Source organism: Kocuria sp. (assembly GCF_030530945.1).
GTDB lineage: Bacteria > Actinomycetota > Actinomycetes > Actinomycetales > Micrococcaceae > Kocuria.
The window spans coordinates 42,271-99,941 of record NZ_JAUMTZ010000006.1; the positions used below are offsets into that span (position 1 = coordinate 42,271).

Annotated in this window: 45 protein-coding genes and 1 riboswitch (1 of these 46 running past the window's edge); of the genes, 31 read left to right on the top strand and 14 right to left on the bottom strand. The window is 72.0% G+C overall.

Translation table 11 applies throughout. The features are described 5' to 3' along the window. Positions 1–31 precede the first annotated feature (31 nt). Complete coding sequence (locus tag Q4A22_RS07220; protein ID WP_303178125.1) at positions 32–733, bottom strand: hypothetical protein; 702 nt, start codon at positions 731–733, stop codon at positions 32–34. A 151-nt stretch (positions 734–884) separates the two neighbouring features. Between Q4A22_RS07220 and pcrA the strand changes: the two genes are divergently transcribed. Continuing rightward, entirely contained in the window at positions 885–3,338 is a 2,454-nt protein-coding gene (gene pcrA, locus Q4A22_RS07225; RefSeq protein ID WP_303178126.1) for a DNA helicase PcrA, read from the top strand. A gap of 31 nt (positions 3,339–3,369) precedes the next feature. Here the strand turns inward: pcrA and Q4A22_RS07230 are convergent, their stop codons facing one another. Then, positions 3,370–4,173, bottom strand: coding sequence for a hypothetical protein (locus Q4A22_RS07230; RefSeq protein ID WP_303178128.1), 804 nt, complete (start codon positions 4,171–4,173; stop codon positions 3,370–3,372). A 212-nt stretch (positions 4,174–4,385) separates the two neighbouring features. Here Q4A22_RS07230 and sucC point away from each other — a divergent pair, with 212 nt between their 5' ends. Beyond that, positions 4,386–5,555 carry an ADP-forming succinate--CoA ligase subunit beta gene (sucC, locus tag Q4A22_RS07235; RefSeq protein ID WP_303178129.1) on the top strand — a complete coding sequence of 390 codons (1,170 nt, stop codon included), beginning with the start codon at positions 4,386–4,388 and terminating at the stop codon, positions 5,553–5,555. A 32-nt stretch (positions 5,556–5,587) separates the two neighbouring features. Beyond that, complete coding sequence (sucD, locus tag Q4A22_RS07240; RefSeq protein ID WP_303178131.1) at positions 5,588–6,505, top strand: succinate--CoA ligase subunit alpha; 918 nt, start codon at positions 5,588–5,590, stop codon at positions 6,503–6,505. Between the two features lie 106 nt (positions 6,506–6,611). Here the strand turns inward: sucD and purU are convergent, their stop codons facing one another. The 3 genes from purU to Q4A22_RS07255 form a co-directional block, all read right to left on the bottom strand. Continuing rightward, the gene (purU, locus tag Q4A22_RS07245) at positions 6,612–7,484 is read right to left on the bottom strand and encodes a formyltetrahydrofolate deformylase (protein WP_303178132.1); all 873 of its coding nucleotides are present in this window, start codon (positions 7,482–7,484) and stop codon (positions 6,612–6,614) included. Positions 7,485–8,116: 632 nt separating this feature from the next. Next, on the bottom strand, positions 8,117–9,277 hold the full coding sequence (locus Q4A22_RS07250; protein ID WP_303178133.1) for a VIT1/CCC1 family protein: 1,161 nt from the start codon (positions 9,275–9,277) through the stop codon (positions 8,117–8,119). 76 nt (positions 9,278–9,353) lie between these two features. Next, positions 9,354–12,344, bottom strand: a complete 2,991-nt coding sequence (locus Q4A22_RS07255) for a DEAD/DEAH box helicase (RefSeq protein ID WP_303178134.1) — start codon at positions 12,342–12,344, stop codon at positions 9,354–9,356. 232 nt (positions 12,345–12,576) lie between these two features. Between Q4A22_RS07255 and Q4A22_RS07260 the strand changes: the two genes are divergently transcribed. From Q4A22_RS07260 to Q4A22_RS07275, 4 genes are all read left to right on the top strand, one after another. Further along, entirely contained in the window at positions 12,577–15,705 is a 3,129-nt protein-coding gene (locus Q4A22_RS07260) for a hypothetical protein (protein ID WP_303178135.1), read from the top strand. Between the two features lie 135 nt (positions 15,706–15,840). Continuing rightward, a complete protein-coding gene (gene betT, locus Q4A22_RS07265) occupies positions 15,841–17,997 on the top strand; it encodes a choline BCCT transporter BetT (RefSeq protein WP_303178137.1) in 2,157 nt (718 codons plus the stop codon). Then, on the top strand, positions 17,994–19,487 hold the full coding sequence (locus Q4A22_RS07270; RefSeq protein WP_303178138.1) for an aldehyde dehydrogenase family protein: 1,494 nt from the start codon (positions 17,994–17,996) through the stop codon (positions 19,485–19,487). The genes betT and Q4A22_RS07270 overlap by 4 nt, the downstream gene beginning before the upstream one ends. 115 nt (positions 19,488–19,602) lie before the next feature. After that, positions 19,603–21,189 (top strand): GMC family oxidoreductase, encoded by a 1,587-nt coding sequence (locus Q4A22_RS07275; RefSeq protein ID WP_303178139.1) that lies wholly within the window; start codon positions 19,603–19,605, stop codon positions 21,187–21,189. A gap of 244 nt (positions 21,190–21,433) precedes the next feature. On the opposite strand, the gene Q4A22_RS07280 is transcribed toward Q4A22_RS07275, so the two are convergent. Next, on the bottom strand, positions 21,434–21,730 hold the full coding sequence (locus tag Q4A22_RS07280; RefSeq protein ID WP_303178140.1) for a hypothetical protein: 297 nt from the start codon (positions 21,728–21,730) through the stop codon (positions 21,434–21,436). A 20-nt stretch (positions 21,731–21,750) separates the two neighbouring features. Beyond that, positions 21,751–21,893, bottom strand: a riboswitch (SAM riboswitch). A gap of 100 nt (positions 21,894–21,993) precedes the next feature. Then, entirely contained in the window at positions 21,994–23,157 is a 1,164-nt protein-coding gene (locus Q4A22_RS07285; RefSeq protein ID WP_303178142.1) for a glycosyltransferase family 1 protein, read from the bottom strand. A gap of 116 nt (positions 23,158–23,273) precedes the next feature. Here Q4A22_RS07285 and Q4A22_RS07290 point away from each other — a divergent pair, with 116 nt between their 5' ends. Continuing rightward, on the top strand, positions 23,274–25,187 hold the full coding sequence (locus tag Q4A22_RS07290) for a DUF6350 family protein (protein WP_303178144.1): 1,914 nt from the start codon (positions 23,274–23,276) through the stop codon (positions 25,185–25,187). Between the two features lie 100 nt (positions 25,188–25,287). Here the strand turns inward: Q4A22_RS07290 and Q4A22_RS07295 are convergent, their stop codons facing one another. Continuing rightward, the gene (locus Q4A22_RS07295; protein WP_303178145.1) at positions 25,288–25,917 is read right to left on the bottom strand and encodes a DUF308 domain-containing protein; all 630 of its coding nucleotides are present in this window, start codon (positions 25,915–25,917) and stop codon (positions 25,288–25,290) included. A gap of 73 nt (positions 25,918–25,990) precedes the next feature. Here Q4A22_RS07295 and purN point away from each other — a divergent pair, with 73 nt between their 5' ends. Together purN and purH are read left to right on the top strand one after the other, a co-directional pair. Further along, positions 25,991–26,551 (top strand): phosphoribosylglycinamide formyltransferase, encoded by a 561-nt coding sequence (gene purN, locus Q4A22_RS07300; protein WP_303178147.1) that lies wholly within the window; start codon positions 25,991–25,993, stop codon positions 26,549–26,551. Between the two features lie 213 nt (positions 26,552–26,764). Further along, positions 26,765–28,375 carry a bifunctional phosphoribosylaminoimidazolecarboxamide formyltransferase/IMP cyclohydrolase gene (gene purH, locus Q4A22_RS07305; protein WP_303178148.1) on the top strand — a complete coding sequence of 537 codons (1,611 nt, stop codon included), beginning with the start codon at positions 26,765–26,767 and terminating at the stop codon, positions 28,373–28,375. A 108-nt stretch (positions 28,376–28,483) separates the two neighbouring features. On the opposite strand, the gene Q4A22_RS07310 is transcribed toward purH, so the two are convergent. Next, complete coding sequence (locus Q4A22_RS07310; protein WP_303178150.1) at positions 28,484–29,035, bottom strand: gamma carbonic anhydrase family protein; 552 nt, start codon at positions 29,033–29,035, stop codon at positions 28,484–28,486. Between the two features lie 51 nt (positions 29,036–29,086). Next, positions 29,087–32,443, bottom strand: a complete 3,357-nt coding sequence (locus tag Q4A22_RS07315; RefSeq protein WP_303178153.1) for a beta-phosphoglucomutase family hydrolase — start codon at positions 32,441–32,443, stop codon at positions 29,087–29,089. Between the two features lie 290 nt (positions 32,444–32,733). Here Q4A22_RS07315 and glyA point away from each other — a divergent pair, with 290 nt between their 5' ends. From glyA to Q4A22_RS07350, 7 genes are all read left to right on the top strand, one after another. Then, entirely contained in the window at positions 32,734–34,020 is a 1,287-nt protein-coding gene (gene glyA, locus Q4A22_RS07320; RefSeq protein ID WP_303178155.1) for a serine hydroxymethyltransferase, read from the top strand. Between the two features lie 2 nt (positions 34,021–34,022). After that, positions 34,023–34,913, top strand: a complete 891-nt coding sequence (locus Q4A22_RS07325; RefSeq protein WP_303178157.1) for a bifunctional methylenetetrahydrofolate dehydrogenase/methenyltetrahydrofolate cyclohydrolase — start codon at positions 34,023–34,025, stop codon at positions 34,911–34,913. 144 nt (positions 34,914–35,057) lie between these two features. Then, positions 35,058–35,585 (top strand): hypothetical protein, encoded by a 528-nt coding sequence (locus Q4A22_RS07330; protein ID WP_303178159.1) that lies wholly within the window; start codon positions 35,058–35,060, stop codon positions 35,583–35,585. An 83-nt stretch (positions 35,586–35,668) separates the two neighbouring features. Further along, positions 35,669–36,508, top strand: a complete 840-nt coding sequence (locus tag Q4A22_RS07335; protein WP_303178160.1) for an exodeoxyribonuclease III — start codon at positions 35,669–35,671, stop codon at positions 36,506–36,508. Between the two features lie 73 nt (positions 36,509–36,581). Continuing rightward, positions 36,582–37,610 (top strand): tryptophan--tRNA ligase, encoded by a 1,029-nt coding sequence (trpS, locus tag Q4A22_RS07340; RefSeq protein WP_303178163.1) that lies wholly within the window; start codon positions 36,582–36,584, stop codon positions 37,608–37,610. Positions 37,611–37,674: 64 nt separating this feature from the next. Further along, positions 37,675–38,244: a 2'-5' RNA ligase family protein gene (locus Q4A22_RS07345; RefSeq protein ID WP_303178165.1), complete on the top strand. Its 570-nt coding sequence runs from the start codon at positions 37,675–37,677 to the stop codon at positions 38,242–38,244. Further along, positions 38,231–39,403 carry a YhjD/YihY/BrkB family envelope integrity protein gene (locus Q4A22_RS07350; RefSeq protein ID WP_303178167.1) on the top strand — a complete coding sequence of 391 codons (1,173 nt, stop codon included), beginning with the start codon at positions 38,231–38,233 and terminating at the stop codon, positions 39,401–39,403. Before Q4A22_RS07345 ends, Q4A22_RS07350 begins: the two co-directional genes overlap by 14 nt. Before the next feature lie 62 nt (positions 39,404–39,465). Here the strand turns inward: Q4A22_RS07350 and Q4A22_RS07355 are convergent, their stop codons facing one another. The 4 genes from Q4A22_RS07355 to sdhC all read right to left on the bottom strand — a co-directional run bounded on the left by Q4A22_RS07355 (position 39,466) and on the right by sdhC (position 42,972). Further along, positions 39,466–40,248: a succinate dehydrogenase iron-sulfur subunit gene (locus Q4A22_RS07355; RefSeq protein WP_303178169.1), complete on the bottom strand. Its 783-nt coding sequence runs from the start codon at positions 40,246–40,248 to the stop codon at positions 39,466–39,468. Next, on the bottom strand, positions 40,248–41,999 hold the full coding sequence (gene sdhA / locus Q4A22_RS07360) for a succinate dehydrogenase flavoprotein subunit (RefSeq protein WP_303178171.1): 1,752 nt from the start codon (positions 41,997–41,999) through the stop codon (positions 40,248–40,250). The genes Q4A22_RS07355 and sdhA overlap by 1 nt, the downstream gene beginning before the upstream one ends. A 105-nt stretch (positions 42,000–42,104) precedes the next feature. Next, the gene (locus tag Q4A22_RS07365) at positions 42,105–42,590 is read right to left on the bottom strand and encodes a succinate dehydrogenase hydrophobic membrane anchor subunit (RefSeq protein WP_303178173.1); all 486 of its coding nucleotides are present in this window, start codon (positions 42,588–42,590) and stop codon (positions 42,105–42,107) included. A 4-nt stretch (positions 42,591–42,594) separates the two neighbouring features. Next, entirely contained in the window at positions 42,595–42,972 is a 378-nt protein-coding gene (gene sdhC / locus Q4A22_RS07370; RefSeq protein WP_303178174.1) for a succinate dehydrogenase, cytochrome b556 subunit, read from the bottom strand. Positions 42,973–43,249: 277 nt separating this feature from the next. On the opposite strand from sdhC, the gene Q4A22_RS07375 reads away from it, so the two are divergent. The 14 genes from Q4A22_RS07375 to Q4A22_RS07435 all read left to right on the top strand — a co-directional run. Further along, the gene (locus Q4A22_RS07375) at positions 43,250–44,365 is read left to right on the top strand and encodes a mannose-1-phosphate guanylyltransferase (RefSeq protein WP_303178176.1); all 1,116 of its coding nucleotides are present in this window, start codon (positions 43,250–43,252) and stop codon (positions 44,363–44,365) included. 58 nt (positions 44,366–44,423) lie between these two features. Continuing rightward, positions 44,424–45,683 carry an amidohydrolase gene (locus Q4A22_RS07380; RefSeq protein ID WP_303178179.1) on the top strand — a complete coding sequence of 420 codons (1,260 nt, stop codon included), beginning with the start codon at positions 44,424–44,426 and terminating at the stop codon, positions 45,681–45,683. Between the two features lie 120 nt (positions 45,684–45,803). Further along, positions 45,804–46,901 (top strand): BMP family protein, encoded by a 1,098-nt coding sequence (locus Q4A22_RS07385; protein ID WP_303178181.1) that lies wholly within the window; start codon positions 45,804–45,806, stop codon positions 46,899–46,901. Between the two features lie 176 nt (positions 46,902–47,077). Next, a complete protein-coding gene (locus Q4A22_RS07390) occupies positions 47,078–47,485 on the top strand; it encodes a cytidine deaminase (RefSeq protein WP_303178183.1) in 408 nt (135 codons plus the stop codon). A gap of 101 nt (positions 47,486–47,586) precedes the next feature. Beyond that, a complete protein-coding gene (locus Q4A22_RS07395) occupies positions 47,587–49,479 on the top strand; it encodes a hypothetical protein (protein ID WP_303178185.1) in 1,893 nt (630 codons plus the stop codon). Positions 49,480–49,482: 3 nt separating this feature from the next. Continuing rightward, on the top strand, positions 49,483–50,667 hold the full coding sequence (locus tag Q4A22_RS07400) for an adenosine deaminase (RefSeq protein ID WP_303178188.1): 1,185 nt from the start codon (positions 49,483–49,485) through the stop codon (positions 50,665–50,667). Further along, positions 50,664–50,900 carry a MazG nucleotide pyrophosphohydrolase domain-containing protein gene (locus tag Q4A22_RS11840; protein ID WP_368410620.1) on the top strand — a complete coding sequence of 79 codons (237 nt, stop codon included), beginning with the start codon at positions 50,664–50,666 and terminating at the stop codon, positions 50,898–50,900. Before Q4A22_RS07400 ends, Q4A22_RS11840 begins: the two co-directional genes overlap by 4 nt. Positions 50,901–50,907: 7 nt before the next feature. Then, a complete protein-coding gene (locus tag Q4A22_RS07405; RefSeq protein ID WP_368410621.1) occupies positions 50,908–51,477 on the top strand; it encodes a MazG nucleotide pyrophosphohydrolase domain-containing protein in 570 nt (189 codons plus the stop codon). Between the two features lie 100 nt (positions 51,478–51,577). After that, entirely contained in the window at positions 51,578–52,861 is a 1,284-nt protein-coding gene (gene eno / locus Q4A22_RS07410) for a phosphopyruvate hydratase (protein WP_303178189.1), read from the top strand. Positions 52,862–53,001: 140 nt separating this feature from the next. Then, entirely contained in the window at positions 53,002–53,577 is a 576-nt protein-coding gene (locus Q4A22_RS07415; RefSeq protein WP_303178191.1) for a septum formation initiator family protein, read from the top strand. After that, positions 53,574–54,125, top strand: coding sequence for a DUF501 domain-containing protein (locus Q4A22_RS07420; RefSeq protein WP_303178193.1), 552 nt, complete (start codon positions 53,574–53,576; stop codon positions 54,123–54,125). Before Q4A22_RS07415 ends, Q4A22_RS07420 begins: the two co-directional genes overlap by 4 nt. Before the next feature lie 68 nt (positions 54,126–54,193). Beyond that, complete coding sequence (locus Q4A22_RS07425) at positions 54,194–55,147, top strand: Ppx/GppA phosphatase family protein (RefSeq protein ID WP_303178194.1); 954 nt, start codon at positions 54,194–54,196, stop codon at positions 55,145–55,147. 92 nt (positions 55,148–55,239) lie between these two features. After that, a complete protein-coding gene (locus Q4A22_RS07430; protein ID WP_303178196.1) occupies positions 55,240–56,598 on the top strand; it encodes a S8 family serine peptidase in 1,359 nt (452 codons plus the stop codon). A gap of 72 nt (positions 56,599–56,670) precedes the next feature. Beyond that, positions 56,671–57,671, top strand: partial view of an NAD(P)/FAD-dependent oxidoreductase gene (locus tag Q4A22_RS07435; protein ID WP_303178198.1) — the 5' portion only. 385 nt of this gene lie beyond the right edge of the window; the window shows 1,001 of its 1,386 coding nt (coding positions 1–1,001); the start codon lies at positions 56,671–56,673; its stop codon lies off the right edge, out of view.

Genomic DNA, 57,671 nt, shown 5'->3' on the forward strand with positions numbered 1-57,671 from the left:
CGGGACCCCCGGACCCCCGACTCCCGGGCCCTCAGCCGCGCGGGCGCTGACCCGGCAGCCGCCCCTCGGCGAAGTCGTCCATCTTCCGCCGCACCACGGAGACGGCCACGAGCACGGCGATCAGCACCAGCGCCGCGAGCAGGACCCACCGGGCGACCACCAGGCCGGAGGCGAGCGCCGCGAGGCCGTGGTCGCCGGGACGGGCCACGGCGGCGTCGAGGGCGGCGTTGCCCGCGATGAAGACCACGGTGTGCGCGAGGACCACTGCCCAGCAGAGCCACCGCCTGCCACGGCTCGGCACGTTGAGTCCGGTGAAGAGCAACCAGCCCAGACCCGTGAGCAGCGGCGTGAACAGGCCCGTGGTGAGGTGGACGCCCGAGTACTCGCCCGGCCCGTCCGCCCCCAGGGCCCGTGCGAACCGCTCCAGGTGCTCCGGGGCGAACCCGCCCGCCAGCAGGTCGGGGGCCGTGACGCCGTGCGCCAGGCTCCCGGAGACGCCGCGCAGCACGAGCAGGTGGTAGTACAGCCACAGGGCCACGCCCACGAAGAACGCGACGCCCACCAGGATCCCCGCCGAGGACCCCTTGGTGGGCTCCGCGGCGAGCTCACCGGCGCGCATCTCGTGCACGCTCGGCGGGCGCACCACGGTCTCCCGGGCGCTCGTGGCCCCGCGGGGCTCGGGTGCCCCCGCGTCCCCGTACTTCCTGGCCTTCTGCGCTCTGGTCATACCCATGCGCCCATTATCTCCCGGGCCCCTCGCCCTCCCCGCCAGCCGGCGGGGCGACGACGCCGCCGGGCACCGGCGCGTCCGCCCGGCACCGTCCAGGTCGCGGCGCGGAGAGGCCGGTGTGCGCGTCCGGGGCCCTGGATACACTGGGCGCACCATGGACTACCTCTCTGACAACCCCCTGCTCTCCGCGACCTCCGTGCGCGCCACGCCTGAATCCACCAGTGCCTCGAGCGCGGCCACCTCCCGGGAGCAGCTCGTGGCGGGCCTTAACGAGCCGCAGCGGGCCGCGGTGGAGCACGCGGGGTCCCCGCTGCTGATCGTCGCGGGAGCGGGGTCCGGGAAGACCCGGGTGCTGACCCACCGCATCGCGTACCTGCTGGCCACGGGTCGGGCCACCCGCGGGGAGATCCTGGCCATCACCTTCACCAACAAGGCCGCCGCCGAGATGCGCGAGCGGATCGTGGACCTAGTGGGGGACTCCGCCCGCAGCATGTGGATCTCCACGTTCCACTCCCTGTGCGTGCGGATCCTGCGGCGCGAGGCCAAGACCCTGGGGCTGTCCACCGCCTTCTCCATCTACGACTCCGCGGACTCGCTGCGGCTCATCACGCAGGTGGCCAAGCAGCACGAGCTGGATCCCAAGCGCTTCGCCCCCAAGGCCATCCAGCACAGGATCTCCGCGCTGAAGAACGAGCTCGTGGACGACGAGACCTGCCTGGCGCGTGCGAGCTCCACGGATCCGTTCGAGACCGCCGTGGCCCAGGTCTACCGGGGGTACACGCAGCGGCTGCGCGCGGCGAACGCCATGGACTTCGACGACCTCATCGCCGAGACCGTGCACATGTTCCGCGCCTTCCCCCAGGTGCTGGAGTACTACCGCCGCCGCTTCCGCCACGTCCTGGTGGACGAGTACCAGGACACCAACCACGCCCAGTACGCACTGGTCCGCGAACTCGTGGGCGGGAACTCACCGCAGGGCACCGACCCCTCAGGGACGCCCCCGGCGGAACTGACCGTGGTGGGGGACTCGGACCAGTCCATCTACGCGTTCCGCGGCGCCGACATCCGCAATATCACGGACTTCGAGCGCGACTACCCCTCCGCGCGCACCATCCTGCTGGAGCAGAACTACCGCTCCACCCAGAACATCCTCTCGGCCGCCAACGCCGTGATCTCCCAGAACGCGGACCGCCGAGACAAGAAGCTGTGGACGGCGGAGGGCGACGGCGCCCCGATCGTGGGCTACGCCGCCGAGAACGAGCACGAGGAGGCCCGCTTCGTCGCGGAGGAGATCGACAGGCTCCAGGACGAGCACGGCGTGCGCCCCGGGGACGTGGCGGTGTTCTACCGCACCAACGCGCAGTCCCGCTCCCTGGAGGAGATCCTCATGCGCGTGGGCCTGCCCTACAAGGTGGTGGGGGGAACCCGCTTCTACGAGCGCAAGGAGATCAAGGACGCCATGTCCTACCTCCGGGCGATCGCCAACCCCGCGGACGACATCACCGTCCGCCGCATCGTCAACGAGCCCAAGCGCGGGATCGGGGACCGGGCGCAGGGCTCGATCGCCGCGCTCGCCGAGCGCGAGGGCATCTCCTTCTGGGACGCCATGCACCGCCTGGACGAGGCCCCCGCCCTGGCCACCCGCTCCGCGAACGCGATTCGCACGTTCGCCCAGCTCATGGACGACCTGCGCGAGCTGGCGGACGGCGCGTCCGTCGCCGCGGTGCTGGAGGCCGTGCTCGAGCAGTCCGGGTACCTGGAGGCCCTGCGCACGTCCACCGACCCGCAGGACGAGTCCCGGGTGGAGAACCTGGCGGAGCTCGTGGCCGTGGTGCGCGAGTTCGAGAAGGACCACCCGGACGCAGACCTCGGCCAGTTCCTGGAGCACGTGGCCCTCGTGGCGGACGCGGACCAGATCCCCTCGCGGCCCGAGCAGTCGGGGGAGGGCGGGGCGAGCGCCCAGCAGATCGCAGAAGAGGTCGAGGAGGCCCGCTCCCAGGGCGTGGTGACCCTCATGACGCTGCACACCGCCAAGGGACTGGAGTTCCCCGTGGTGTTCCTCACGGGCATGGAGCACGGCATCTTCCCGCACCAGCGCAGCTTCGCGGACCCCTCGAGCATGGAGGAGGAACGGCGCCTGGCGTACGTGGGGATCACCCGCGCCCGGGAGCGGCTCTACATCACCCGGGCGGAGTCCCGGTCCATGTGGGGCCAGTCCCAGTTCAACCCGGCGAGCCCGTTCCTGGACGAGATCCCGGCGCGCCTCATCGACTGGAAGCGCGAGGGCGCTCCCGCCGCCGGGGGATGGGGCTCACCCGTCCACGCCGGCTTCGACTCCAGGGACTCCTCCCGCGGCTCGTCCTGGGGTGCAGGGGCCGGTTCCGGGGCCACGTTCCGCAGACTGCCCCCGACCTCGACGGGCCGGGTGGAGCCCAACAGGGAGATCCCCTCGCTGAGCGTGGGAGACACCGTGGAGCACAAGGCCTTCGGGCGCGGCTCCGTGGTGTCCCTGGAGGGCAGCGGGGACAAGACCGTGGCCAAGGTGCGCTTCGGGGCGGAGGAGAAGCGGCTGCTGCTGCGCTACGCCCCCATGACCAGGGTGTCCTGAGCGGGCGGGCCGGGCTCTCCGGTGACTGCCCTCAGAGCAGCGCGAGCACCAGCACGGTGAACGGGGCGGTGACCCGCAGCGACTCGCGGCCGCGCACGTGGATCACACCGAGCAGAACGTAGGCCACGGCGGTGGTCAGCGCCACGGCGGGTCCCCGGGACAGCAGGGCCACCACGCCCATCACGAGGCCCGCCACCAGACCGCCCCAGGGGAGCAGGCCGGCGCCACGGAACGACACGAGGCCCAGCACCGCCCGGTGCGCGTACGCCAGGAACCCGGCGAGCAGGACGCACCGGCCCACGTGGTAGACCACCCGGGCCAGCAGCGCGAGCCACGCGGGTCCGCCGTAGGCCCCGTACAGCCGCTGGTAGAGCTCCACGGGGGCCGGGCCCCCCGGCACCCCCAGCAGGGCGGGCAGCGCGACCGCCGCCACCACCGCTGCGGCGAAGCACAGCAGCACCGCACGCCACGCGCGGTGGTCGAGGGCGGCGTCGTCCGCCGCGGCCGCGGGGTCAGCCGGAACCGCGGAATCAGCCGCGGGGCCGGAGGAGTCCGGGGGGAGCAGGTCCGCGGGCAGGGGGTCCAGGCCTCGGCGTCGGGACCAGGCCACGAGACCGCGGGCCACGAGCAGCCACAGGGCGCCCAGGGCGACCCACGCGACGCACTGCCACCCCAGGGGGTAGAGGGCGGGGGCCGCACCCGTGTACGTGAGGACCGTGCCGGCCACCACCAGCTCGAACCCGAGCGCCACGAACGAGAACGTGGCGAGCGAGGCCATGAACCCACGGTCCGCGTGACGGGCGTCCCAGATCTCCGGCAGGTCGATGCGTCGCATGGACCCAGTCAACCAGGGACGGGCACCGGGCGGAGAACCCTCCGCCGCCCCCGGGCGTCCGGTGCAGGTACGGCGAATCGCGTCCCCATGGACTAAAATCGCCGTGAGGGCACTGCGAGCGCGACGCTGCGCCGCATCCCCCCACACCAGGTCGCACCAGCCGGGGGTTCCCGGTTCGGGACGACACACCTCGACGCAAAGGACACTTATCCGTGGACCTGTTTGAGTACCAGGCACGCGACCTGTTCGAGAAGCACGGTGTTCCCGTGCTGGCCGGCATCGTCGCCACTACCCCAGAAGAAGCCAAGGCAGCGGCCGAGAAGATCGGCGGCGTGACCGTCGTCAAGGCCCAGGTCAAGGTGGGCGGCCGCGGCAAGGCCGGCGGCGTCAAGGTTGCCAAGAACCCGGACGAGGCGTTCCAGTACGCCCAGCAGATCCTGGGGATGGACATCAAGGGCCACACCGTGCACCGCGTGATGATCGCCCAGGGTGCGGACATCGCCGAGGAGTACTACTTCTCGGTCCTGCTGGACCGCGCGAACCGCTCCTACCTGGCCATGTGCTCGGTGGAGGGCGGCATGGAGATCGAGCAGCTCGCCGTGGAGCGCCCGGACGCGCTGGCGCGCGTGGACGTGAACCCCGCCGAGGGCATCACCGAGGAGAAGGCCCGCGAGATCGTGGCGCAGGCCAGGTTCGACGCCGAGACCGCCGAGAAGGTCGTCCCCGTGCTGGTGAAGCTCGGTGAGGTCTACACCAAGGAGGACGCCACCCTGGTGGAGGTCAACCCGCTGGTGAAGACCGGCGACGGCCAGATCCTCGCCCTGGACGGCAAGGTCTCCCTGGACGACAACGCCGAGTTCCGCCACCCGGAGCACGCCGAGCTGGCCGACAAGACCTCCGCGGATCCGCTGGAGGAGAAGGCCAAGGAGAACGACCTCAACTACGTCAAGCTCGACGGCGAAGTGGGGATCATCGGCAACGGTGCGGGCCTGGTCATGTCCACCCTGGACGTGGTGGCCTACGCCGGCGAGAAGCACGGCAACGTGAAGCCCGCGAACTTCCTGGACATCGGGGGCGGCGCCTCCGCCGAGGTCATGGCCAACGGCCTGGACGTCATCCTGGGGGACCCGCAGGTCAAGTCCGTGTTCGTGAACGTCTTCGGCGGGATCACCGCGTGCGACGCCGTGGCCAACGGCATCGTCAAGGCGCTGGAGATCCTCGGCGACTCCGCCACCAAGCCCATCGTGGTGCGCCTGGACGGCAACAACGTGGACGAGGGCCGCGCGATCCTCCGCGAGGCCAACCACCCGCTGATCACCTCCGCGGACACCATGGACGCCGGCGCCGACAAGGCCGCCGAGCTCGCCCACTCCGCCAAGTAAGCGCCCACGAACAGATCTACCAGGAAGAAGACATGTCGATCTTTTTGAACAAGGACTCCAAGGTCATCGTTCAGGGCATCACCGGCGGCGAGGGCACCAAGCACACCGCGCGCATGCTCGCGGCCGGCACCCAGGTGCTGGGCGGCGTGAACGCCCGCAAGGCCGGGACCACGGTGAGCCACCAGGACAAGGACGGTAACGCTGTCGAGCTGCCGGTCTACGGCTCCGTGAGCGAGGCCATGAAGGAGACCGGCGCAAACGCGTCGATCGTCTTCGTGCCGCCGGCCTTCTGCAAGGATGCCGTGATCGAGGCCATCGACGCCGAGATCCCGCTGGTGGTCGTGATCACCGAGGGCATCCCGGTGCAGGACTCCGCCGAGTTCTGGGCCCACTCGCAGGCCAACACCGGTGCTGACGGCAAGCCCAAGACGCGGATCATCGGCCCCAACTGCCCCGGCATCATCTCCCCCGAGGAGTCCCTGCTGGGCATCACCCCCGCGAACATCACGGGCAAGGGCAAGCTGGGCCTGGTCTCCAAGTCCGGCACCCTGACCTACCAGATGATGTACGAGCTGCGTGACCTGGGCTTCACGACGGCCATCGGCATCGGCGGCGACCCCGTGATCGGGACCACCCACATCGACGCCCTCGAGGCGTTCGAGGCGGACCCCGAGACCGAGGCCATCGTGATGATCGGTGAGATCGGCGGCGACGCCGAGGAGCGCGCCGCAGACTTCATCAAGGCCAACGTCACCAAGCCCGTGGTGGGCTACGTGGCCGGCTTCACCGCCCCGGAGGGCAAGACCATGGGCCACGCCGGTGCCATCGTCTCCGGCTCCTCCGGAACGGCACAGGCCAAGAAGGAGGCCCTCGAGGCCGCCGGGGTGAAGGTCGGCAAGACCCCCTCGGAGACCGCGCAGCTGATGCGGGAGATCTTCTCCGCCAAGTGACCCGTTCCCGGTTCGCCGGGGCCGCGCACACCACGACGCCGCTCGCCCACCTCGGTGGGGGAGCGGCGTCGTTCTGTTCCCGGGACCGTGCGCCGCGGCCCCCGGGTCAGGCCAGGACGATGGTGCGGTTGCCGGAGACGACCACGCGCCCCTCGGCGTGCCACTTCACGGCCCGGAAGAGCGCCTGGGACTCGGCGTCAGCGCCCGCGGAGACGAGGTCCTCGGGAGTGTGGGCGTGGTCCACGGGGATCACGCGCTGCGCGATGATGGGGCCCTCGTCCAGCTCGGGGGTGACGTAGTGGGCGGTGGCACCGACCATCTTCACCCCGCGCTCGTACGCCTGGTGGTAGGGCTTGGCCCCCTTGAAGGAGGGCAGGAACGAGTGGTGGATGTTGATGCACCGCCCGGTCAGCTCCCGGGTGAGCTCGTCCGAGAGGATCTGCATGTAGCGGGCCAGGACCACGAGCTCCACGTCGTACGCGGAGACGAGCTCCAGCAGCTCGGCCTCCGCCTGTCGCTTGGTCTCCCGGGTCACCGGGACGTGGTGGAACGGCACGCCGTAGAAGTCCACGAGGGGCTGCAGGTCCGGGTGGTTGGAGACCACTGCCACGATCTCCACGGGCAGCGATCCCGTGTGGGCGCGGTGCAGCAGGTCCGCGAGGCAGTGGGAGATCCTGGAGACCATCACCAGCACACGGGTCTTCTTCCGGGCGTCCACCAGCCGGAAGCTCATGCCGTGCTCCTCGGCAACCGGGCGGAAACCCGCGACGAGCGATTCGGTGCTGACGGTTCCGGGAGCACTGATGGTGTGGCAGCGCATGAAGAACTGGTCGTCGTGCCGGTCCGAGAAGTGCTTGACGTCGAAGATGTCGCAGCCCTGGGCCGTGAGGTTGGAGGCCACCGCGCTCACGAGACCGTAGGCCTCGGGGCAGTGGACGGTGAGGACGTGCTCATCGGGCATGGACTGCTGGGCCGGCATGACGGGGGGCTCCTGGGGTGGTGGGTCGGATCGGGGCCGGGCGGCGCGCTTGCGCGGATCGGCCGTGGGCCGGACCGATTTTACCGGCTCTGCGGAGGTGGCGCGGGCTGCATCGGCGGGTACCGGGCCCAGCACGGGGCGTTATCGACCGGTGGCCGCGTGAGCGGACGGTAGGAGCCCGTCCGGCGCGGGGAGAGGTGCGCCTCTGCAAGAGAACCAGCGGCCACCGGCAGGCGATAACGCCTCAACGGGATCAAGCCGTGGGCTGAGCGGCTACCGACGCACAGCACCTGCCGCAGTGCACCCCCCAGTGCAGGAGCGGCGGTTTTCCTGTGCGAAGTCTCCCGTTGCTGTGGTTCTGTGAACCACCCCTCAAGAATATCGGAATTTCTCAGTTGTCTCGGAGAGCGTGCGAACTCATGCAGCGGCGCTTTCACCAAGCGGCCCACGGCGGCACTGCCGCAACTGCAGGGAAAGGCGTCACAAAACATGCCGTTGACCAGTGCAGATGCTGATTTCCCGGGACATTTCAGGAATTGCCGAAAGTGAATGAGCGACTGTCCCGAGAGAGCCTCATCGACCTGTGGGCGCTAGAGGGGACAAGTCCGAGTGTCGTATTCGGGCGCCCGTCCTCACGCCACGCCGGTGTTGAACGCGAGCCCCAGCAGGTAGGTGGCGATCGCGGCGCCGTAGCCGATCGCCAGCTGGCGCAGTCCGCGCTTCAGGGGGGAGGCCCCGGAGAGCAGACCCACGAAACCGCCCGTGACCAGCAGCGCGGCCCCCACCAGCAGCATTCCCACGAGCAGTGCCGTGCCACCCCCGAGCCCGAAGAGGTAGGGCAGGATCGGGATGATCGCACCAGAGGCGAAGAAGCAGAAGCTCGACGCCGCCGCGCCCAGGTCCGTGCCCAGCGCCTCGTGGCCCCCGTCCACGGGGGTGTCCCCGGCGGCGTCGGACGCCAGGGCACGGCGGGCCTTCTCGTCCTGGAAGGACAGGGACGGGTCGCAGTCGCAGTCGTGGTATCCCAGCCGCTCGGCGGCGCGGTGCTCGGCGGCCTCCTCGCTCATGCCGCGGGCGCGGTATATCAGCGTCAGCTCGTTCGCGTCGAGATCCAGGGACGGCGCCACCTGCAGGGTCACCTGGGTGGGCTGCGAGGCGTCCAGGAGCTCACGCTGCGAGCGCACCGAGACGAACTCGCCGGCACCCATGGACAGCGCCCCGGCGAGCAGCCCGGCGACGCCGGAGAACAGCACCATGGAGCTCGCCGTGCCGGTGGCGCCCACCCCCATCACCAGGGCCAGGTTGGACACGAGGCCGTCGTTGGCGCCGAAGACCGCTGCCCGGAAGTTGCCGGAGAGCCGGGTGCGCCCGTCCGTGGCGAGGGCGCGGATGATCTCCTCGTGCACCGCCTCGTCCGCGGCCATGGCGGCGGTGGCGTCCGGGTCCTCGCGGTAGGGGGAGCGTGACTCGGCGCGCTGGAGCAGGGCGAGGACGAACACGGAGCCCACGTGCTTGGCCAGGAACATGAGGACTCTCGCCCGCAGCGCGGGACGTGCCGTGCGTTCGGCGTGGGGGCCCAGCAGCCGGCGCCAGTGCTCGGCGTGGCGGCCCTCTCCCTCGGCCACGCGGTGCAGGATCTCCGCGTGGCGTCCGGAGCTGTGGCGGGCCAGGTGCTCGTAGGTGGCGGCCTCGGCGAGCTCGTCCGCGAGGTAGTGCCGCCAGCGCCGGATCTGGGCGGGCGTGGGGTCGGTGTGCGGTGTGGTGGCGGGGGTGTCGGTGCTGTGCGCTGGCATGACACGCGATCCTACGGAGCCGGGGCGAACCGTGATTTCGGGAGGCCGAATGCACGGGTCCGCGGTGGGAGGCGGGTCACAGGCCCACGAGGGAGCGGATGTCGTCCGCGTCGAGGGCGGCGGAGAACACGCGCTCGTCGTCGAGCACCGCGGAGAACAGGTCCGCCTTGCGGGCCTTGAGCTCCATGACCTTCTCCTCGATCGTGTTCTCGGCGACCATGCGGTAGACCATGACCTTGCGGGTCTGCCCGATCCGGTGGGTGCGGTCCACCGCCTGGTTCTCCGCAGCGGGGTTCCACCAGGGGTCCAGCAGGAAGCAGTAGTCGGCCTCGGTGAGGTTGATCCCGAAGCCGCCCGCCTTGAGGCTCACCAGGAACACGGGGGCGTCCCCGCCGCGGAACCGGTCCAGGGCGGCCTCACGGTCGCGGGTGCCGCCGTCCAGGTAGCTGTAGGCGATCCCGGCCTCGTCCAGGCGCCGGGCCACGATCTTGAGGAAGCTCGTGAACTGGCTGAAGACCAGGGGCCGGTGGCCCTCCTGCAGCAGCTGGGGGAGCTGCTCGAAGAGCACGTCCAGCTTGGAGGAGGGCACGGTGGACTCCGGGTCCGCCAGGGCGGGGTCCAGGGCGAGCATCCGCAGGGTGGTCAGCGACTGGAAGATGGTGAAGCGGTTCCTGTCGAAGTCCCGCAGCAGCCCCAGGATCTTGGCCCGCTCGCGCTGCAGCCGGCGGTCGTAGGCGCTGCGGTGTTCGGGGTTCAGCTCCACGGGCAGCACGTGCTCGAGCTTGGGGGGCAGCTGCAGGTCCACGTCCGCCTTCGTGCGGCGCAGCATGAACGGCTTCATCCGGGCGCGCAGCCGGGCCAGCGCCTCCGGGTCCATGGCTCGCTCGATGGGTCGCTGGTAGTGCTCCGTGAAGCGTTTGCGGGAGGGGAAGAGACCCGGGGCGGTGAGGGACAGCAGGGACCACAGCTCCGAGAGGCTGTTCTCCATGGGGGTGCCCGTGATCGCCAGGCGGGTGCGGGCCCGCAGGTTCTTCACCGCGCGGTACGCCTTGGTGCGGGGGTTCTTCACGAACTGCGCCTCGTCCATCACCACGCCGGCCCACTCCACGTCCCGGTAGGCGTCCGCGTCCAGGCGCAGCAGGGCGTAGGAGGTCAGCACCACGCGGGACGAGGCGGCGGCCGCGGCCACGGAGTCCCTGGTGGTGCGCAGCACGGTGGCCGGCAGCGACGGCGCGAAGCGGCGCAGCTCCGCAGACCAGTTGGCCACCACGGAGGTGGGCGCCACCACCAGGAAGGGCGGCAGCTGCGGGTCCCGGGAGACGGACCGCAGCATCGCGGCGATGGTCTGCACGGTCTTGCCCAGGCCCATGTCGTCCGCGAGCACCCCGCCGAGCTCATGCTCCCACAGGAAGCAGAGCCAGCGGTAGCCCTCGTACTGGTAGGGGCGAAGCGTGGCCCGCAGGGTCTCGGGCGCCGGGGGAGAGGGGACCTCGTCCAGGTGGGCGAGCGCACGCACGCCCTCCCGCCAGCGCTCGGCCTGGTGCGTGTCCGTGGCAATGTCCTCGAACTGCTCCCACAGGCTCGTCTGGTAGCGGTTCAGTGCGAGCGGGGCGCTGCGGTCCTCCTGCAGGGTGCGGGCCTCGGCGATCAGGGTGCGCAGCCGGGTGAACTCCGGCCGGTCCAGGGAGAAGTAGGAGCCGTCCCGCAGCAGCATCACGTCCTGGCCCCGGTCCAGGGCCTGGAAGATCTCGGAGAACGGGAGGTAGTGCTCACCCACCCTCACGGTCACCCCGAGCCCGAACCAGTCGTGGTGCTCCGTGGGGGCGGTGGAGACCGTGATCTCGGTGGGTTCGGTGACCTCCCGGTACACGGGGGTTCCGCCGGTCTCCTCGATCCGCAGGTCCGGGATCCGGCGCAGCTGCGGCAGCCAGGTGCGCAGCAGCGTGAGGGCGTCCTGGGCGGCGTAGGAGCTGCGCCTGAAGTCCAGCTCCGGGACCCTGCGGTGCACGGCCTGGACCATGGAGGACTCCCAGCGGGCCTCGCGGGCCACGGGTTCGTCCCCCAGCGGGTCCAGCGGCCGGAACGGCAGCCGCACGCGCTCCCGGCCCTTCTGGTACTCCCACTCCCACTCGACGCGCTCGGTGAGGTCGTCGTGGTGGACCGTGAGCACGAACTCGGGATCCGCCACCTGCGGCAGCACCAGGGACTCCTCCTGGGCGGTCACGCGCATGCTCTGGTGCAGGCGCGGGAAGTAGGTCTCGAAGAACTCCTCGACCCCGTCCCGCGGCACGGTGAGGGACTCGGCCCGGTCCAGGAACGACCGCTGCTGCTGGTTCAGCCGGGTCCCGAGCACCACGAGGTGCAGGGGGAAGCGGTTGAGGTCCTCCGCGGCGGCCAGCTCCTGGGGGGTGGCCTCCGGGTGGAACAGCCCGTGACCGGGCTCGCCGATGATCCGGGCCCAGCGCAGCGGGATCTCCTGCTCGCCCACGATCAGCTGCGGACGCAGGGAGAGCTCGCCGCCGTCCCCGGACTCCACGCGCACTTCGAAGCGCCCGTCCCGGTCCAGGACCACGGGGGCCCCTGTGCCCCGGGAGACCACGGGGATGCCCAGGCCCTCGGCCCGGGCCAGGATGGGCCACAGCAGGGGGGAGGTGTAGCGCTCCATGTGCAGCTGGTGGCGGTCCGCCGCGTAGCTGCCGCGGTGGGACTCGGACAGCGCCCGCAGCTCCTCGAACCAGTCCAGCTGCTCGGGCCCCAGGACCCCGGCCCGGGCGTGGGAGGCCAGGTTCCCCCAGTCGATCCCGGTGTGCACCCAGCCGCGCCGCCCGCGCAGCACCGGCCGCGCGGTGAGGGTCAGGGGCGTCTCCTCGGGTGACGTCTGCCACGCCCGCGGGGAGCGGTTCTGCACCCGGGCCAGGTCCATCTCCAGGGCCACGGCGGGTCCGGAGTCCGGGTCCGCGACCACGCGGCCGCCGTCCGCGCCGGGCACGATCCGGGAGAGCTCGCTGCGCCAGTCCCGCTCCGCTCCCGGCACGCGGGCATCCGTGAACTGCGCAGCACCATCCATGGCGTCCACGGTACCGTCCGGTGCGGACACGGGAACGGGCCGGACGCGCGGGGGCCGGGCGTGCGGCGTCGTCGTGCGACGGGCGCCCGGCGGGAGCGCACCAGCGGGGCGGGCGGTGACACCGGGGCGCCCCGCCAGGGCGGAGGGCGCGCCGGGGAGCCGCGCGCGGGAACTTATACTCGGGAGCGGACTGTGACGACCAAGAGCGCCCCGCGGCGCAGACGGAGGATTTGTGGCTGACGCTGCCGGTTTCCACACGGGAGACCACGCGATTGCATCCGGACCCCGGGAGGTCGAGTACCTGCGGTGGAACGACGCCGTGGCCCGTGCCTTCTTCGGCCCCCGTGCGGCGGGTGAGCTGGTCCAGCTGGACCTGGACGAGAAGATGCTCGAGCAGATCGGCGCGGAGTTCGGCCTGGACGGGCCGTCCACCCTGCGGGCGCTCGCGGACTCCGTGACCCCGCTGCTCGTCACCGACGGCTCACGGCGCTCGGTGTTCGACGCCTTCAACAAGCTCACCGAGGTCTGGTACCGGATGTCCCGGCGCCAGCTCGAGGACCTCACGAAGATCGGTCCGCCGCCCATCGTGGCGCTGCTGGCGCTGCTCTCCCTGGCGGGGCGGCACATGTCCGCGCTCGCCGCGCGCACGGGCAAGAAGTCCGTGTCCACGTTCTACCTGCCCCTGGCCGTGCTGCTGCAGGCGGGGCAGGAGAACGTCAAGGCCCTGGAGGCCGCGGTGCGCAAGGACACCGAGACGTACTGGGACGCGCTGCGCTACTGGCTCGAGGCCTTCGACGGCCAGCTGGGCCTGCCCTCCGCCTACGCCGTGAACCACCGGCCCGTGGGGCTCGCGCTGTCCCAGACCCTGTTCGGCCCGTCCGAGCTGCGCCAGCTCCACCAGCTGTTCGAGGACCTGGAGCTGACCACCGCCCAGGGGATGAGCGCGCAGGAGCTCGGCATCTACGTGGACTTCTGGCTCGACATCGCGGACACGGACGTGTCCAAGTCCATGCGCAGCATCTGGTCCAACCCGCTCACCCGGGACCCCGCGCTGCAGGTGGCGCTGGCCCAGCTGGACGCCTGGGAGTCCGCGCCGGACGACGACGCCGTCCCCGCCCCCCGCGGCTCCCGCCACCTGGGCTCGCGCAGCCCCGGGCTGTCCCTCACGGACGGCACGGACTACGTGGGCAACCCCGTGTACGAGCTGGGGTTCGTGGTGCCCAAGCGCCTGGTGCCCGGGCGCGAGGTGGACCTCGCGACCACCGCCGGGCCGCGGACCATGTTCCTGAACTACATCGGGGACGCCTTCCTGGGGATCTCCGCGTACGCCGCCCGGATGACCAGCGAGACGCTGCTCAGCGGCCAGCTCACCGTCACCGTGGGGGAGCTGAGCCTCACCCGCAACCCGCGCCCGGTGGTGGTCTTCGCCAAGGACGCCTACTCGGACACGTTCCTGTCCGTGGACCACGTGCCCGCCGCGTGGCCCTGCCGCATCATGGTCCGCGACGAGCCGGAGTGGGTGGACCAGGTCCGGGCCATCCTGGACGACTCCGCCTCCCCGGACTACCGGGTGGTGGGCCCGGGGGAGAACGGCGTGGCCGAGGGCTGGGTGCTCTTCGACGACGTCCAGGTGCTGCGCGCCGGGGACCCGGCGCTGACCGTCAACGACAACTTCTCCGCGCTCGTGCCCCGGCTCGTGCCCGCCATCACCCTGTCCGGCGGGCTGCGGATCCCCGGTGACGTGGAGCGCTTCTCCGCGCTGCGCCCGCCCCAGCTCACCGTGACCTCCGACAGCGACGACCCCCTGTCCGTGGAGTGCGAGTGGCGCAACCCCCACTCGTTCAAGCTCATGAGCACCAAGCTCACGGCCCCGCGCGTGCCTCCGTTCCAGGTGAGTCTGGGCGCCACGGAGCTGGCCCAGGAGGACGGACACCTCAAGCCGAACGACTACACCCTGGTGCTGCGCTCCGGGCGCACCGTCAAGCAGCGCCTGGAGTTCCGTGTGCGGGACAGCTCGTACTACATCACCCAGCGCTCGCTGGGCTACGAGGGCGAGATGGTGCACGTGGCCGAGGAGACCCTGTGGCCCGTCACCGCGGTCACCCGGGACGAGCTGCCCGAGGAGTACGTCCAGGGCTCGTTCGACAACATGGCGGCCTTCGAGCCGGAGGACTCCGGCACGGACGCGCCGGAGGTTCCCGAGGTGGCGGGCTGGGAGTCCGCCGAGGGGCAGATGTTCCCGGAGCGCAGCAACGAGCTGCCCCCCGCCGCGGACGTCTCGTGCATGGTCACGGGGCGGCACAAGGTGGTCCTGCCCCCCATGGACCCCAAGGCCAGGGCGCCGTGGGTGTTCGGGCGGTGCAAGTTCTGCGGGCTCACCAAGCGCTACCCGGGCCGGCTCACCAAGCTCTCCGCGGTGGGTCAGACCGGTTCCGTGGAGGCACTGCAGTTCATCGGCCCGGACGAGGGTGAGTACCCCGGCTCGTGGGCGCCCTTCAAGGACATGCTCACGTTCCTGGGCGGCGGCAAGCGTTCGAGCCTGTCGATCGTGGCCCGCCAGCTCGAGGACTCGGAGCGGTTCGAGGAGTGGTTCGTGGGCCACCTGCAGGCCCTCGGCTTCCTGGAGGTGATCCGGGACGAGAGCTGGACGGTGCGCCGCTGGCAGGTGTGCTCCCCGGCGCTGACCCAGCTGGTGGACGGCTCCGTGCTGCTCACCGGTGGGTGGAAGGCGGAGCAGGAGGAGGCCGTGACCCGGGCCGCCGCGGCCCAGGGGAGCGAGGCGGTGCTGCTCTCCCCGGAGGACCACGCAACCACCATGCTCCAGGACGTGGACCTCGACGCGCTGAGCAGGTCCCTGCCCGGCGGCATGTGCGACGTGGTCTACGACGCCGGGCCCGTGATGCTGGACACCCTCCCGCCCCTGTCCACCGTGGTGGCGGGCCTGCCCCTGCGCGAGATGCAGTACAACGGGGTGGCCGAGCGCTTCGTGCCGGCGGACGCCACGTGGGAGGCCACCGAGGACCGCAACCAGCCGGGGCTGTACCGGATCAACCACCACCACAAGACGCGCTACGTCTACCGCACCGCGGAGGACGTGGACTCGGGCCACGCCCGTTTCGTGTCCTCAGGGCTGGGCAAGCACCTGGCCGCACGGGACCTCGGCACGCCGCTGGTCAGCTACGACCCCGAGCTGCGGCTGCTGTCCGTGCCCATCGGCGCGGCCCTGCCCGGGCTCTACGCGCGGGCCGCCGTGCTGTGCTCCGGGCTGCTGCCCACGCTCGTGGACGAGGACTTCTCCCTGAACTACGGGGACGTCTCCGAGGAGTTCGCCGCGGCTCTGGTGTCCAAGCTCCTGGGCTGACACGCGGGGCGGCGGGGGCGCGTTGCGAGCCCGCCGCCGCCGTCCCTACAGTGGAAGCGCCTGCACTGCCCACCCCGTGGCAGCTCGACGCCTCGACCCCGGGTCGCCCTCGTCCGGCCCAGCGACGAACCGCACATGAGCGAATCCTCGACCACCCAGCCGGACCGCGCCGGATCGACCGCCCGCACCGGGCCAGCAGACCCCGCTCCCGTGGAGGAGGCACCCGGGAGGATGCCCGTCAACTGGCGGGTGCTGATCTCCGCGGCGGCCCTGATCGTGGGGCTCTCCGCCTGGGCCATCGCCGCACCCCAGCAGGCCGACGCCGTGATCGGAGGTGTGGTGGCGTGGGTCGCCTCCCGGCTGGGATGGTTCTACATCCTCACCGCCACCCTGGTGATCGTGTTCGTGGTCGCGGTGGCCGTGAGCCGCGGCGGCGCCGTGCGCATGGGACCGGACCACGCCCGGCCGCAGTTCAACATGTTCACGTGGACGGCCATGCTGTTCGCGGCGGGCATCGGCGTGGACCTCATGTTCTTCTCCGTGTCGGAGCCGGTGAGCCAGTACTTCGCCCCGCCCTCCGGGGACGGCCAGAACCTGGGAGCAGCCCGCCAGGCGGTGGTGTGGACGCTGTTCCACTACGGCATCACCGGGTGGGCCATGTACGCCCTGATGGGCATGGCCTTCGGGTACTTCGCGTACCGCTTCGGGATGCCCCTGAGCATCCGCTCCGCGCTGTACCCGCTGCTGGGCAGACGCATCCACGGTGTGGCCGGCGACGCCGTGGACACCGCCGCGCTGCTGGGCACCGTCTTCGGGGTGGCCACCTCCCTGGGCATCGGGGTGGTGCAGCTGAACTACGGTCTCAAGACCCTGTTCGGCGTGCCCGAGACCCTCGCGGTGCAGTCCGCGCTGATCGCCGTGGGCGTGGGGATGGCCGTGGTCTCGTGCGTGTCCGGCGTGGACAAGGGCATCCGCCGGCTGTCCGAGCTGAACATCGTCCTGGCCATCGGGCTCATGCTCTACGTGCTGGTGGCGGGGCGCACCGCGTTCCTGCTGGACGCGATCGTGATGAACATCGGGGACTTCGTGGCGAGCTTCCCGGGGATGACCCTGAACACCTTCGCGTTCGAGGCGCCCCAGGAGTGGATGAGCACCTGGACCCTGTTCTTCTGGGCCTGGTGGATCGCGTGGGCGCCCTTCGTGGGGCTGTTCCTGGCCCGGATCTCCCGGGGGCGCACCCTGCGCCAGTTCGTGGTGGGGACCATGACGGTGCCCTTCACGTTCATCCTGCTGTGGATCTCGATCTTCGGGAACTCCGCGCTGGACCTCGTGGTCCACGGGGACACTGCCTTCGGGGACGTGGCCGTGAACACCCCCGAGCGCGCCTTCTACACCCTGCTGGAGCAGTACCCCGGTGCCACGGTGGCGGCGTCGATCGCCACGTTCACCGGCCTGCTGTTCTACGTCACGTCCGCGGACTCCGGGGCCCTGGTGATGAGCAACTTCACCGCCAGGATCGACGACCCCAACCAGGACGGCCCCAAGTGGCTTCGGGTGTTCTGGGCGGTGAGCACGGGCGTGCTGACCCTGGCCATGCTCCTGGTGGGCGGCGTGACCACGCTGCAGAACGCCACGCTCATCATGGGTCTGCCGTTCTCGGTGGTCATGTACCTCATCATGGTGGGACTGTGGCGGGCGCTGCGGGTGGAGGTCAGCACCGCGGCCTCCGGCGCGGTGGCCAGCCGTTCCGCCGTGGCGGGCCGCACCGGCCGGGACACGCACTGGCGCTCGCGGCTCTCCCGCCTGGGCGCGTACCCGGGGCCGCGCGCCGCGCAGCGCTACGTGAAGGACGTGGCGGCGCCGGCACTGGAGACCTTGGCGGCGGAGATCCGCGGGTCCGGGGTGGCGGTCGTCGTGGAGACCACGCCTGTCGCGGAGGGCCCCGGGCTGCAGCAGACCAGCCTGCACGTGGACCTCGCGCCCGAGCGCGACTTCCTGTACCGCATCCACCCGGTGGCGTTCCCCACCCCCGGCTTCGGCGGCTTCCGCACCAACCCGGACTCGGACCGGTACTTCCGGCTGGAGGTCTTCACGGCCACCGGCTCGCTGGGCTACGACGTGCTGGGGTACACGTCCGAGCAGCTCATCAACGACGCGCTCGACTGCTACGAGCGCCACCTGGAGTTCATCCGGCTGAACCACGAGCACCCCGGCAGCACCCAGATCGGCCTTCCCACGGCCGAGCTGAGCGCCGTGGCAGAGAACCCCGCACCCAAGGAGGAGACATCGTGAGCAACACCCTGTACATCGACGGCCAGTGGGTCCCCGCGCTGCGCGGCGGAACCCGCACCATCACGTGCCCCGCGGACGGCACCGAGGTGGCCGTCGTCGCCGAGGCCACCCGCGAGGACACCGAACGCGCGATCGGCGCGGCCCGCGTGGCCTTCGACGACGGCCGCTGGTCGAGCGTCCCCGCGGGGGAGCGCGGCAGCTTCCTGCTGCGCGTGGCGGCCCGGCTGCGCGAGCGCGCCGAGGAGTTCGCCCGGGCCGAGTCCCTGGACACCGGCAAGCGCATCGACGAGTCCCGCCAGGACATGTCGGACATCGCGGACTGCTTCGAGCACTTCGGCAAGATCGCCGCGCAGGACGCGGGCCGCGTCGTGGACGCGGGGAACCCGGACGTGGTCAGCCGCGTGGTCCACGAGCCCGTGGGCGTGTGCGGGCTCATCACCCCGTGGAACTACCCCCTGCTGCAGGCGGCGTGGAAGATCGCACCCGCGCTCGCCGCGGGCAACACGTTCGTGCTCAAGCCGGCCGAGCTCACGCCCCACACCGCGATCCTCATGGTGCAGGTGCTGGAGGAGCTCGAGCTGCCCGCGGGGGTGGCCAACCTGGTCCTGGGCGCCGGGGCGGAGGCGGGTGCGCCGCTGTCCTCGGACCCGCGCGTGGACCTGGTCTCCTTCACCGGGGGACTCGTGACCGGCCGCGTGATCGCCCGTGAGGCGGCGGCCACCGTCAAGAAGGTGGCCCTGGAGCTGGGCGGCAAGAACCCGAACGTGGTGTTCGCGGACGCGGACTACGACGCCGCCCTGGACAACGCCCTCAACGCCGCCTTCGTGCACTCGGGGCAGGTCTGCTCGGCCGGGGCCCGGCTGGTGGTGGAGGAGTCCATCGCGGAACGCTTCGTCGCCGACCTCGCCGCGCGGGCGGAGGGCATCCTGCTGGGCGGCCCGTTCGACGAGAAGGCCGAGACCGGTGCGCTGATCTCCGAGGCCCACCGCGAGAAGGTGCACGCATACGTGGAGCACGCCCGCGAGCAGGGAGCGCGCATCCGCTGCGGCGGCCGCTTCGCGGAGGGTCCCTCCGCGGACGGCTCCCTGGAGCTCTCCGACGGGTTCTTCTACCTGCCCACGGTGATCGACGGGTGCACCCCGGACATGGACTGCGTGCACGACGAGGCCTTCGGCCCCACCGTGACCGTGGAGACCTTCCGCACCGAGGAGGAGGCCGTGGCGATCGCCAACGACACGTACTACGGCCTGGCCGGTGCGGTGTGGAGCCAGGACGCGGGCAGGTCCCAGCGCGTGGCGGGGAAGCTGCGCCACGGCACCGTGTGGATCAACGACTTCCACCCCTACCTGCCCCAGGCGGAGTGGGGCGGCATGAAGCAGTCCGGCGTGGGCCGCGAGCTGGGTCACGACGGGCTGGGGGAGTACCAGGAGACCAAGCACGTCTACCAGAACATCCGGCCCGCCGTGACCGGATGGTTCGCGCAGCACTGACGCACCCCGTGCCGGGCCCGGTCCCGGCGCACGGCACGGCCCACGACGCCGCACGGGCACCGCGGCGCGGAGGACACGCGTGCGGCGTCGCCACACCTGATCGACGGGAGAACACATGACGGAGAAGAACACCCTGGCCGAGTACGACTACGTGGTGGTGGGGGCAGGCTCCGCCGGCGCAGTGGTCGCCGCGCGGCTGAGCGAGGACCCGAGCGTTTCGGTGGCCCTGCTCGAGGCCGGTGACCACGACGCCGGCTACCCCGAGGTGCTGCAGCTCAACCGCTGGATGGAGCTGCTGGAGTCTGGGCACGACTGGGACTACCCGCTCGAGGAGCAGGAGAACGGCAACTCGTTCATGCGCATGGCCCGCGCCAAGGTGCTGGGCGGGTGCTCGTCCCACAACTCGTGCATCGCGTTCTGGGCGCCGTCCGAGGACCTGGACGAGTGGGAGTCCACGTACGGTCTGGACGGCTGGAACTCCGAGATGGCGTTCCGGCTGTACCAGAAGCTGGAGAACAACGAGGACCCGGGCGCCCACCACGGCCACGACGGGCCCGTGCGCCTGCGCAGCGTGCCCCCGGCGGACCCGAGCGGCGTCGCCCTGCTGGAGGCGGCGGAGCAGGCGGGGATCCCGCGCGCGGACTTCAACACGGGCAAGACCGTGACGCGGGGCGCGAGCTTCTTCCAGATCAGCGCCCGGGAGGACGGCACGCGCTCGTCCTCCTCGGTGAGCTACCTGCACCCGGCGCAGGACCGCGAGAACCTCACGATCCTCACGGGCACCCAGGTCAAGCGGGTGCTCTTCGACGCGGACCGGCGGGCCACCGGTGTGGAGGTCACGGACAACGCGTTCGGCAGGGCGCACGTGATCTCCGCCCGCCGCGAGGTGGTCGTCTCCGCCGGGGCGATCGACACCCCCAAGCTGCTGATGCTCTCCGGGATCGGTCCCGCCGAGCACCTGCGCGAGGTGGGCGTGGACGTGCTGGTGGACTCCCCGGGCGTGGGCTCGCACCTGCAGGACCACCCGGAGGCGGTGATCCAGTGGGAGGCGAAGAAGCCCATGGTGGAGGACTCCACGCAGTGGTGGGAGATCGGCGTGTTCGACCAGGTGGACGAGGGCCTGGACCGCCCGGACCTGATGATGCACTACGGCAGCGTGAACTTCGACATGCACACCTACCGACAGGGCTACCCCACCTCGGACAACGCCTTCTGCCTCACCCCCAACGTGACCCACGCCCGCTCCCGCGGCACCGTGCGCCTGCGCACGCGCGACTACCGGGACAAGCCGCGGGTGGACCCCCGCTACTTCACGGACCCCGAGGGCTACGACATGCGGATCATGACGGCGGGCATCCGCCGGGCCCGCGAGATCGTGGCCCAGCCGGGCATGTCCGAGTGGGCGGGCAGGGAGCTGTTCCCGGGGGAGGACGTGCAGAGTGACGAGGAGATCGCGGACTACATCCGCCGCACCCACAACACCGTGTACCACCCGGCGGGTTCGTGCCGCATGGGCCCGGTGGAGGACGCGGACTCGCCCCTGGACCCGCAGCTGCGCGTCAAGGGGGTCTCCGGGCTGCGCGTGGCCGACGCCTCCGTGATGCCGGAGCTCGTGACCGTCAACCCGAACATCACCGTGTACATGATCGGTGAGCGGGCCGCGGAGCTGATCACCGAGGACCGCGCGGCCGCGCGGGACTGAGCCGCTCCCCGGGGTGTGGAGCGGCCCCGCCCCCCCCGGGGGGGGGGGGCGGGGGCGGCGCCCCGGGCGCCCGGGGGGCCGCGCGCCGCGCGCGGGGTTGGGGGCCGCCCCGCCCCCGGGGGGGGTGCGGGCGGGGGCCCGGGCCGCTTCGTGCCAGGGGTGGGACGACGACGCCGCGCCGGGTTCCACGCCGCCGCGCCGGGTTCCACGCCGTGGGGCGGGTTCCGCGGCGGGCGGGTCGGGCTCAGGCCGGGAGCGGCTCGAGCTTGTAGAAGGACATGCCGCCCGTCACACGGGACGCGCCCGGGACGAGGAGGCGGCGGTACTTGGCGCACCACTGCCCGCGGCCGCGCGCGTGGCGGGCCGCGAGGGCGACCTCGCGGACGTCGTCGGCGGCGTAGCGGTGCTCACGGCCGTCCGCCTCGGTGAGACGGACGCACTGGTGGACGGTGTCCGCGTGGACGGTGACGTCCACCCACTGCTCGCGGGAGTCGGGGGCCGCCGGCGGGGCGGACGGGGGGCGCTGTGCTGTGCTGTTCATGGTCTGTGGCCTCTGGTTCTTCCGGTTTCTTGCCGGGACCACAGGTGTGGTCCGGCCGCTTCGTCATCCAATCCACCCCTGAACCGAGGGTTGGCGTGCACCGAGTTGGAGCTCCGGGTGTGCGCGGGACGGAACGTCCGGCGCACAGGTGCATCTCGTGAAGCCGGTGCCGAGCCTAGTCAGAATTCCCGGACGGGGGCCAGGGGCCGCCCGGGAATGTCATCAAAACTTAACCGGAGGCCCACCGGTCCACGGGGTGGTGCTCAGTGCAGCCGTGCACCCGTGCCGCGCTGGCCCACGAGCCGGGCGTTGATCCGCCGGGCCCGCTCGTAGTGCTCCAGGAGCTGCCCGCACACGGCGTCCCACGTGCGCTCCTGCACCGTGCGGTGGGCGGTGGAGGCGAAGGCGAGGCGCTTGGCGTCGTCGCCCACGAGGTCCCGCACCCGCTCGCGCAGCGCGGTGGTGTCTCCGGGGCGGTAGAGCCAGCCGTTGCGGGAGGCGTCCACGAGGTCCAGCGGGCCACCGCGACCCACGGCCACCACGGGGACGGCGCAGGCCATGGCCTCCTGGATGGTCTGGCAGAAGGTCTCGTGCTCGCCGGGGTGGACGAAGACGTCCAGGGAGGCCATGACGGTGGCCAGCTCGGTGCCCGCGAGGAACCCGGTGAAGTGGGCGCTCGGAAGCAGCTCCCGCAGGGCCGCCTTCTCCGGGCCGGAGCCGACCACCACGAGCCGCGCGTCCGGCAGGGAGTCCAGCACCGCGAGGTCCGCCACCTGCTTCTCCGGGGCGAGCCTGCCCACGTACCCCACGAGCCGCCGGCCGCCGCCCACCCGCTCGCGCCAGGCCTCGTCCCGCAGCGCGGGGTGGAACCGGGTGGTGTCCACCCCGCGGCGCCACATGTGCACCCGCCGCACCCCGTGCTCGTGCAGGGAGGCGATCGAGGCGGTGGAGGGGGCCAGGGTGAGGGTGGCGCTGTTGTGCATGGTGCGCACGTGGGACCACATGCCCCGTTCCAGCACGGCGGCGCCGTAGCGGGCCGCGTACCCGGGGACGTCCGTCTGGTAGACGGCCACGCACGGCAGGCCCAGGGAGCGGGCCGCCTGGATGCCCTGCCAGCCAAGGATGAACGGGGAGGCCACGTGCACCACGTCCGGCGCGAAGCGGGCGAGGATGCGCTGCATGCGGTTCACGGTGCAGCTGGCCACCCGCACCTCGGGGTAGCCCGCGAGCGGCAGCGACGGCAGGCGTTCCACGCGCACACCGTCCACGTGGTCCACGGAGCCCAGGAACAGGGTCTTCTCGTAGGAGGGTGCGATCACCATGGCCTCGTGGCCGTGGTCGCGCAGGTGCTCCAGGACCCGGATCACCGAGTGCGTGACGCCGTTGACGTGGGGGAGGAACTGTTCGGCAACCAGTGCGATTCTCACGCTCCCACCGTGCGCCCCGGGTGTCACGGGCAGCCCACCCGCGGGTGTCGGCGCGGTGAAGTCCCGGCGAACTCCGGTGCGGGTGGCACCGCGGTGGACGTGGAAAGATGAACGTGATGAAACTCCCCTCAGTGCCCGGCGCGATCTCGGGCGTACGTGACCGATGGCGAGCTCGCGGCTCCTCCGCCGCGACGGACGCCGACCTCCCCCGTGAGACCCGCCAGGACGCGGCCGGGCTGCCCATGCCCCTCGCGCTCCAGGGCGTCCTGGAGCTGCTCGCGGTGGCCGTGGTGGGCCTCGTGCTCGGGGCGCTGCTGCTGGGGGCCGTGTGGGCCGCCGGCGGTTTCGCGACCCTCGGCGCGGGCGGGAGCCTGCGCCTGGCCGGGCTGGGGTGGCTGCTCGCCCACGGTGCCCCGGTCACCGTCCACGCCGTCGAGGGGCTGTCCCTGCCGGGCCCGGAGACCGTGAACCTCGTGCCCCTGGGGCTCACCCTGATCCCGTTCGGCCTCGCGGTCGTCGCCGGGCGCAGGATCGCCCGGGCCTGCTGGCGCGGGCAGTTCCTGCTGCCGTTCTTCACGGGCATGGCCGCCTACGCGGTCTTCGCCGCGGCCGTGGCCTGGGCCTGCCGCACGGACCAGGTCTCGGTGGACCTGCCCGCCGCCGCGCTGTGCTCGCTGCTGCCCGTGGGGCTGGGCACGCTGGTGGGCGGCTGGAGCGTCTCCCGCTCCCTGGCCGCGGTGCTCGGGACGGACGCCGCCTCCTGGCTGCAGCGCACCAGCCAGTACTCCCGCTGGGCGGGCTCCTACGTGTGGGCCGTGCTGCGTGCGGGCTTCCTCGCCGCCGTCACCGCCGTGGCCGGGGGCGCCCTCCTGCTCACCGTGGCCTTCGTGGCGAACTGGGACCGGATCATCGCCGTCCACCAGGACCTCGGCACGGGCGCCGCCGGGGACACCGCACTGACCGCCATGCAGCTCGGGCTGCTGCCCAACATGGTCCTCTGGGCCCTCGCGTGGGCCACGGGCGCCGGGTTCTCGGTGGGTGCCGGAACCCTCACCTCCCCCTTCCACACGACCCTCGGACCGCTCCCGCAGTTCCCCGCGCTCGCCGCACTGCCCACCGGGGACCCGTGGGCGTTCGCGCCCGCAGTCCTCGCGCTGCCGGTGCTCGCCGGTCTGCTCGCGGGGTGGTGGTTCTGCCGCGAGGGCGAGAACCACCTGGACGACTGGATGGCCATCCGCCTGCCCCTGCGGTGGTTCACGTTCCTGGTCTCCACGCTGGTCACGGTGGTGCTCATCGCCGCCGTGGGCTCCGGTCTGGCGTCCCTGCTGGTCTGGCTCTCCCACGGTTCACTGGGCATCGGCCGTCTCACGGACGTCGGTCCGCACGCCGGGACCGTCTTCCTGTGGCTCGGTGCGGAGCTCGCGGTGGGCGCCGCCGTGGGCTACGTGCTCGGTCCCTGGCTGGAGCGCGAGGGGTACCGCTCCCGCGACGACCACGACGCCGCTGCCGGCCACCCGGAGCAGGGACCGGTGGCCGAGCGGGCCCGCCCGGTCGTGACGTCCCCGGCTCCGGACGGTGCGCGTCAGCACCACGCGGTGCAGAGCCCCGAGGTGCACAAGTCCGCAACAGGGGAACCCGCGGTGCGGGACCTGACGGAGCAGGTTTCCGCCGGGGACGCCGCCGGGCGGCCTCGCCGGGTGCCAGCCTGGCTGTCCCGTACGGAGGTCCCGAAGGACCCGGCGCGCGCCCCTGCGGCCCGAGAGGACCGGGAGGAGACCACGTCCGACCGCTCCCGCGGCGGGGCGGTGCGGACCCGGCAGGGCGACGCCGCGGCGTCGCCCGCGCCGGACACGGCCCGTTCCGCACCGCGCCCGGAGCGGCGAGCGGGCTCGTCCGCGGTGGTCCGCGGCGCTGGGGCCTCCGGGTCGGGGCGGCCGGGTCTCTCCCGCCGTGAGGAGGCCAGGCAGCGGCGCTCCGCGAAGCGCAAGGCGGCCCGGCTCGCGGCGCTGGACCGCGAGAACGAGCGCTGACGGCCGCTCGTGGTGTCCGGCCACCGGCACCGGTGCCCCGAACCACCGGCTGATCCGGTGACGGCGGCGCCGGGTCAGCCGCGGTGGCGGGTGCCGGGCGTCAGGGCGCGGGGGTGGTGGCGTCTGCCGTGGGCGTTGCCTCGGTGGTGCTGGGGGACGCCGAGCCCGAGGCGCCCGGGGACGGCGGGGTGCTCGCCGTGGCCGAGGGGCTCGCGGCCGGGGAGGCGGTGGCCGCGGCGGACCCCTCCGGGGAGGGGCTCGTGGCGGGTGCTCCGGTCTCCAGAGGACGGCCCGCGAAGTGGTTCCACACGTTGTCGTTCAGCTGCTGCCGGCACGTCTGCTGGGAGGAGAGCGTGAGCGCCTGCTCGGTGCACTCCTGGTAGGCCTGGGTGGCGGGCCACACGACCAGTCGGCTGCCCCCGCTCACCGCGTTGAGCGCGCCCCACAGGACCGCGACCACCCCGAGCGCGATGAGCAGCCCGCGGGCGGACGAGCCGCGGGAACGCACAAGGGTGATGATGCCCATGACCACTCCGGCCAGTGCCAGGGCCACACCCACGGCGGTTGCGATCGCCTCGCCGGTGATCAGCGCCGAGGCGAGCACCGCCAGACCGGCGCCCAGGGCCGCGAACCGGAGCCGGGCGGAGTCGTCCCCGGGCGTCCTCCCGGGGCGCGGTGCGCGGGGCGGCGTCTCGTGGGGCGGCGTGGACCGGTCGCGGGAATCCTGCATGGGATCCACTCTAGGCGAGCGGCCCCGGGGAGCCGGGCCGGGCGCGCTCCACCGGCCCCGGTAGCATGGGCCCATGCGCGTAGTGGTCCTGGTATCCGGTTCCGGCACGAATCTGCAGGCAATGATCGACACCCTGCACCGGGGGGACACTCCCCTGGAGATCGCGGCGGTGGGGGCCGACCGCCCCTGCGAGGGGCTGCGCCGCGCCGAGACGGCGGGCATCGAGACGTTCGTGGTTCCGCCCTCCGACCACCCGGACCGGCCGGGGTGGAACCGCGCCCTGGAGCGCCAGGTGGCCTCCTACCAACCGGACCGCGTGGTCTTCGCGGGCTTCATGCGGATCGTGGACGCGGACTTCGTGGCCGCGTTCCCGGGTCTGATCATCAACACCCACCCCTCCCTTCTGCCGGCCTTCCCCGGTGCCCACGCGGTCCGCGACGCCCTGGCCCATGGGGTGAAGATCACCGGCGCCACCGTGCACGTGGTCGTCCCGGACGTGGACGCGGGCCCCGTGCTGGCCCAGGTGGCGGTGCCCGTGGAGCTGGAGGACACCCAGGAGTCCCTGCACGAGCGGATCAAGACCGCCGAGCGGCAGCTGCTCGTGGACACCCTCGACCACCTCAGCCGGGTCTGAGCCGGGCACGGCCGGGCCCGGGGGAGCGCGGCCGTAGACTGGACCGGGCGCCGGCCGGCGTCCCACGTGCCGCAGCCCCGCCGGGAATCCGCAGCGGGCCGCAGCACGGGGACACCGCACCGGGACGCCGCGGCCGCCCGGGCACCCGGGTCGCCCGGCGGACGTCCCCGCACGGCGCGCACCGCACCGTCCCCGCACCTCCCAGGAGAGTCCGTGAACACTTCCGACCCGAACCGCGTGCCGCTCAAGCGCGCCCTGATCTCCGTGTACGACAAGACCGGCCTGGAGGACCTCGCCCGCGGCCTGCACGAGGCGGGGGTGGCGATCGTCTCCACCGGCTCCACGGCGAAGACCATCCAGGGCGCCGGGGTCCCCGTGACCGAGGTGTCCGAGGTGACCGGCTTCCAGGAGTGCCTGGACGGCCGGGTCAAGACCCTGCACCCGCGCGTCCACGCCGGGATCCTGGCGGACCGCCGCAAGCAGGACCACCTGGACCAGCTGCGCGAGCTGGAGATCGAGCCCTTCGACCTGGTGGTCGTGAACCTCTACCCGTTCCAGGAGACGGTCCGCTCCGGCGCCGGCCGGGACGCCGTGGTGGAGCAGATCGACATCGGTGGCCCGTCCATGGTGCGCGCCGCCGCGAAGAACCACGCGGCCGTCTCGGTCGTGGTGGACCCGGCGGGGTACCCGGACGTCGTCCGCGCCGCGCAGGAGGGCGGCTACGACCTCGCGGCGCGCCAGAAGCTGGCCGCGGCCGCGTTCGCCCACACCGCCGCGTACGACACCGCGGTGGCCACCTGGACCGCCCAGCAGTTCGAGCAGGACCCGGACGCGAACTTCTGGCCGCCCTACGCCGGCCTCGCGTTCCAGCGCGCGGAGTCCCTGCGCTACGGCGAGAACCCCCACCAGAAGGCCGCCCTCTACACGAACGACGCCGCCGCGCCCGGCATCGCCCAGGCCGAGCAGCTGCACGGCAAGGCCATGTCCTACAACAACTACGTGGACGCGGACGCCGCCCTGCGCGCGGCCTTCGACTACGACCAGCCGGCCGTGGCCGTGGTCAAGCACAACAACCCGTGCGGGGTGGCCGTGGCCACCCCCGGCGCCGCCGACCCCATTGCGGACGCCCACCTCAAGGCCCACGCGTGCGACCCGCTCTCCGCCTACGGGGGAGTGGTGGCCGCGAACCGGCAGGTCACTGCCGAGATGGCCCGCAACCTCAAGCCCATCTTCACCGAGGTGGTCGTGGCCCCCGGCTTCGAGTCCGAGGCGCTGGAGATCCTGCAGGCCAAGAAGAACATCCGGCTGCTCGCGCTGCCCGAGGGCTTCGAGCGGGATCCCCTGGAGTACCGGGGCGTCTCCGGCGGCGCCCTGTTCCAGCAGGCCGACCGCCTCGACGCCGAGGGCGACGACCCCGCGAACTGGACGCTCGTCTCCGGCGACGCCGCGGACGAGGCAACCCTCGCGGACCTCGAGTTCGCGTGGCGCTCGCTGCGCGCGGTGAAGTCCAACGCGATCCTCCTGGCGCACGACGGCGCGTCCGTGGGCATCGGGATGGGTCAGGTCAACCGGGTGGACTCCTGCCGGCTGTCCGTGGAGCGCGCCAACACGCTCGCGGAGGACGGCGCCGAGCGCGCGCGCGGTGCCGTGGCGGCGTCGGACGCGTTCTTCCCGTTCGCGGACGGGCTGCAGGTGCTGCTGGACGCGGGCGTGCGCGCCGTGGTCCAGCCCGGCGGCTCGATCCGTGACGAGGAGGTCGTCGAGGCCGCGAAGGCCGCCGGCGTGACCATGTACCTCACGGGCGCGCGGCACTTCTTCCACTGATCGCCTGCCGCGCTCCCGCGCACGACGACGGCCCGGACCCTCGCGGGGGCCCGGGCCGTCCTCGTGCGCGCGGGTCCGTGACGCGGCGGGGCGCCGTTCCGCGGACGCTCAGGAGTTCAGCGAGCGGTGCTCCCGGGAGAGCTCGATGTAGTTCTGGGCGTTGCGGCTGACCGCGTGCCGCTCCTCGACCGAGAGCTCCCGCCGGACTGTGCCCGGCACCCCGGCCACCAGGGATCCGGGAGGCACCACCGTGCCCTCCAGCACCACCGCACCGGCGGCCACCAGGCTGCCGCTGCCCACCACGGCACCGTTGAGCACGGTGGCGTTCATGCCCACCAGGACGTCGTCCTCCAGGACGCACCCGTGGACCACGGCCCCGTGGCCCACGCTGACCCGTTCGCCGATCGCCACGGGGTGCTCCGGATCCGAGTGCACCGTCACGTTGTCCTGCAGGTTGGAGTCAGCCCCCACGCGCAGCGGGGAGCGGTCCCCGCGCAGCACGGCGCCGTAGAAGATCCCCGCGCCGGGTCCCACCGACACGTCCCCCACCACGGTGGCGTTCGGTGCCACGAACGCGGTCTCGGCAATCGCGGGGCGCTGCTGGCCGTAGGGCAGGACGAGGGGGCCGGGGGAGGCGGGCGTGCAGCTCTGCTGTGTCATGGGCCACAGTCTAGTGAGCCGGGCCCGCGGCGGAGCGCGGACCCCGCGGGGTCACTGCTGCCCGGCGTCCGAGATGGAGCGGCGCCGCAGGGCCGCCATGGCCTTCTCCGGGCGGCGGGAGGCGCGGTGGCGCAGGGCCACGGAGATCTTCTGGCCGCCCTTGAGCACGTACTCCGCGTCGTTGACGTGGATGGTGACGGGCGCTGCGTTGACCGAGCTCCCCTCCAGCTCCAGGATGTCGTGGTCCAGGGAGACCTCGATGACCTGGCCGCAGTACAGGACGGTGAAGTCCACGGCGTCCAGCTCGCGCGGCAGCGCGGGCTGGAACTCGAGCCACTGACCGCGCACCCGCAGTCCCGCGTAGGCGCGGGTGACCACGTCCACGGAACCGGCCATGGCACCCAGGTGGATTCCCTCGCCCGTGGTCCCGCCCTGGGTGTCGTCCAGGTCGATCATCAGCGCGTCCTGGAAGGAGCCCCACGAGCGGTCCGGGTCCAGCCACGCGAGCACGGCCGCGTTGACCACGCGGGACAGGGACGAGCCGTTGGAGGAACGGGCGATGTAGTGGTCCACGGTGCGCTGCACGGCGTCCATGTCCACGGTGTAGCCCATGCGCGCGAGCTCCTCGATCACGCCCTCCGGACCCAGCAGGTACACCAGCATGATGGTGTCCGCCTGCTTGGTGAGCTTGTAGTTGTTGGTCATGTCCCCCTCGTTCTCGAGGAGGAGGTCCAGGCGGCCGATGTTGCGGTACTTGCTGCGGTAGAAGTCCCAGTCCAGCTCGGCGAGCTGGTCGTAGCCCTCGAACTGGGCGATCGTGCCGTCCGCGTTGAACGGCACGTACATGTTCTCCGACATGTTGAGCCAGGTCTGGACCTCCTGCGGCGAGATCTCGAACCTCGACTCCAAGTCCTCGCGCTGGTGCTCCACCATGTCGGTGAAGATGTGCGCGGAGTGGCGGAACAGCCAGGACGCCAGGACGTTGGTGTAGGCGTTGTCCTTCAGCCCGCCGCCGTGCTGGCCCGCGGGACCGTCGTGGTACTCGTCAGGACCCATGACGCCGGCGATGTGGAACTTGCCGTCGTGGGAGTCGTACTCGGTGAGGGACGCGAACAGGCGGGTGATGCCCACGATCAGCTCCGTGCCCTGCCCGGAGAGCCAGTCGACGTCCCCGGTGGACTCGTAGTACACCCACGCGTTGTAGGCGATCGCCAGGCCCACGTGGAACTGGCGCCAGGAGTTGTCCGGCAACCAGCGGCGGGAGTGGTGGTTGTAGAGCTCGGGCGGGGTCTCCTCGCGGCCGTCGGAGCCGGACTGCCACGGGAACGCCGCCCCGTACAGGCCCATCTCCTGCGCCCGCTGCTGGGCCATGGCCAGGCGGCGCCAGCGGTAGGACAGCAGGGAGCGGGTCACGTGCGGCTGGCGCATGTTGATGACCGGGAGGATGAACAGCTCGTCCCAGAAGATGTGCCCGCGGTAGCCCTCGCCGTGCAGCCCCCGGGCGGGGACCCCGGCGTCGCGCAGGGACAGGTGCGGGGCCAGGGTCTGCGCGGCGTGGAAGAGGTGAGTGCGCACGGCGAGCTGCGTGCTGCGGTGCTCCGGGGTGTCCTCCGCGGACTCCAGCGTGACCTCGTAGCGGTCCCACAGCCGCGCCCACTCGATCTCGTGGGACGCGAGCAGGTTGCGCACACCGAACGGGGTGCGGTTCAGCTCGGCGAGGGCGCCCTCGCGCGGGGAGCCGATGGCGGCGTCGCGGCTCGTGACCACGGCGGTGGTGCTGTCCACGAGGACCGGCTGCTCCGGGGCGATCTGCACCGTGTGGCGGCGGAACTCGATGCCACCAGGGCGGACCTCGCGGCGCTCGGTCACCGGGGCGTCGGACTCGATCCGCGTGCGCTGGGCCATGGCGATCTCGATCTTGGACTGCGAGGTGCGCACCAGGGACAGCAGCGTCTCGTGCTCGTCCGGCAGGGTGGTGGAGTCCAGCAGGGCGAGGTGGTGGGAGTTGAGCTCGCGGTACTCGGCCACGCCGCTGTTGGTCACCGCGGGGTCCACCCCCGTGCGCACATGCAGGCGTCCGCTGTAGCCGCGGGAGCGCACCCGGGTCTCCTGGGCGCCCACGTGGCGGTGGCGCAGGGAGACCAGGCGGCGCTGCTCGACCTCCAGCTCGCGGGCGGGCTCGTCCGACTGGGGGTCGGCCTCGACGTCGCTCAGCACGAGGGTGCGGGTCAGCAGCCCCCGGCGCAGGTCCAGCTCCACCCGCTCCTCGGAGGGTCGCAGACCCCCCTCGGACCACCAGCGGCCGCCGGAGAAGCGCAGGTCCAGGTGCAGCCAGTTGGGCGCGTTGACCATGGACTCGTGCTCCACGTCCCGCCCGTTGACGTGGCTCAGCACCCGGTTGAAGACACCGGCCAGGTAGGTCCCGGGGTAGTGCACGCTGTTGCCGGGGAACTCGCACGCCGCACCGCGCACGCCCATGTACCCGTTCGCGAGGGTCAGCAGTGCCTCACGGCGGGACTCGGTGGCGGGGTCGAAGCCGTCGAAGACGAGCTTCCACGGGTCGTCGCGGTGCGCGCCGAGGTCCAGCTCGCCGACGTCGTTGAGGACCGTGTGGGCGCCGGCGCGGTAGAGCCGCTCCCGAGCGCCGTCCCGGTTCACGCCCACCACGAGACCGAAGCCGCCCGCGGCCCCGGCCTGCACACCGGCCACGGCGTCCTCCACCACGACGGCGTCCCGCGGCTCCACGCCCAGCAGTCGGGCGCACTCGAGGAAGGTGTCCGGGGCCGGTTTGCCCGGCAGTCCGTGCTCGGCGGCCCAGTTGCCGTCCACGATCCGGTCGAAGGCGTCCTGCAGCCCCGCGGCGGCGAGCACCACGGCGCTGTTGCGGCTCGCGGTCACCAGGCCCACGGGCACGCCGCCCTCACGCAGCCGCTCGATCAGCGCCACGGTGCCGTCGAAGACGCGCACGCCCTGCGTGGCGAGCTCCTCGTGGAAGTAGCCGTCCTTGGCCGCGGCCTGGCCCTGGACCGTCCAGTCACCCGGTTGGGCGCTCTCCGGGTCCTCGGCCTCGGGCAGGGCCGCACCGCGCGCGGCAAGCAGGGCGCGGACGCCGTCCTCGCGGCGTCGCCCGTCCACGTAGGTGCGGTACTCGCTGCCCGGGTCGAAGGGACCGCGCTCCACGGCCACCCCCTCCTCGACGGGTTCGAGGCGCGGGTCCGCGAGCAGCTGGTCGAACAGCCTCTTCCAGGCCCGGGCGTGCACGCCGGCGGTGTCCGTGACCACGCCGTCCATGTCGAAGACGACGGCGCCGTAGCGGGTGCGCAGCACGTCCACGGGCTCCGAGGGCGCGTGCCCGTCCGAGACGTGGGGCATGGCAGTGGTGAACGGGGCGGTGGGAAGAACGTTCACAGCGCGGGATCTCCTAGAGCTGGGGACGAGGACCTGGAACGGGAACGGTGCGGGTGCGCGCTCTCATCGGGGACGACGGTGGCCCAGCGGCGCTTCGGCGGCGCGTCCAGGACGCGCGTGATGTTCGGGCACACACGTTACCCTCATTCGTTCACGGCCCACCACACCGCGGGAAGTGCGCGGGTCCCCGGGCGGCTGGCACGACGGCGGGTCGTGTGACCCAGGGGACACGGCGGCCACGTGCCCGGATATGCTGGAGCGGACCCTGTCGTGGACAAAGAAGGTGGAGCATGTCGGACAACCAGGCGCCAGCCGTGACCAATCAGCCGCTGTCGGAGGTGGACCCGGACGTCGCCCGGGCCATCCAGGACGAACTGGGGCGCCAGCGCTCCACCCTTGAGATGATCGCGTCCGAGAACTTCGCCCCGCGCGCCGTGCTCGAGGCGCAGGGCTCCGTGCTGACCAACAAGTACGCGGAGGGCTACCCCGGGCGGCGCTACTACGGCGGCTGCGAGTACGTGGACGTTGTGGAGAACCTCGCCCGCGACCGTGCCTGCGAACTGTTCGGCGCCGACCACGCGAACGTGCAGCCCCACTCGGGTGCGCAGGCCAACACCGCGGTGATGGCCGCCCTGATGCAGCCCGGTGACACCCTCATGGGCCTCTCCCTGGCCCACGGCGGTCACCTCACCCACGGGATGAAGATCAACGTGTCCGGCAAGCTCTACAACATCGCCGCGTACGAGGTGGACCCGCAGAGCTACCGGATCGACATGGACAAGGTGCGGGAGACCGCGCTGGAGGCCCGCCCCTCCGTGATCGTGGCCGGCTGGTCCGCCTACTCGCGCCAGCTGGACTTCGAGGCGTTCCGCTCCATCGCGGACGAGGTGGGCGCCAAGCTGTGGGTGGACATGGCCCACTTCGCGGGCCTCGTGGCCGCCGGGCTGCACCCCAACCCCGTGCCCCACGCGCACGTGACCACCTCCACGGTGCACAAGACCCTCGCAGGGCCCCGCTCCGGCGTGATCCTGTGCGAGGCGGACCTGAAGAAGAAGATCGACTCCGCCGTGTTCCCGGGCCAGCAGGGCGGGCCCCTCATGCACGCGATCGCGGGCAAGGCCGTGGCGTTCAAGATCGCCGCGTCCGAGGAGTTCCGCGAGCGCCAGCAGCGCACCGTCGAGGGCGCCCAGATCCTGGCCGAGCGGCTGAACTCCCCGGACGTCGCCGAGCACGGGGTGTCCGTGCTCACGGGTGGCACGGACGTGCACCTCACCCTCGTGGACCTGCGCGACTCCGAGCTGGACGGCAAGCAGGCCGAGGACCTGCTGCACCAGGCGGGGATCACGGTGAACCGCAACGCGGTGCCGTGGGACCCGCGTCCGCCCATGGTGACCTCCGGGCTGCGCATCGGGACCCCGGCCCTGGCCACCCGCGGCTTCGGTGCGGAGGAGTTCACGGAGGTCGCGGACGTCATCGCCGAGGCGCTCAAGCCGGGCGCGGACGTCCCGGCCCTGCGCTCCCGTGTGGACGCGCTGACCGAGCAGTTCCCCCTGTACCCCGGCCTCGAGGAGTGGTGAGTATGACGGCACGCACACTTGACGGCAGGGCCACCGCCGCACAGATCAAGTCCGAGCTCACCGAGCGCGTCTCCCGCCTGCGCGAGCAGGGCGTGGTCCCCGGACTGGGGACCGTGCTCGTGGGCGACGACCCCGGGTCCCGCTCCTACGTGGCGGGCAAGCACCGGGACTGCGAGCAGGTGGGCATCGCGTCCATCCGCCGTGAGCTGCCGGAGGACGCCTCCCAGGAGGAGCTCGAGCGCGTCATCGACGAGCTCAACGAGGACCCCCGGTGCACCGGCTACATCGTGCAGCTGCCCCTGCCCGCGCACATGGACACGAACGCCGTCCTGGAGCGGATAGACCCCGCCAAGGACGCGGACGGGCTGCACCCCACCAACCTGGGGCGGCTGGTGCTCAACGTCAACGGGGAGATGACCTCCCCGCTGCCGTGTACGCCCAACGGGATCGTGGAGCTGCTCTCCCGCCACGGCGTGGAGCTGGCGGGACGTCACGTGCTGGTGGTCGGCCGCGGCGTGACCGTGGGGCGCCCCATCGGTCTGCTGCTCACCCGCAGGGAGATCAACGCGACCGTGACCCTTGCCCACACCGGCACCACGAACCTGCCGGAGCTGCTGGGGCAGGCGGACGTGGTGGTGGCGGCCGCGGGCCGTCCCCACATGGTCACCGCGGAGCAGGTCAAGCCCGGGGCCGTGCTGCTGGACGTGGGCGTCTCGCGCGTCCCGGACCCGGAGACGGGCAAGGGGAAGCTCACCGGGGACATCGACCCCGCCGCCGCCGAGCGCGCCTCCTGGATGTCCCCGAACCCCGGGGGCGTGGGGCCCATGACGCGCGCCATGCTGCTGGTCAACGTGGTGGAGTCCTGCGAACGGCAGGCCGCGCACACGGAGTGACTCCCAGCGCACGCGCACGACGCCGCCCGGTCCCCTCCCGTGGGAGAGGACCGGGCGGCTTCGTCGTCCCGGGGCGGTCCGTGCGGTGCGGCCCGGGGTCGGCGTCGATTCGGCGCGCCCGGCGGGGTTTGAGACAATGGGCCCATGCAGCCGATCGGATCCTCGTCCCCCCGTCCCGCCGACGCCACTGAGACCCCCCGTTCGGGTCGCACCGCGCTGTGGGGGACCCTGATCGGGCTGGCCGTGCTGGTGGTCGTGTTCGCGGTGGCGCTGCTGCAGGCCGCGCACGCCAACTCGCTGCTCGGCTGGATCCTCGCGGGGATCGCGCTGGGCTGGCTCATGCTGGCCGTGTGGGCGCTGTCCATGGTGCGCAGGGCCGCGGCCTTCGGGCGTGAGCAGGTGCGCCAGGCGCAGGAGCAGTTCCAGGCGCAGCAGGGTAGGGCGCCAGCGGCCCCCGCGGGTCCCGGCCAGTCCCTGCGGGACGAGAAGCTCGCCCACGGCATGCAGGTGATCCTGGTGCAGTCCTCGGTGGTCAAGGAGCAGCTGTCCTCGCCCGAGCCCGAGCCCGAGCAGATCAGCCGCGCCCTGGAGACCATCGACATGACCGCCGCCAACGGACTGCGCAGCCTCCGGGACTCCGGAACCCCGGTCAGCGGTACCGTGGTGGACTGACAGCGCCAGGGGCCGTGCGGCGTCGTCGGGGAACGACGGAGGCCCACGGCACGGACCGCAGACGAACGAGGAGACACCCGCAGATGACGCAGCCCCGGCAGAGCGTACGCATCGCCACGGTGAACGTGAACGGCATCCGCGCGGCCTACCGCCGCGGCATGGCCGACTGGCTCGCCCCGCGCGGGGTGGACCTGCTGTGCCTGCAGGAGGTGCGCGCGCCGGACAAGATCACCCGTGAGCTGCTGGACGAGGACGTCTGGGACATTCGCCACGCCGAGGCCGCCGCCAAGGGGCGCGCGGGCGTGGCCATCGCCACGCGGCGGGACGCCTTCGAGGGCGCGCTGCTGCCTACCGCCTCCCGCGTGGGCATCGGGGAGGACTACTTCGACCACGCCGGGCGGTGGATCGAGAACGACGTCACCCTGCCGAACGGCGAGACGCTCACGCTGGTCTCCGCCTACGTGCACTCCGGTGAGGTGGACACGCCCAAGCAGGCGGACAAGTACCGCTTCATGGACGCCATGCTCACCCGGCTGCCGCAGCTGGCCTCCGGGAGCGACCACGCCCTGGTGGTGGGAGACCTGAACGTGGGTCACACCGAGCGCGACATCAAGAACTGGAAGGGCAACGTGAAGAACGCGGGTTTCCTCCCCGAGGAGCGCGCCTACTTCGACCGTTTCTTCGGGGACGTGGGGTACGTGGACGTGGCCCGCGCCCTCGCCGGGGACGTTGCCGGGCCCTACACGTGGTGGTCCTACCGCGGCAAGGCGTTCGACACGGACGCCGGGTGGCGCATCGACTACCACATGGCCACCCCCGGCCTCGCGGCGCGTGCCGAGAGCGCCACCGTGGACCGCGCGGGGAGCTACGACACCCGCTTCTCCGACCACGCCCCGCTCGTCGTGGACTACCGCCTGGACTGAGCGCGCGGCCAGACCCCGTACCCGCACCGTGCGGCCCGCACCGGGCCGCCAGCACCGAAAGAAGACTGCCACCGTGAGCGAACAGAGCACCCCCAGGACCTCGACCCCCCGCGTGGTGTCCGGCGTCCAGCCCTCCGCGGACTCCCTGCACCTGGGCAACTACGTGGGAGCCCTGCGCAACTGGGTGGACATGCAGCGGGAGAACGACTGCGTGTTCTTCGTGGCGGACCTGCACTCGATCACCACGGGACAGGATCCCGCGAGCATGCAGGAACGCACCCGCGTGACCGCGGCGCAGTACATCGCCGCCGGGATCGACCCCGAGCGCTCCACCCTGCTCATCCAGTCCCAGGTGCCGGAGCACACGCAGCTCGCATGGGTGCTCAACTGCATCACCGGCTACGGCGAGGCCGCCCGGATGACCCAGTTCAAGGACAAGTCCCTGAAACAGGGCGCGGAGAACACCACGGTGGGCCTGTTCACCTACCCCGTGCTCATGGCTGCGGACATCCTGGTGTACCAGGCCAACCAGGTCCCGGTGGGGGAGGACCAGCGCCAGCACCTGGAGCTGACCCGCACCCTCGCGCAGCGCTTCAACTCCCGCTTCGGGGAGACCTTCGCGGTCCCGGACGCCAAGATCCTGGAGAACTCCGCCAAGGTGTACGACCTGCAGAACCCCACGGCCAAGATGTCCAAGTCCGCTCCCTCGGACGCGGGGCTCGTCCGGCTGCTGGACCCGGCCAAGGTCAACGCCAAGAAGATCAAGTCCGCGGTCACGGACGACGGCACCGAGGTCCGCTTCGACCGCCAGGGCAAGCCCGGGGTCTCCAACCTGCTGACCATCTACTCCTCCCTCACCGGCACCCCGGTGGCCGAGCTGGAAGAGCAGTACGAGGGCAAGATGTACGGCCACCTCAAGGTGGACCTCGCCGAGGTGGTCTCGCAGACGCTGGAACCCATCCAGCAGCGGGCACAGGAGCTCCTGGACGACCCCGCCGAGCTGGACCGCCTGCTCGCCCGGGGCGCGCAGAAGGGCCGGGAGATCGCCGCCGACACCCTCGCGCAGGTCTACGACCGCATGGGCTTCCTGCCCGCACGATGAACCGCTGTGCCGGGCGTCACACCGGTGGGCTAGTGTGGGTCCCGGTCGAGGGGAGGAGGGGCGCGTGAGCGAGAACTGCGCTTCCCCCACCCTGCGCCCGGGGCGGACCTACGCCGGGGTGGTCATCCCGCTCCCCGAACCGACGGCCCAGGAGCTGCGGGACTGGCGGGAGTCCTTCGGGGACCCCCGGGCGAGGACCGTTCCCGCTCACATCACCCTCATGATCTCCCCCGTTGAGCGCAACTGGGAGCAGCTCTCCGCCCACGTGCGGGACGTGGCCGCCCGGTGCGAGCCCTTCCACGTGCAGCTCAGCGGCACGGGCACGTTCCGCCCCGTCACCCCGGTGGTGTACCTGCGGGTGGGCCGCGGTCACCAGCAGTGCGTGACCCTGCACCAGATGCTGCACGCCCGCAGTGTGGAGTCCGCCTCCCCGTTCGACTACCACCCGCACGTGACTCTCGCCCACGGCGGCAGCCAGGAGACGCTGGACCGGGCGCAGGAGACGTTGCGCACCTACCGCGCTGGCTTCCTGGTGGACGGGGTGCACCTCTACGAGTGCGCTCACGACGGATCCTGGGACCTGCGCGAGCACATCCCCTTGGGACTGCCCGCCGGTGGCCATGGCCCGCACTGACCCGCCCCCGGTGGTCCCCTCGCTCACGGACCGGGCCGGGCTCGTCGCCGAGCACCGGCGGCTGCGCGCTGCGCGGCGCGAACTGGCCGCGCAGGAGGCTCCCGCGGGGCAGCGTGTGGGCGCCTTCTTCGCGTGGGTCTTCGCCCGATTCATGGCCCTGTTCCCCGCGCGCGTGGTGGCCCACTACATGTTCCACGGCGGTCCGCTCATGGCGGCGGGCATGGCCTACCAGCTGCTGTTCGCCTCCACCGCCCTGCTCGTCATCTTCTTCTCCGGCCTGGCCACGTTCCTGGGCACGAACTCACCGCTGCAGCAGAGTCTCGTGGCGGGGGTCGTGGCGAACATCCCTGGGCTGCTGGACGTGGGCGACGGCACCGGGGGAGTGATCCCCCTGTCGCTGCTCGAGGACACGGGCCCGTTCTCGGTGGCCTCCACCGTGGCCGGCGCGGTGCTGCTCTTCACGGCCTGGCGCTGGGTCGCGGGAGTCCGCCTGGCCACCCGCCGGATGTTCGAGCTGCCCCCGGCGCCAGGAATCCCCATGGCTGCCGTGCCCCGCGACCTCCTGTGGCTCGTGGTGGTCGGCCTGCTGCTCCTCGTCTCGGCCACGGTCAGCGTGGTGGCCTCGGGCGCCGTGGACGGCGTGGTGGGGTGGCTCGGGGACATCGGACTCACCCGCGTGCAGCCCTGGCTGGACGGCGGCGGGCGGTCCGCGTTCACGTTCGCGGTGGGCCTGGTGGTGGACTGCCTCACCAGTCTCGCCCTGGTCCGGGGGGTCGCGCAGCTGAAGCTCCACCGCAGGGCGCTCGCCGCCACGGTCCTCGTGGGGGCGGTGGGTTCGCAGGCCCTGCGCTACGGCGGCAGCTCGGTGATCGGAGGCGCCTCCGGCAACCCCTACCTGCTCTCCGTGGCCGTGCTGGTGGGTGTGCTGCTGTGGTTCAACCTCTACGGGCAGATCCTGCTGCTGGCCGCCGCGACCGGTGCCGTGGTCCAGGCCGACATCCGGGGAGCGAGGGCCCAGCCCGAGCGCGAGGACCGCGCCGTCACGGTGGTCCCCACCTCGGCCCTGCCCGACGCCGCTCGCGGGGCGGACGCGCAGCCCGCCATCCGCTGCCCCCGCCGGGGCGACGGGTCCGGCGACCCCCAGCACCCCGACCCATGACATCCCCGCGCCCCCGTACCCGGGTTTGTGTTCCGGGGGCCGCGGTGGTGCTCAGGCCGTGGTCACACGGCGGCGGCGAACACCGCCTTCTTGACCTCGGCGATGGCCTTGGTCACCTGGATGCCACGGGGGCATGCCTCGGTGCAGTTGAAGGTGGTGCGGCAGCGCCACACACCCTCCTTGTCGTTGAGGATCTCCAGGCGCATGTCACCCGCCTGGTCGCGGGAGTCGAAGATGAACCGGTGGGCGTTCACGATCGCCGCCGGGCCGAAGTACTGCCCGTCCGTCCAGAACACGGGGCACGAGGACGTGCACGCCGCGCACAGGATGCACTTGGTGGTGTCGTCGAAGCGCGCGCGGTCCTCCTGGGACTGGTACCGCTCCCCGGTGGGGGTGTGGTCCTCGTTCACCAGGAACGGCATGATCTCGCGGTAGGACTGGAAGAACGGCTCCATGTCCACGATCAGGTCCTTCTCGCACGGCAGGCCCTTGATGGGCTCCACCGTGATGGGCTTGGACAGGTCCAGGTCCTTGAGCAGGGTCTTGCAGGCCAGCCGGTTGCGGCCGTTGATGCGCATGGCGTCCGAGCCGCACACGCCGTGGGCGCACGAGCGTCGGAAGGACAGCGAGCCGTCCAGCTCCCACTTGACCTTGTGCAGGGCGTCCAGCACACGGTCCGTGCCGTACATGGTGAGCTTCCACTCGTCCCAGTGGGCCTCGGTCTCGAACTCGGGGTCGTAGCGGCGGACCTGGAGCACCACGTCGTACGTGGGGATGCTCTCCCCGCCCTCGTCGGCGGTCTGCTGAGCGTCCTGGTTCTGGTTCTCGGTGACTGCTGTGGACATCAGTACTTACGCTCCATCGGCTCGTAGCGGGTCATGATCACCGGCTTGGTCTCCTGCCGGATGCCCGCGGTGGGCGACGACGGGTCCTCGTACACCATGGAGTGGACCATGAAGTTCTCGTCGTCACGGTTGGGGAAGTCCTCGCGGAAGTGGCCACCGCGGGACTCCTCGCGGTGCAGGGCGGCCACGGACATCACCTTGGCAAGCTCCAGCAGGAAGCCCAGCTCCACGGCCTCCAGCAGGTCCAGGTTGAAGCGCTTGCCCTGGTCCTGGATGGAGATGTTCGCGTAGCGCTCCTCCAGGGCGGCGATGTCGTCGAGCGCCTTCTGGATGGTCTCCGCGGTGCGGAACACCTGCATGTTCAGGTCCATGGTGTCCTGCAGGTCCTTGCGGATCGCGGCCACCTTCTCGTTGCCGTGCGGGCTGCGGGCGTTGTCCAGCAGCGCCTCGGTGCGCGCGGTGGCGTCGTCCGGGACGGGCAGGAACTCCGCGGTCTGCGCGTACTCCGCGGCGTACACGCCGGAGCGCTTGCCGAACACGTTGATGTCCAGCAGGGAGTTGGTGCCCAGACGGTTGGAGCCGTGCACGGACACACAGGCCACCTCACCGGCGGCGTACAGCCCGGGGATGGTGGTCTCGGAGTCCTGGAACACCTCGCCCTTGATGTCGGTGGGGATGCCACCCATGCAGTAGTGCGCCGTGGGGAACACGGGCACGGGCTCGGTGTAGGGCTCCACACCCAGGTAGGTGCGGGCGAACTCCGTGATGTCCGGGAGCTTGGCGTCGATGTGCGCGGGCTCCAGGTGGGTGAGGTCCAGCAGGACGTAGTCCTTGTTGGGCCCGCAGCCGCGGCCCTCGCGGACCTCGTTGGCCATGGACCGGGCCACGATGTCTCGGGGGGCCAGGTCCTTGATGGTGGGGGCGTAGCGCTCCATGAAGCGCTCACCCTCCGAGTTGCGCAGGATGCCGCCCTCACCGCGGGCCGCCTCCGAGACGAGGATGCCCAGACCGGCCAGGCCTGTCGGGTGGAACTGCACGAACTCCATGTCCTCCAGGGGCAGGCCGTTGCGGAACGCGATGGCCATGCCGTCACCGGTGAGGGTGTGGGCGTTGGAGGTGGTCTTGAAGACCTTGCCCGCGCCGCCGGAGGCGAAGACCACGGACTTGGCCTGGAACACGTGCAGCTCGCCCGTGGCCAGCTCGTAGGAGACCACGCCCGCGGGACGCCGTCCCTCGGGGGTGTCCACCATGATCAGGTCCAGGACGTAGTACTCGTTGAAGAACTCCACGTTGTGCTTGATGCACGTCTGGTAGAGGGTCTGCAGGATCATGTGGCCGGTGCGGTCGGCGGCGTAGCACGCGCGGCGCACGGGGTTCTTGCCGTGGTCGCGGGTGTGCCCGCCGAAGCGTCGCTGGTCGATCTTGCCCTCGGGGGTGCGGTTGAACGGCAGCCCCATGTGCTCCAGGTCCAGGACCGCGTCGATGGCCTCCTTGGCCATCACCTCGGCGGCGTCCTGGTCCACCAGGTAGTCACCGCCCTTGACGGTGTCGAACGTGTGCCACTCCCAGTTGTCTTCCTCGACGTTGGCGAGGGCGGCGCACATGCCGCCCTGGGCGGCACCCGTGTGGGACCGGGTGGGGTAGAGCTTGGTCAGTACGGCAGTGCGCGCGCGCTGACCGGACTCAATGGCGGCACGCATGCCGGCGCCACCGGCGCCGACGATTACCACATCGTACTTGTGAACCTGCATACCAGATGTTCTTTCTACGTGGGTGAGTGAGAGGAGTTCGGGTCCCCGTCGCGGACCGGAGAAGACGACGAACGGTGGGGCCCGCGGGCCCCACCGTCCACCGGGTCATCGCGCGGAGCAGAAGGACGCCAGCAGGGAGGGGTCGGCGCCCGCGGGGCAGGGCTCGAAGGTGAAGATCACCATGGTGCCCAGGAGGATGACGAACGCCGAGGCCACGCAGAGCAGGACCTTGAGCCAGAAGCGCGTGGTGCTGCGCCCGGCGTAGTCGTCGATGATGGTGCGGATGCCGTTGGTGCCGTGGAGCATGGCCAGCCACAGCATGACCAGGTCCCAGACCTGCCAGAACGGGTTGGCCCACTTGCCACCCACGAAGCCGAAGTCCACGGCGTGGACGCCGTCTCCCACCATGAGGTTGACGAAGAGGTGGCCGAAGACCAGCACGATGAGCACGATGCCGGACATGCGCATGAACAGCCACGCGAACATCTCGAAGCTGCTGCGGGAGGAGCCGGCGCGGTTGTACTTGACGCCGTCCACCTCGAGGTCGCGGCTGCGGGGAACTTGGATCTTGGTCTTGAGAGGAGTGCTCACGGTATCAACCCCCGAAAACGACTGACAGGTGACGGATGAGGAACGGGATCATGACGATGACCCAGAGGCCGAGGACGCCCCAGAGAAGGCTCTTCTGGTGCTTGGTCCCGCCCTTCCAGAAGTCGATCAGGATGATGCGCAGGCCGTTGAAGGCGTGGTAGACGATGGCGGCCACCAGGCCGGCCTCGCCCATGCCCATGATGGGGTTCTTGTAGGTGGCAATCACTGCGTTGTAGGCCTCGGGGGATACACGCACGAGAGCCGTGTCGAGGACGTGGACCAGCAAGAAGAAGAAGATGGCCACGCCGGTGATGCGGTGGGCGACCCACGACCACATGCCGTACTGGCCGCGGTAAAGGGTGCCCCTGGATGAGTTCGCCACGGAATGTCCTCCCTGTGTCGCTCGTCGTCGTGCGCACTGGTGATCGGTGAACAGTGGTGGCGTTCTCGCGCCGGTGCACGGCGATGGCGGAGCCCTGGCTGGCTCTGTCATGGATGATGCGTTACTTCCCGCTCAAGATACCAGCCTCCAGGGAGTCTGCTGACAACGTGTCGCCAACCGTGACCGCGCCGCGGCGCCCCGGAATTCGACGGCTCCCGGGGACGTCACAGGCGGGGGATCCGCGGGTCCGCGCGGGGCGGCCCGTACACTGTCGGTCGTGACTTCGCCATTGCAACGATTCCATCCGTTCATCCCGGCGGGCGGCGTGGGCTCACGGCTGTGGCCCCTCTCCCGCGCGGACGCGCCCAAGTTCCTGCTGGACCTCACCGGTTCCGGCTCCTCTCTGCTGCGCGCCACCTACGACCGGCTGGCCGGGCTGACCGACGGCCCCATCATGGTGGTCACCGGGCGCACGCACGCCGGGGCGGTGCAGGAGCAGCTGCCGGAGCTCACGGCCGCGGACCTGGTGCTGGAGCCGTCCCCGAAGGACTCGGCGGCGGCCATCGGACTGGCGTGCACTCTGATTGCCCGCCGGGACCCGGAGGCGATCATCGGCTCGTTCGCCGCCGACCACGTGGTGGAGCCCGCGGCGGCGTTCCAGGAGGTGGTGCGCGAGGCGGTGCAGGCTGCGGACACCGGGCGGATCGTGACCATCGGGATCACACCGTCGTCCCCTGCCACGGGTTTCGGCTACATCAAGGCGGGGGAGCCGCTGGGGCTGCCGGAGGCGCCGCACGCGCTCGCGGTGGAGCAGTTCGTGGAGAAGCCGGATGAGGCCACCGCCCGCGAGTACGTGGCCAGCGGGCGCTACACCTGGAACGCCGGAATGTTCGTGGCCCCGGTGGGGCTCATGCTCGAGTACCTGCGCGCGAGCGAGCCCGAGCTGGCCCGGGGCCTGGACCGGATCGCGGACGCGTGGGACACCCCGGAGCGTGACGCCGTGGTGGACGAGGTCTGGCCCACGCTGACCAAGACCGCCATCGACTACGCCGTGGCCGAGCCCGCCGCCGCGGCCGGTGCCGTGGCCATGGTCCCCGGGGACTTCACGTGGGAGGACGTGGGGGACTTCGCCGCGATCAACCGGTTGAACAAGGTGGACCCGGACACGGACTCGCAGGTCTCCATCCTGGGGCAGAACAACAGGGTGCTCGCGGACGAGTCCTCCGGCATCGTGGTCTCGGACACCGGGCGGCTGATCGCGCTGATCGGCGTGGCGGACATCGTGGTGGTGGACACCCCCGACGCCCTGCTGGTCACCACCGCCGAGCACGCCCAGCGCGTGAAGAACGCCGTGGACTCCCTCAAGCGCAGCGGGGACACGGACGTCCTCTGAGTCCTCTCCGGGGCCGCGTGCGGCGTCGTGCGGGCCGGGCGGCGGTACTCTGACTCCCATGTTGGATCTGCCGCTGCCCTCCTCCGACGACGTGGGCCAGCCCCCGGCCGTGGGGCCCCTGCTCGCCCAGTACCTCCCGGACCTCGTCCGGTTCCGCCGTGACGTGCACCGCCACCCCGAGCTGTCCTACGAGGAGTACCGCACCACGGAGCGGATCGTGAACGCGCTGGAGTCCGCGGGGCTCCGGCCCGTGCGCTTCGAGCGCACCGGCTGCTACGTGGACGTGGGGCGCGGCCCGGTCATGGTGGGGCTGCGCGCGGACATCGACGCGCTGCCCATCCTGGAGGACACGGGTCTGGAGTACGCCTCCATCAACGAGGGCGTGATGCACGCGTGCGGCCACGACATCCACACCACGGTGATGCTGGGTGTGGCCCGGGTGCTCGCGGACCTCCACCGCTCCTCGCCGTTCGCGGGCACGGTGCGCATCGTGTTCCAGCCCGCCGAGGAGAAGCTGCCCGGCGGCGCCCTCAGCATCATCAGGCAGAACGTGCTGGACGGGGTGCCACGGATGTTCGCCCTGCACTGCGAGCCCAAGGTGGACGTGGGCCAGGTGGGCACCCGGATCGGGGCCATCACCTCCGCCTCGGACACCATCCGCATCGAGCTCTCCGGCCGCGGGGGGCACACCTCGCGGCCGCACCTGACCGAGGACCTCGTCTACGCGATGAGCCAGATCGCGATCGACGTCCCGGCCGTGCTCTCCCGCCGGGTGGACGCACGCTCGGGCGTGGCCGTGGTGTGGGGGCAGATCCACGCGGGGATGGCCCCCAACGCGATTCCCATGTCCGGGTTCATGGCCGGGACCATGCGCTGCCTGGACGCGGACGCGTGGTACCGGGCCGGCGAGATGCTGGACGAGGTGGTGGGTCAGGTGGCCGCACCCTACGGCGTGAACGTGGACCTCGAGCACATCCGCGGCGTGCCACCGGTGGTCAACGGCGAGACGGAGACCACCCTGCTGGAGATCGCCGCCCGTGCGGAGCTGGGCGAGGACAGCATCCTGCTCGTGGAGCAGTCCATGGGCGGCGAGGACTTCGCGTGGTTCCTCCAGCAGGTGCCCGGTGCCATGATGCGTCTGGGCACGCGGGCCCCCGGCGGGCGCACCTACGACCTGCACCAGTCGGACTACGCCCCCCAGGAGGAGGCGATCCGGTGCGGGGTCCAGGTCATGGCCTCCACGGCCCTGCGCGCCGTGCGCCTGCGGGTCCGGGAGCTCGCCGACGCCTCCCGCGACACAGGGGATGCGACCGACTGACGCGCCGCGCGGCGGCCGCCCGGCCGGGGCGCCGGTCGCGCGTCCCCGCGTGCCGTTGCCGGCCGCCCGAGCCCCGCTGCACGGGCCCCGCTGCCCCCGTCCCACCGACCGGAGGACCCCATGACCACTCGACGCCTCCTCCGCCCCGGCGCCCTTGCGCTGGCCGGGATCACCGGTCTCGCGCTCGCCGGGTGCGGCGTCGCCCCGGGCGGCTCCGGGGAGAGCAGCAGCCAGGCCCCGGACTTCAAGGGCTGCATCGTCTCCGACGCCGGCGGCTTCCAGGACCGCTCGTTCAACCAGGGCGCCCACGACGGGCTCGAGGCGGCCGAGGAGCACGAGGGCATCGAGGTCGAACAGGCCGAGTCCCAGTCCGAGACCGATTTCGAGCCGAATCTCGCGTCCATGGTGCAGCGGGGATGCACCCTGACCGTCTCCGTGGGCTCCCTCCTCGCGGACGCCACCGGGAAGGCGGCCGCCGCCGATCCGGACAGGCACTTCGCGATCGTGGACGACGGCTCCATCACCGCAGACAACGTCAAGCCGATCGTCTACAACACGGCCGAGGCCGCGTTCCTCGCCGGGTACCTCGCGGCGGGGACGTCGAAGACCGGGAGGGTGGGCACCTACGGCGGCATGGACATTCCTGCCGTGACCGTGTTCATGGACGGCTTCGCGGACGGCGTGGAGCACTACAACCAGAAGAAGAGGAAGGACGTGAAGGTTCTCGGCTGGAACAAGGGCTCCCGGAAGGGCACGTTCCTCAACTCCTTCCAGGACTCGTCCAGGGCCAGGACCGTCACCCGGAGCCTGGTCGACGACGGCGCGGACGTGGTGCTTCCGGTGGCCGGAGAGGCCGCGCAGGGCACCGCGGACGCGGTCACCGAGGCCAACAAGGACGGCGGGGACGATCCCGTGCGGCTGATCTGGCCGGACACGGACGGCTACGACACCCTGGACTCCGGCAGGCAGTACCTGCTCACCTCCGTGCTCAAGGACGTGGCCCGGTCCGTGGAGGACGTGGTCACCCAGGCCGCGGGCGGCTCGTTCGACAACACGAAGTACGTGGGGACCCTCCAGAACGGGGGTGTAGGCCTGGCCCCGTACCACGACCAGCAGGACGAGGTGGGGGAGGACCTGGACAGGCAGGTCCAGCAGCTGAAGCAGGACATCGTCGACGGCAGGGTCACGGTGCAGTCCCGCAGCGCGCCCAAACCCTGACCGAGCGGCGTCGGGGCAGCCCTGCGGCACGGAGCCCCGCACTGCCCCGGCCACCGCGCCCTCCTGACCACCGCCCCCAGCCACCGCACTCCCGGTCCCCGCGCACGGCGCCACCGGCCCGGCGCGCGGCGTGCCGCCCCCAGCCACGAGACAGCCCGAGAAACGGAGCACCGACCATGACCAGCACGCAGAACCCCGTGGACGAGAGCACGTGGCGATCGCTGCAGCGCGCGGCCACCGAGGCCCTCGCCCACTCCTACTCTCCCTACTCGCACTTTCCCGTGGGCGCGGCGGCCCTCGTGGACGACGGCCGCGTGGTCACGGGGGCGAACATCGAGAACGCCTCCTACGGCGTGACCCTGTGTGCCGAGTGCTCCCTGGTGAGCGCCCTGTTCATGTCCGGTGGGGGGCAGCTCACCGCGTTCGTGTGCGTGGACGCCCACGGTGAGGTGCTCATGCCGTGCGGGCGCTGTCGTCAGCTGCTCTACGAGCACCGCGCCCCGGGCATGGAGCTGCTCACGGTGAGCGGCGTGCGCAGCATGGACCAGGTGCTCCCGGACGCCTTCGGGCCGCAGAACCTCTGAGCCCTGGGCGGCCCCGGGACCCGGGGCCGCGGGGAGGGCTGGGGGTGCCCCGCCTATACTGGCCACGACACCGAGCCCGGCACCCGAAGGGAAACACTCACGTGGGTCTGAGAGATCTGTTCCGCAGCAACAAGCACGACACCCCGACGCCCCGGCCCTCGGCCGGTCCCGCTCCCTCGGCCTCCGCATCCGCGCCCGCCCAGGGCACGCCGGGGGAGAACGGCCCCGTGAGCGGCACGTCGGAGACGACCCCGCCGGAGGGCGCTCGCCGCCGTCCGGAGCAGGACGCCACCCCGCTGCCCGAGACCGGCGCGCTGCGCAACCTCGTGGAGCTTCTGCTCTCGCGCGGTGCGGACCGCGCCCGGCTCACGCTGGTGCAGTCCGGGAACATCATGACCCACCAGACCCGCCAGTCGGTCGGCCAGGCCCAGGACGAGGTGGAGAACGGCACGGTGGACCAGGGCTCGCCCCTGTTCGACGACGTCGCGGACCTCTACACCCAGGCCATGAGCACGCCCGTGGGGCCGTGGCGGCAGCTGGACCTGTCGGTGTCCCCCGCGCAGGAGGGCCGCCGCGAGGTCACCGTGACGTACGACTTCCCGAACGGGGAGACCCGCACCGAGCACTACGCCCAGGGCGGCGCCCCCACCGGGAACGGCCTCCGGGCGGCGCAGGGTGACGCCAGGCCCGACGCCGAGCAGCACCGCGGCGAGCAGCTCGCCGACGCGCAGCCCGCCGACTCCCAGCACGCGACCGAGCAGTCTGAGGAGCACCGCGCGAGCACCGCGGGCGTGGCCGCTGGCACTGCGGCCGCGGGCACCGCCCCAGCCGCCCGCGAGGCCGGGACCGCCGGGGGACAGGGCCTGGACGAGGGGCACGGCACGTCCGGCGCCCCGGAGAACCGCGCCCCCGCAGGGACCGCCCCGGCCACCGAGCGTCCGGAGACGGACGAGGCCGTGGCCGGTACGACGCAGCCCCTGGACGCGGCACCCGTGGACGCCGCGCCCACCACCGGAGCGGCGCCGACGTCCGACGACGCACCCCGCGGTGCGGACGATGACGCCGTGCGCCTCGCGGACGAGCAGCCCGCCCGTCCTGCCCAGGACGGTGAGGTGGTGGCCGGCACCGGCGCCGCAGCCCCGGTCGTGGTGGAGGCGGCCCCCGCGACCCCGACGCGCGAGTCTGCTGACAACGGCCAGCCCGTCATGGAGCCCGCACCCGCCGAGCCCGCCGTCGCGGATCCCGCCGTCCCCGTGGACACCGACGCCCATGACGCCCAGGCGCTCACGGGCGCCACCCCGGAGGACTCCGCCGCGCACTCCCACGGGACCCAGGACCTGCCCGCCCACGTGGACGAGTCCGACTTCGGCACCGAGACCGTGGACCCCCTGGTTCCCTCCGGGACCGCCGGCGCGGCAAGGGACGTCGAGGACGACCCTGCGAGCGCCCCGCAGCTGGCCACGGCCACGGACGTCTCGCCGTCCTACCGCGCTCCGCAGACCCAGCAGGAGCTGGACCAGGACGCCCTCGCCCCGGGAAACCTGGTCCTGACCACCGGTGACGTCCTCGCCCGGCTCGCGGAGGCGCAGCGCCACCTCTTCGGCCCGGAGGGCACCGCGCGGGACGTCTCCACCGTGCTGATCCGCGTTCGCGCCCTGGGCACCTACTACGACGCCCTGACGCACGTGCGCCTCAACGGCTTCTGGGACCAGCGCCCCACGTTCGACCTGGTCCCCGAGGAGCAGCTGCGCGTCCAGGAGCTCAAGGACGACTCGTACCTGGAGGGCTCCGGCGCCCCGCTGGCCATGATGTTCCGCTTCCGCCCGGGTGTTCCCCCGGAGGTCTCCTTCGACTACTCGGACGAGGAGGCGTTCGTGCGCTACGAGCAGCGCCTGCCGGGTCAGAACTACCTGGAGGAGCTGCGGATGTACCCGCGCACCGGTTCCAACATCCCGCAGCACGTCAACGACGCCCTGCAGGACTGGAACTACTGAGCCGTGGCCGCACGAACGCGCGCCGAGGGCCCCGTCCGCACCGCGGACGGGGCCCTCGGGCCACACGGACTCATCTGCCTCCACGACCACCTGGACGGAGGCCTGCGACCGGCCACCGTGGTGGAGCTCGCCGGGCGGATCGGCCACGAGCTGCCCACCACGGATCCCGAGGCGCTGGGCCGCTGGTTCCGTGACAGCGCGGACTCGGGCAGCCTGCCGCGCTACCTCGAGACCTTCGAGCACACCGTGGCGGTCACCCGCACCGCGGACGCGCTGCACCGGGTAGCTCGCGAGTACGTCGAGGACTGCGCCGCGGAGGGGATCGTCCACGCCGAGGTCCGCTGGGCACCCGAGCAGCACGTCGGTCCGCAGCTGGACCTGGACGACGCCGTCGAGGCCGTGCGCCGCGGGCTCGCCGAGGGCGTTGCCGGTGTCAAGGCGGCCGGTGGTCACATCTCCGTGGTGCAGATCCTGTGCGCCATGCGCCACCTGGACCGCTCCGAGGAGATCGCGGAGCTCGTGGTGCGCCACGCGCGCCCTGCCGCCGCGGCGTCGTCCGGGGATGCGCGGGGTGGGCCGGACCCCGCCCCCACCACGACGCCGCCCGGCACCGTTCCCGGGGAGCCGGAGCCCGGCGCGGTGGTCGCGTTCGACCTGGCGGGGCCCGAGGACGGGTTCCCCGCCTCCGACCACGCCCCGGCGCTCGCGCTGCTCGCGGCCCACCGGGTGCCCGTGACCCTGCACGCCGGGGAGGCCGCCGGGACGGAATCCATTGCGGACGCCCTCGACAGCGGGCGCGCCCTGCGGCTGGGCCACGGTGCCCGGCTGCTGGACGAGGACCCGGAGGCGAGCACCCCGCTGAGCCGCTGGGTCCGGGACCGCCGGATCGCCCTGGAGCTGTGCCCGTGCTCGAACCTGCAGACCGGGGCGAGCGCGGCGTGGGGCACCACGGTGGCCGCCCACCCCGTGACCCGGATGCTGCGCGCCGGCTTCACGGTGACCGTGTCCCCCGACAACCGACTGATGAGCGGGACGTCCGTGAGCCACGAGCTGCGGCTCCTGCGCCAGGAAGCCGGGTGGAGCGCCGCGGACGTGGTGCGCGTGCAGCGCAACGCGGCCCGCGCGGCCTTCGTGCCGATCGCCTACCAGCAGTGGCTCGAACGGCTCGTCACGGGGGAGGACGCGTGAGCGGCGGGCAGCGGAGCCACCCGGCGGGCGCCGCCGGCAGCGGGCACCCCGGCACGGACGCGGGGCGGCAGTTCGAGCGGCTGCTCGCGGTGATGGACCGGCTGCGCTCCCCGGGCGGGTGCCCGTGGGACGGCGAGCAGACCCACGAGTCCCTGCTGCGCTACCTCGTAGAGGAGGCGTACGAGGTCGTGGAGGCCGTCGAGGCGCCGAGCCCCCCCGCGACAGCGCCGTGACGACCTCGTGGAGGAGCTCGGGGACGTGCTCCTGCAGGTGGTCTTCCACGCCCGGATCGGCGAGGAGCACGAGGGCGAGCAGCGCTTCGACGTCTCGGACGTGATCGCCTCGGTCACCGACAAGCTGGTGCGCCGCCACCCGCACGTCTTCCCGGACCGCTCGGGCGCATGCGCCGGGGAGGCCCCGGCCGGCGAGGTGGAAGCGGCGGGCGACGCCGCGGCGTCGCCCGGGGAGGAGACGGCCACCGAGGCCGAGCTGGCCGCTCGCTGGGACGCGGTCAAGCGGGTGGAGAAGCCGCACCGCACGAGGATCTTCGACGGCATCCCGCCCGCGCTGCCCGCGCTCGCGTACGGCGAGAAGGCACTGTCCAAGGCACGCCGCCACGGGGTTGCCGGTGTGGAGCCGGCCACCTCCCAGCCCACGGCGCAGCGGCGGGAGGCGGAGGAGCGCGAGCTGGGGGAGGAGCTGCTGGCACGGCTGGAGACCGCCTCCGCCCGCGGTCTGGACGCGGAGCGCGCCCTGCGCACCGCCGTGCGGGAGTTCGTGCGCCGCCACGACGGCCCCGTGCCCGACTGACCCGCGCCGCGGGCGCGCTCGCGGCCACGCGGGGGTGCTCGGTAAACTGAGGACCAGGGATGCAACGTCCCGCAGGTCGACGACCGACAAGGAGATTTTCATGGCAATGATCATTGCGCTGCAAGCCCGCCAGATCCTGGACTCCCGGGGCAACCCCACGGTGGAGGTCGAGGCCCTGCTGGAGGATGGCAGCTTCGGCCGCGCCGCGGTGCCCTCGGGTGCCTCGACCGGCGAGCACGAGGCCGTGGAGCGTCGCGACGGGGACAAGAAGGTCTACCTGGGCAAGGGTGTGCTGGACGCCGTCCACGCCGTGGACGAGGAGATCGAGCAGGCCGTGGTGGGTCTGGACGCCTCGGACCAGCGTGCCGTGGACCAGGCCATGCTCGAGCTGGACGGCACCGAGAACAAGGGCAAGCTGGGCGCGAACGCCATCCTGGGCGCGTCCATGGCCATCGCCCGCGCCGCCGCCAGCTCCGCGGACCTGCCCCTGTACAAGTACCTGGGAGGCCCCAACGCCCACGTGCTGCCGGTGCCCATGATGAACATCCTCAACGGCGGCTCCCACGCGGACTCGAACGTGGACATCCAGGAGTTCATGATCGCGCCCATCGGCGCCCCCACGTTCTCCGAGGCCCTGCGCTGGGGCGTGGAGGTCTACCACAGCCTCAAGTCCGTGCTGAAGGACCGCGGTCTGGCCACGGGCCTGGGCGACGAGGGCGGGTTCGCCCCGAACCTCGAGTCCAACGCCGCCGCCCTGGACCTCATCATCGACGCCATCGAGAAGGCTGGCTACACCCCGGGCCGGGACATCGCCCTGGCACTGGACGTGGCCTCCTCCGAGTTCTTCGAGAACGGCTCCTACTCCTTCGAGGGCCAGCACCGCTCCGCGCAGGAGATGTCCGAGTACTACCAGCAGCTCGTGGCGAACTACCCGCTGGTCTCCATCGAGGACCCCCTGGACGAGAACGACTGGCAGGGCTGGGCCACGCTCACCGAGCACATCGGCGACCGCGTCCAGCTCGTGGGCGACGACCTCTTCGTCACCAACCCCGAGCGGCTGTCCCGCGGCATCCAGGAGAAGGTGGCCAACGCGCTGCTGGTCAAGGTCAACCAGATCGGCTCCCTCACGGAGACCTTCGACGCCGTGGAGCTCGCCCAGCGCAACGGCTACCGCTGCATGATCTCCCACCGTTCCGGTGAGACCGAGGACACCACCATCGCGGACATCGCGGTGGCCGTGAACGCGGGTCAGATCAAGACCGGTGCTCCCGCCCGCTCGGAGCGCGTGGCCAAGTACAACCAGTTGCTGCGCATCGAGGAGGAGCTCGGGGACGCCGCGACCTACGCCGGCGCCTCCGCCTTCCCGCGCTTCACCGCCAAGTAGGGCGCGCCGCCGGTGCCCTCCGGGGTGCCGCGCCGCAGCGCACGACGCCGTCCGCTCCCGTTCCGGGGCCGGGCGGCGTCGTGCTACGGGTAGACTGTGCGAGCACGATCCGCCCCACCCAGCCCACCCGGGAGGTACGCATGGCCGGTCCCCGCCCCCGGATCCCGCGGCGCCCCGCGCGCCCCGCGCGGCAGAGCCCCGAGGAGACCACCACCCGGGCCGCGAACCCCGGGCCCGGCACCGCCCCCGGCTCCCGCGGTGGATCCTCCACGCTGGCGGCGCCCACCCCGGCGCACTCCTTCAACGGGCGGCTCGTGGCACTGGTGGTGGTGGCCACGCTCATCGTGTTCCTGGCCGCGCCCACCGCCAAGATCTTCGTGGACCAGCGCACCCAGATCTCCGAGCTGCGCGCGAGCATCGACCGCGAGCAGCAGCAGCAGGAGCAGCTCAAGCGCGAGGAGCAGCTCTGGGGGGACGACTCCTACGTGGAGCAGCAGGCCCGCGAGCGGATGTCCTACGTCAAGCCGGGGGAGAACCCCTACGTGGTGCTGGGTGCGCACACCGAGCACCAGCAGGCCGTGCAGTCCTCGGCGGACCAGGTGGAGGCCGGCAAGCCCGCGTGGGCTGACGGGCTGTGGCAGTCCGTGGTGGACTCCGCCTACCCGCAGGACGACATCACCCTGGAACCGGACACCCGAGAAAGCAGCGACAAGTGAGCCCAGCCGCCCCGCACGATCCCTCCGTCACCCCGCAGGACCTCACGGTGGTGGGCCACCAGCTGGGGCGCCCGGCGCGGGACGTGGTGGAGATCGCCGCGCGGTGCACGTGCGGCAACCCCCTGGTGGTGGCCACCGCCCCTCGGCTGAGCGGCGGCACGCCCTTCCCCACGGTCTTCTACCTCACGCACCCGGTGGTCACCGCCGCGGTCTCGCGGCTGGAGGCGGAGGGTGCCATGTACGGGATGACGGAGCGCGTGGCGCAGGACCCTGAACTGGCCGGTCGCTACACCGCCGCCCACGAGGACTACCTGGCTCAGCGGCGTCGGATCGGGGAGCTCGCCGGGACCGGGGACGTGCCCGAGATCGCAGGGATCTCCGCCGGGGGGATGCCCACCCGTGTGAAGTGCCTGCACGTGCTCGTGGGCCACGCCCTGGCCGCGGGCCCGGGTGTGAATCCCCTGGGGGACGAGACTCTGGAGCTGATCTCCCACACCTGGACCCCGGACGCGTGCGCGTGCGACCCTGCATGGCGCGCCGAGGACTGAGACCCGGGCCCGTTCCGCCACGTCCGTCCCTGCAACCCCGATCCTGAGAACCGAGGACCCCTCCTGCCATGCGCGTAGCTGCCATCGACTGCGGTACCAACTCCATCCGTCTGCTCATCGCGGACGCCGTGACGGACGACGGCGGACGAACCGTGCTGCGGGACGTGGTGCGCGAGATGCGCATCGTGCGCCTGGGCCAGGGGGTGGACGCCACGGGCTGGCTGTCCGAGGCCGCGCTGGAGCGCACGTTCGCCGCGGTGGACGAGTACGCGGCGCTGATCGAGCGCCACGGGGCGGACCGCGTGCGCTTCGTGGCCACCTCCGCCACCCGCGACGCCGGCAACCGTGACGTGTTCGTGGCGGGCATCCGCTCCCGCCTGGGCGTGGTCCCCGAGGTGGTCAGCGGCGAGGAGGAGGCAGCCCTGTCCTTCCGTGGCGCACTGAACGCGGCCACGGGTCTGGACCCCGCGGACCGCGTGCTCGTGGTGGACCTGGGGGGCGGCTCCACGGAGTGCGTGCTCGGCACCCCGGAGCAGGTGATCGCGGCCAGGAGCGTGGACGTGGGGTGCGTGCGCCTGACCGAGCGCCACCTGGGATCCAACCCGCCCACCGCGGAGCAGCAGGAGCGGGTGCTGCGCGACGTGGACGACGCCCTGGACGTGGTGGCCCGCACCGTGCCCCTGGCCGAGGTCACCCGGCTCGTGGGCGTGGCCGGCACCGTCACCACGGTCACCGCCATGGCACTGGGGCTGGACGGCTACGACCCCGAGCGCATCGACGGCACCGTGCTGGACGTGGCGGACGTGGTGCGGGCCTGCCGTGAGCTGACCGGGATGACCCGTGAGGAGCGCGCCGGGCTGGGGTTTATGCACGAGGGTCGCGTGGACGTCATCGGCGCCGGGGCGCTGGTGTGGCGCCGGGTGGTGGAGCGCGTGGCGGCGGCCACCGACGGCCGTGTGAGCACGGTGACGGCGAGCGAGCACGACATCCTGGACGGCATCGGCCTGTCCCTGGTGTCCTAGCCACCGCCGGCCCGTGGACGCGGGCCGGGACATCACCCCCACGAGGACGCGCGGTCGGTCGGACCTGGCACGCGCGGGGAAGCAGAGGGACCATGACGGGACGCAGGCGCGCGCGCACCCTGGCGGCGGGTGTGGCCGCGGCGCTGCTGCTCGCGGGGACTGCCGCGGCGCCGGCGCTCGCGCAGGATCCCGTGGTTCCCGCTCCCGCGCCGTCGGTCCCCGTGGAGACCCCCGTGGACCCGCCCACTCAGGACGGCAAGGACTCCGTGGCCGCCACGGACATCCAGCAGCGCGAGTACTGGCTGGACGACTACGGCGTGCGGGACGCCTGGAGGACCGCCACGGGCAAGGGTGTGAAGATCGCCGTGATCGACACCGGCGTGGACGGCACCCACCAGGACCTGCAGGGCGCGCTGGGCGAGGGCACGGACGTCTCCGGCGTGGGCCGGGCGGACGGGCAGGAGGGCCTGGGCCCGGAGCCCGAGCACGGCACCCTGGTGGCCTCCCTCGCCGCGGGCAGGGGCCACGGTGCCGCGAACGACGGCGCCCCGGGCCACCGGGAGGGCATCCTGGGTGTCGCACCGGACGCCCAGGTCCTGCCGGTCTCCCTCGGACTCGGGGCGCAGCAGCCGGGTGAGAAGAGCGTGGACGAGCAGATTCCCGCGGCGGTGCGCTGGGCGGTGGACCACGGCGCGGACGTGATCAACATGTCCGTGGGCTCGGACTCCACGGCCTGGCCGCAGTCCTGGGACTCGGCCTTCGCGTACGCGGAGGAGAAGAACGTGCTCGTGGTGGCCGCGGCCGGCAACCGTGGCTCCGGGCTGAACCAGGTGGGGGCGCCCGCCACGATCCCCGGGGTGCTCTCGGTTGGCGGGGTGGACCGCAGCGGCACGGCGAGCTGGGACTCGTCCTCGCAGGGCATCTCGATCGCCGTGGCCGGGCCCAGCGAGGACATGGTGGGTGCCATGCCCGGCAACGGGTACGCCGAGTGGTCCGGCACCTCCGCCACGGCACCCCTGGTCGCGGGGACGGCCGCGCTGATCAAGCAGAAGTACCCGGACCTCACCGCGGGCCAGGTGGCCGAGCGCATCGTGCGGACCGCCCACGACGCGGGGGACAAGGGCAAGGACCCGCTCTACGGCTACGGGATCCTGGACGTGGAAGCGGCGCTCACCCGGCAGGTAAAGACCACGGACGAGAACCCCCTGGGCAGCATCCGGCACTGGATCGCCCAGAACCGTCCGCAGAGCGCCTCCCCCTCAGCGAGCCCGAGCTCGGGCACCGCCGCGGGGGACACCCGCCAGGTCACGGAGGAGGCCACCCCGCCCGTGGCCCAGCCGCCGCTGAACGAGACCGGCGCGCTGCCCGTGGTGGTCCTGGCATCCTTCGGGGTGGTGGTCGCGGCACTCACCGTGGCCGCGGTGCTGCACATCCGGAGGCTCGCCCGCTGATGTGACGCCCGGCCCGGTCACCACCGGACATTCCGTCACCAAAGGGACCATGCCGCGGGTAAACTTCCGGACATGGCATTCAATCAACTTGCTAAGGACCGTCCGCGCCTTCTCATCGTGGGTGGCGGCTACGCCGGTTTCACCCTCGCCCAGAAGCTGCAGACCCGCATCAAGGAGTCCGGCGGCGTGGTCACGGTGGTGGACCCCAACCCGTACATGACCTACCTCCCGTTCCTGCCGGAGGTCTCCGCGGGCAACATCGAGGCCCGCTACGCCGTCATCCCGCACCGCCAGCACCTGCGGGACTGCGAGCTGGTGAACGGCCGGGTGGAGCACATCGACCACGCCAACCGGAAGGTCACCGTCAAGGGCATCGACGACGGCCCCGAGTTCGAGCTCGCGTACGACGAGATCGTGGTCACCGGTGGTTCCACCACCCGCACCTTCCCCATCCCGGGGCTCGCGGAGAAGGCCATCGGCATGAAGACCATCGAAGAGGCCGTGTCGGTCCGCAACTGGGTCCTGGAGCGCATCGAGACCGCCTCCCTCACGGACGACGAGGAGCTCAAGCGCCAGGCGCTGACCTTCATCGTGGTGGGCGGCGGCTACGCCGGCTCCGAGACCATCGCGGAGCTCGAGGACATGGCCCGCTCCGCCGTGGAGCGCAACGACCGCCTGCGCGTCTCGGACCTGCGCTTCGTGCTCGTGGAGGCCATGGGCCGGATCATGCCCGAGGTCTCCAAGGACCGTGCCGAGAAGGTCGTGGCCGAGATGCGCGCCCGCGGCATCGAGGTGCTGCTCAACACCTCCATCTCCGAGGTCGACGGCGACGTCGTGAAGCTCATCAACATGGGCGACAAGTCCCCCGCGGGCGAGATGGCCACCGACACCCTCATCTGGTGCGCCGGTGTCCAGGCCGCGGGCTTCGCGAAGAACAGCGACCTCCCGGTGGACGAGCGCGGTCGTGTGCGCGTGGGTGCGGACCTGCGCGTCACGGGCGACGACGGGCCCCTCGAGGGCGCCTGGGCCGCCGGTGACATCGCCGCCGTCCCGGACCTCACGGGTGCCGGTCC

Bases quoted from the DNA above. Each gene is read 5' to 3' on its own strand.
- Q4A22_RS07255 (WP_303178134.1), bottom strand. From the start codon at position 12,344: ATGGATGGTGCTGCGCAGTTCACGGATGCCCGCGTGCCGGGAGCGGAG.
- Q4A22_RS07325 (WP_303178157.1), top strand. From the start codon at position 34,023: ATGACGGCACGCACACTTGACGGCAGGGCCACCGCCGCACAGATCAAG.
- sdhA (WP_303178171.1), bottom strand. From the start codon at position 41,999: ATGCAGGTTCACAAGTACGATGTGGTAATCGTCGGCGCCGGTGGCGCC.
- purN (WP_303178147.1), top strand. From the start codon at position 25,991: ATGCGCGTAGTGGTCCTGGTATCCGGTTCCGGCACGAATCTGCAGGCA.
- Q4A22_RS07330 (WP_303178159.1), top strand. From the start codon at position 35,058: ATGCAGCCGATCGGATCCTCGTCCCCCCGTCCCGCCGACGCCACTGAG.
- Q4A22_RS07230 (WP_303178128.1), bottom strand. From the start codon at position 4,173: ATGCGACGCATCGACCTGCCGGAGATCTGGGACGCCCGTCACGCGGAC.
- sucD (WP_303178131.1), top strand. From the start codon at position 5,588: ATGTCGATCTTTTTGAACAAGGACTCCAAGGTCATCGTTCAGGGCATC.
- Q4A22_RS07290 (WP_303178144.1), top strand. From the start codon at position 23,274: ATGAAACTCCCCTCAGTGCCCGGCGCGATCTCGGGCGTACGTGACCGA.
- Q4A22_RS07295 (WP_303178145.1), bottom strand. From the start codon at position 25,917: ATGCAGGATTCCCGCGACCGGTCCACGCCGCCCCACGAGACGCCGCCC.
- glyA (WP_303178155.1), top strand. From the start codon at position 32,734: ATGTCGGACAACCAGGCGCCAGCCGTGACCAATCAGCCGCTGTCGGAG.
- betT (WP_303178137.1), top strand. From the start codon at position 15,841: ATGAGCGAATCCTCGACCACCCAGCCGGACCGCGCCGGATCGACCGCC.
- Q4A22_RS07275 (WP_303178139.1), top strand. From the start codon at position 19,603: ATGACGGAGAAGAACACCCTGGCCGAGTACGACTACGTGGTGGTGGGG.
- Q4A22_RS07385 (WP_303178181.1), top strand. From the start codon at position 45,804: ATGACCACTCGACGCCTCCTCCGCCCCGGCGCCCTTGCGCTGGCCGGG.
- Q4A22_RS07355 (WP_303178169.1), bottom strand. From the start codon at position 40,248: ATGTCCACAGCAGTCACCGAGAACCAGAACCAGGACGCTCAGCAGACC.
- Q4A22_RS07220 (WP_303178125.1), bottom strand. From the start codon at position 733: ATGGGTATGACCAGAGCGCAGAAGGCCAGGAAGTACGGGGACGCGGGG.
- Q4A22_RS07425 (WP_303178194.1), top strand. From the start codon at position 54,194: ATGCGCGTAGCTGCCATCGACTGCGGTACCAACTCCATCCGTCTGCTC.
- Q4A22_RS07310 (WP_303178150.1), bottom strand. From the start codon at position 29,035: ATGACACAGCAGAGCTGCACGCCCGCCTCCCCCGGCCCCCTCGTCCTG.
- pcrA (WP_303178126.1), top strand. From the start codon at position 885: ATGGACTACCTCTCTGACAACCCCCTGCTCTCCGCGACCTCCGTGCGC.
- eno (WP_303178189.1), top strand. From the start codon at position 51,578: ATGGCAATGATCATTGCGCTGCAAGCCCGCCAGATCCTGGACTCCCGG.
- Q4A22_RS07415 (WP_303178191.1), top strand. From the start codon at position 53,002: ATGGCCGGTCCCCGCCCCCGGATCCCGCGGCGCCCCGCGCGCCCCGCG.
- Q4A22_RS07430 (WP_303178196.1), top strand. From the start codon at position 55,240: ATGACGGGACGCAGGCGCGCGCGCACCCTGGCGGCGGGTGTGGCCGCG.
- purU (WP_303178132.1), bottom strand. From the start codon at position 7,484: ATGCCGGCCCAGCAGTCCATGCCCGATGAGCACGTCCTCACCGTCCAC.
- Q4A22_RS07380 (WP_303178179.1), top strand. From the start codon at position 44,424: ATGTTGGATCTGCCGCTGCCCTCCTCCGACGACGTGGGCCAGCCCCCG.
- Q4A22_RS07335 (WP_303178160.1), top strand. From the start codon at position 35,669: ATGACGCAGCCCCGGCAGAGCGTACGCATCGCCACGGTGAACGTGAAC.
- Q4A22_RS07350 (WP_303178167.1), top strand. From the start codon at position 38,231: ATGGCCCGCACTGACCCGCCCCCGGTGGTCCCCTCGCTCACGGACCGG.
- Q4A22_RS07280 (WP_303178140.1), bottom strand. From the start codon at position 21,730: ATGAACAGCACAGCACAGCGCCCCCCGTCCGCCCCGCCGGCGGCCCCC.
- Q4A22_RS07390 (WP_303178183.1), top strand. From the start codon at position 47,078: ATGACCAGCACGCAGAACCCCGTGGACGAGAGCACGTGGCGATCGCTG.
- Q4A22_RS07250 (WP_303178133.1), bottom strand. From the start codon at position 9,277: ATGCCAGCGCACAGCACCGACACCCCCGCCACCACACCGCACACCGAC.